General features: G+C 66.5%; 44 protein-coding genes and 1 pseudogene (1 of these 45 running past the window's edge). 29 read left to right on the top strand and 16 right to left on the bottom strand.

All coding sequences use genetic code 11. From position 1 onward, the window contains the following. Positions 1-259: 259 nt before the first annotated feature. From HPY83_08485 to msrB, 3 genes are all read left to right on the top strand, one after another. Positions 260-1,015 (top strand): 2-dehydro-3-deoxyglucarate aldolase, encoded by a 756-nt coding sequence (locus tag HPY83_08485; protein ID NPV07984.1) that lies wholly within the window; start codon positions 260-262, stop codon positions 1,013-1,015. A gap of 195 nt (positions 1,016-1,210) precedes the next feature. Continuing rightward, on the top strand, positions 1,211-2,038 hold the full coding sequence (locus tag HPY83_08480; GenBank protein ID NPV07983.1) for a DUF1624 domain-containing protein: 828 nt from the start codon (positions 1,211-1,213) through the stop codon (positions 2,036-2,038). A gap of 203 nt (positions 2,039-2,241) precedes the next feature. Further along, positions 2,242-2,664, top strand: a complete 423-nt coding sequence (gene msrB, locus HPY83_08475) for a peptide-methionine (R)-S-oxide reductase MsrB (protein NPV07982.1) — start codon at positions 2,242-2,244, stop codon at positions 2,662-2,664. 386 nt (positions 2,665-3,050) lie between these two features. On the opposite strand, the gene HPY83_08470 is transcribed toward msrB, so the two are convergent. Next, positions 3,051-3,530, bottom strand: coding sequence for a flavodoxin family protein (locus tag HPY83_08470; GenBank protein ID NPV07981.1), 480 nt, complete (start codon positions 3,528-3,530; stop codon positions 3,051-3,053). A gap of 144 nt (positions 3,531-3,674) precedes the next feature. Further along, positions 3,675-4,478: a M55 family metallopeptidase gene (locus tag HPY83_08465; protein ID NPV07980.1), complete on the bottom strand. Its 804-nt coding sequence runs from the start codon at positions 4,476-4,478 to the stop codon at positions 3,675-3,677. Positions 4,479-5,298: 820 nt separating this feature from the next. Here HPY83_08465 and HPY83_08460 point away from each other — a divergent pair. After that, positions 5,299-6,024: a GNAT family N-acetyltransferase gene (locus HPY83_08460; protein NPV07979.1), complete on the top strand. Its 726-nt coding sequence runs from the start codon at positions 5,299-5,301 to the stop codon at positions 6,022-6,024. An 81-nt stretch (positions 6,025-6,105) separates the two neighbouring features. Here the strand turns inward: HPY83_08460 and HPY83_08455 are convergent, their stop codons facing one another. Both HPY83_08455 and HPY83_08450 read right to left on the bottom strand, forming a co-directional pair. Next, the gene (locus HPY83_08455) at positions 6,106-7,029 is read right to left on the bottom strand and encodes a site-specific DNA-methyltransferase (GenBank protein ID NPV07978.1); all 924 of its coding nucleotides are present in this window, start codon (positions 7,027-7,029) and stop codon (positions 6,106-6,108) included. Positions 7,030-7,198: 169 nt separating this feature from the next. Continuing rightward, positions 7,199-8,878, bottom strand: coding sequence for a glutamine--tRNA ligase/YqeY domain fusion protein (locus tag HPY83_08450; protein NPV07977.1), 1,680 nt, complete (start codon positions 8,876-8,878; stop codon positions 7,199-7,201). A 386-nt stretch (positions 8,879-9,264) separates the two neighbouring features. Between HPY83_08450 and HPY83_08445 the strand changes: the two genes are divergently transcribed. The 6 genes from HPY83_08445 to HPY83_08420 all read left to right on the top strand — a co-directional run bounded on the left by HPY83_08445 (position 9,265) and on the right by HPY83_08420 (position 13,681). After that, positions 9,265-10,077 carry an aldo/keto reductase gene (locus tag HPY83_08445; protein NPV07976.1) on the top strand — a complete coding sequence of 271 codons (813 nt, stop codon included), beginning with the start codon at positions 9,265-9,267 and terminating at the stop codon, positions 10,075-10,077. 121 nt (positions 10,078-10,198) lie between these two features. Further along, entirely contained in the window at positions 10,199-10,543 is a 345-nt protein-coding gene (locus tag HPY83_08440) for a type II toxin-antitoxin system Phd/YefM family antitoxin (protein ID NPV07975.1), read from the top strand. Then, on the top strand, positions 10,540-10,938 hold the full coding sequence (locus HPY83_08435; GenBank protein ID NPV07974.1) for a type II toxin-antitoxin system VapC family toxin: 399 nt from the start codon (positions 10,540-10,542) through the stop codon (positions 10,936-10,938). Before HPY83_08440 ends, HPY83_08435 begins: the two co-directional genes overlap by 4 nt. Then, complete coding sequence (locus HPY83_08430) at positions 10,931-11,770, top strand: class I SAM-dependent methyltransferase (GenBank protein NPV07973.1); 840 nt, start codon at positions 10,931-10,933, stop codon at positions 11,768-11,770. Before HPY83_08435 ends, HPY83_08430 begins: the two co-directional genes overlap by 8 nt. 298 nt (positions 11,771-12,068) lie before the next feature. Further along, positions 12,069-12,770: a response regulator transcription factor gene (locus HPY83_08425; GenBank protein NPV07972.1), complete on the top strand. Its 702-nt coding sequence runs from the start codon at positions 12,069-12,071 to the stop codon at positions 12,768-12,770. Next, complete coding sequence (locus tag HPY83_08420) at positions 12,767-13,681, top strand: HAMP domain-containing histidine kinase (protein NPV07971.1); 915 nt, start codon at positions 12,767-12,769, stop codon at positions 13,679-13,681. The genes HPY83_08425 and HPY83_08420 overlap by 4 nt, the downstream gene beginning before the upstream one ends. 12 nt (positions 13,682-13,693) lie before the next feature. Here HPY83_08420 and HPY83_08415 read toward each other — a convergent pair whose 3' ends face one another. Further along, positions 13,694-14,122: a hypothetical protein gene (locus HPY83_08415; GenBank protein ID NPV07970.1), complete on the bottom strand. Its 429-nt coding sequence runs from the start codon at positions 14,120-14,122 to the stop codon at positions 13,694-13,696. Between the two features lie 37 nt (positions 14,123-14,159). Next, positions 14,160-14,414, bottom strand: coding sequence for a hypothetical protein (locus HPY83_08410; protein ID NPV07969.1), 255 nt, complete (start codon positions 14,412-14,414; stop codon positions 14,160-14,162). A 250-nt stretch (positions 14,415-14,664) separates the two neighbouring features. On the opposite strand from HPY83_08410, the gene HPY83_08405 reads away from it, so the two are divergent. The 3 genes from HPY83_08405 to HPY83_08395 all read left to right on the top strand — a co-directional run bounded on the left by HPY83_08405 (position 14,665) and on the right by HPY83_08395 (position 19,181). Then, a complete protein-coding gene (locus HPY83_08405) occupies positions 14,665-18,285 on the top strand; it encodes a LysM peptidoglycan-binding domain-containing protein (GenBank protein NPV07968.1) in 3,621 nt (1,206 codons plus the stop codon). Positions 18,286-18,439: 154 nt separating this feature from the next. Beyond that, positions 18,440-18,760 (top strand): type II toxin-antitoxin system Phd/YefM family antitoxin, encoded by a 321-nt coding sequence (locus tag HPY83_08400; GenBank protein ID NPV07967.1) that lies wholly within the window; start codon positions 18,440-18,442, stop codon positions 18,758-18,760. After that, a complete protein-coding gene (locus tag HPY83_08395) occupies positions 18,738-19,181 on the top strand; it encodes a type II toxin-antitoxin system VapC family toxin (protein NPV07966.1) in 444 nt (147 codons plus the stop codon). The genes HPY83_08400 and HPY83_08395 overlap by 23 nt, the downstream gene beginning before the upstream one ends. 703 nt (positions 19,182-19,884) lie before the next feature. On the opposite strand, the gene HPY83_08390 is transcribed toward HPY83_08395, so the two are convergent. From HPY83_08390 to HPY83_08380, 3 genes and pseudogenes are all read right to left on the bottom strand, one after another. Continuing rightward, entirely contained in the window at positions 19,885-21,261 is a 1,377-nt protein-coding gene (locus tag HPY83_08390; protein ID NPV07965.1) for a hypothetical protein, read from the bottom strand. A 57-nt stretch (positions 21,262-21,318) separates the two neighbouring features. After that, a complete protein-coding gene (locus tag HPY83_08385; protein NPV07964.1) occupies positions 21,319-22,635 on the bottom strand; it encodes an N-acylglucosamine 2-epimerase in 1,317 nt (438 codons plus the stop codon). 55 nt (positions 22,636-22,690) lie between these two features. After that, positions 22,691-23,587: pseudogene (locus HPY83_08380) on the bottom strand (DMT family transporter). Positions 23,588-23,886: 299 nt separating this feature from the next. Here HPY83_08380 and msrA point away from each other — a divergent pair. Together msrA and HPY83_08370 are read left to right on the top strand one after the other, a co-directional pair. Continuing rightward, complete coding sequence (gene msrA / locus HPY83_08375; GenBank protein NPV07963.1) at positions 23,887-24,564, top strand: peptide-methionine (S)-S-oxide reductase MsrA; 678 nt, start codon at positions 23,887-23,889, stop codon at positions 24,562-24,564. Between the two features lie 324 nt (positions 24,565-24,888). Beyond that, positions 24,889-25,407, top strand: coding sequence for a peptidylprolyl isomerase (locus HPY83_08370; GenBank protein ID NPV07962.1), 519 nt, complete (start codon positions 24,889-24,891; stop codon positions 25,405-25,407). A 318-nt stretch (positions 25,408-25,725) separates the two neighbouring features. Here HPY83_08370 and HPY83_08365 read toward each other — a convergent pair whose 3' ends face one another. After that, entirely contained in the window at positions 25,726-27,222 is a 1,497-nt protein-coding gene (locus HPY83_08365) for a hypothetical protein (GenBank protein ID NPV07961.1), read from the bottom strand. A 290-nt stretch (positions 27,223-27,512) separates the two neighbouring features. Continuing rightward, positions 27,513-29,630, bottom strand: a complete 2,118-nt coding sequence (locus HPY83_08360) for a hypothetical protein (GenBank protein NPV07960.1) — start codon at positions 29,628-29,630, stop codon at positions 27,513-27,515. Positions 29,631-30,478: 848 nt separating this feature from the next. On the opposite strand from HPY83_08360, the gene HPY83_08355 reads away from it, so the two are divergent. The 3 genes from HPY83_08355 to HPY83_08345 all read left to right on the top strand — a co-directional run bounded on the left by HPY83_08355 (position 30,479) and on the right by HPY83_08345 (position 32,944). Further along, positions 30,479-31,171, top strand: a complete 693-nt coding sequence (locus tag HPY83_08355) for a DUF4013 domain-containing protein (protein ID NPV07959.1) — start codon at positions 30,479-30,481, stop codon at positions 31,169-31,171. Positions 31,172-31,402: 231 nt separating this feature from the next. Next, on the top strand, positions 31,403-32,080 hold the full coding sequence (locus HPY83_08350; protein NPV07958.1) for a DUF4013 domain-containing protein: 678 nt from the start codon (positions 31,403-31,405) through the stop codon (positions 32,078-32,080). Between the two features lie 186 nt (positions 32,081-32,266). Beyond that, the gene (locus HPY83_08345; protein NPV07957.1) at positions 32,267-32,944 is read left to right on the top strand and encodes a DUF4013 domain-containing protein; all 678 of its coding nucleotides are present in this window, start codon (positions 32,267-32,269) and stop codon (positions 32,942-32,944) included. Positions 32,945-33,029: 85 nt separating this feature from the next. Here the strand turns inward: HPY83_08345 and HPY83_08340 are convergent, their stop codons facing one another. Next, positions 33,030-34,334, bottom strand: a complete 1,305-nt coding sequence (locus HPY83_08340; GenBank protein ID NPV07956.1) for a hypothetical protein — start codon at positions 34,332-34,334, stop codon at positions 33,030-33,032. A gap of 203 nt (positions 34,335-34,537) precedes the next feature. On the opposite strand from HPY83_08340, the gene HPY83_08335 reads away from it, so the two are divergent. Together HPY83_08335 and HPY83_08330 are read left to right on the top strand one after the other, a co-directional pair. After that, positions 34,538-35,122 (top strand): sigma-70 family RNA polymerase sigma factor, encoded by a 585-nt coding sequence (locus HPY83_08335; protein ID NPV07955.1) that lies wholly within the window; start codon positions 34,538-34,540, stop codon positions 35,120-35,122. A gap of 21 nt (positions 35,123-35,143) precedes the next feature. Next, the gene (locus tag HPY83_08330; GenBank protein ID NPV07954.1) at positions 35,144-35,536 is read left to right on the top strand and encodes a hypothetical protein; all 393 of its coding nucleotides are present in this window, start codon (positions 35,144-35,146) and stop codon (positions 35,534-35,536) included. Between the two features lie 135 nt (positions 35,537-35,671). Here HPY83_08330 and HPY83_08325 read toward each other — a convergent pair whose 3' ends face one another. The 4 genes from HPY83_08325 to tig all read right to left on the bottom strand — a co-directional run bounded on the left by HPY83_08325 (position 35,672) and on the right by tig (position 40,118). Continuing rightward, a complete protein-coding gene (locus tag HPY83_08325; GenBank protein ID NPV07953.1) occupies positions 35,672-36,700 on the bottom strand; it encodes a hypothetical protein in 1,029 nt (342 codons plus the stop codon). A 107-nt stretch (positions 36,701-36,807) separates the two neighbouring features. Then, positions 36,808-38,082 (bottom strand): ATP-dependent Clp protease ATP-binding subunit ClpX, encoded by a 1,275-nt coding sequence (gene clpX, locus HPY83_08320; protein ID NPV07952.1) that lies wholly within the window; start codon positions 38,080-38,082, stop codon positions 36,808-36,810. Then, the gene (locus HPY83_08315; GenBank protein NPV07951.1) at positions 38,069-38,728 is read right to left on the bottom strand and encodes an ATP-dependent Clp protease proteolytic subunit; all 660 of its coding nucleotides are present in this window, start codon (positions 38,726-38,728) and stop codon (positions 38,069-38,071) included. The genes clpX and HPY83_08315 overlap by 14 nt, the downstream gene beginning before the upstream one ends. Position 38,729: 1 nt before the next feature. After that, a complete protein-coding gene (tig, locus tag HPY83_08310; protein NPV07950.1) occupies positions 38,730-40,118 on the bottom strand; it encodes a trigger factor in 1,389 nt (462 codons plus the stop codon). A gap of 744 nt (positions 40,119-40,862) precedes the next feature. On the opposite strand from tig, the gene HPY83_08305 reads away from it, so the two are divergent. The 9 genes from HPY83_08305 to HPY83_08265 all read left to right on the top strand — a co-directional run. Then, on the top strand, positions 40,863-46,496 hold the full coding sequence (locus HPY83_08305; protein ID NPV07949.1) for a hypothetical protein: 5,634 nt from the start codon (positions 40,863-40,865) through the stop codon (positions 46,494-46,496). Between the two features lie 689 nt (positions 46,497-47,185). Continuing rightward, entirely contained in the window at positions 47,186-47,386 is a 201-nt protein-coding gene (locus HPY83_08300) for a hypothetical protein (GenBank protein ID NPV07948.1), read from the top strand. A gap of 34 nt (positions 47,387-47,420) precedes the next feature. Then, positions 47,421-47,813: a nucleotidyltransferase domain-containing protein gene (locus tag HPY83_08295; protein NPV07947.1), complete on the top strand. Its 393-nt coding sequence runs from the start codon at positions 47,421-47,423 to the stop codon at positions 47,811-47,813. 36 nt (positions 47,814-47,849) lie between these two features. Continuing rightward, positions 47,850-49,562: an NAD+ synthase gene (locus HPY83_08290; GenBank protein ID NPV07946.1), complete on the top strand. Its 1,713-nt coding sequence runs from the start codon at positions 47,850-47,852 to the stop codon at positions 49,560-49,562. A 61-nt stretch (positions 49,563-49,623) separates the two neighbouring features. Next, on the top strand, positions 49,624-50,850 hold the full coding sequence (locus HPY83_08285; GenBank protein NPV07945.1) for a response regulator: 1,227 nt from the start codon (positions 49,624-49,626) through the stop codon (positions 50,848-50,850). 17 nt (positions 50,851-50,867) lie between these two features. After that, on the top strand, positions 50,868-51,440 hold the full coding sequence (locus tag HPY83_08280) for a peptide deformylase (protein NPV07944.1): 573 nt from the start codon (positions 50,868-50,870) through the stop codon (positions 51,438-51,440). 71 nt (positions 51,441-51,511) lie between these two features. Further along, positions 51,512-53,113, top strand: coding sequence for a hypothetical protein (locus HPY83_08275; protein NPV07943.1), 1,602 nt, complete (start codon positions 51,512-51,514; stop codon positions 53,111-53,113). Beyond that, positions 53,103-54,116 (top strand): M28 family peptidase, encoded by a 1,014-nt coding sequence (locus HPY83_08270; GenBank protein ID NPV07942.1) that lies wholly within the window; start codon positions 53,103-53,105, stop codon positions 54,114-54,116. Before HPY83_08275 ends, HPY83_08270 begins: the two co-directional genes overlap by 11 nt. A gap of 142 nt (positions 54,117-54,258) precedes the next feature. Next, positions 54,259-55,297 carry the 5' portion of a hypothetical protein gene (locus HPY83_08265; protein ID NPV07941.1) on the top strand. Its footprint extends 311 nt past the window's final position, so 1,039 of the gene's 1,350 nt are visible here — the first part of the coding sequence; its start codon is at positions 54,259-54,261; its stop codon lies beyond the right edge, outside the window.

Here is a 55,297-nt window from a genome sequence, read left to right as displayed (position 1 = left end):
GAGCGGGAGACACGGAGGTGCGGGGTGGCGGGGGCTACGGCCGGGCGTTACCCCCTGGGAGGGCTGAGAGCTTGCCCTGAGCCTTTCGAGAGGGTAGGCCTTGCGCCGACGCACCCCGATACACGTGGTGTGTCCGCGTAGGCGGGCATTCGGCCGCCGGGCCGTCTAGCCCCGAATTCCATTCGACGACCTCTCTGACCTGTCCTACTCTGCCCTGGTGTCGTATCATCCTCGCACGCCTATCACAGGAGATGCTTCGATGCGATCTAATGCCACCTTGCGCCGCCTGACCGAGGGAATGCCTGCCTTGGGCGTGGTCTGCACCACGGGCTCGTCCCTCGTGGCCCAGTCTCTCTCCCAGGCCGGATTCGACTTCGTGTTGGTGGACTGTCAGCACGGGGCCTGGGAGCTCAACGAGGCGATGGACGCCTTCGCCAAGATAAGCCTCGGGCCGGCCACGCCCATGGCGCGGGTGCACCGCAACGACTTCTACGACATCGGCCGGCTGCTCGACCGCGGCGCTCTGGGCATCGTGGTCCCCATGGTAAACACCCGGGCAGAGGCCGAGGCGGCGGCCTTCGCCATGCGCTACCCGCCTCGGGGCGGACGCTCCATGGGTGCCTTCTCGGTGGACTACTACGAGGCACCCAACTACGTCCGCTGGGCCGACGACCAGGTCTTCCTGGCAGTCCAGATCGAGACGGCCACCGGCCTGGAGAACGTGGATGAGATCATGGCGGTGGAGGGAGTGGACGGGTGCTGGATCGGGCCCAACGATCTGGCTGCCACCATGGGGCTGGACCTGTCCGAGGCAGGAGACCGCCGTCGCCACGAGGAGGCCATCATGCGGGTGCTGGCCGCCTGCCGGCATGCCGGGAAGATCCCCGGCATCTACGGTGGCGACGACCCTGCCTACTGGATCGAGAAGGGTTTCCTCTTCGTCACTACCACCACCGACCTGGTGATCATAGACCGGGCCATGCGCGATCTGGTACGCCGGGTGCGAGGGGAGTAGGGCCAGCGGCACCCTCAGCCGTCGGCTTCCGACTGCTGCCCCTGCTCTTGGGGAGTGCGAGAAGGGGGACTTGGCGGAGGGGCTCTCGCTGTTGGACGCGGTTTGACTTCGACTGCCGCACTCGCATACCCTTCTTTGCAGGTGTTAGTGAGCGACGGCAAGCACAGGTGGTTGGTCGGTGACGGAGTGCAGGGTATGAGTCAGGGAGCTGCAGTGGGGACGGCAGATGTGGCACCCCACGTCGGGGCGCTGCGGCGCCTCGGTCGCTTCTTGCTCCTCGTGCACGAGGGTGGATCTTCCCGCTTCTGGGAGCTGGATGCTCTGCGAGGCATCCCCATCGTTATGATGATCGTCTTCCACCTAGCCTACGACCTGGTGATGTTCGGCTTCATTTCGGGAGAGCCCTTCGAGGGCAAGTGGCGGCCCGCCTCGAGTGTTATCGTGGTTCAGTTCGTCTTCCTGGCCGGGATGGCCCTGGCCCTAGCCGACCAGCGGGGTCGCCGGACCCGGAGCGCCGCCGAGCTTCGGGCGCGGCACCTCTCTCGCGGGCTCAAGCTCATAGGTTGGGGGCTGACCATCACCGCCGTCACCTGGCTGTACTTCGGGCAGCCCGTGGTGGTCTTCGGCATCCTGCAGCTGATTGGTACCGCCACGCTGGTGAGCACCCTGGTCTTGGGCTGGGGCTACTACGCCCTGATACCGGGGCTGGCCGCCACCTCTGTTGGCGTCTATCTGACCACCGTGCAGGGCGCTGACCCGCGGCTGGGCTGGTTCGGGGTAGGGCCGCCACCTCCGGCCCAGCTGGACTTCTTCCCCTTTCTCCCCTGGGTCGGAGTGATGATCCTGGGTACCGTGGCCGGGCGCTACCTGTATCCAGGGGGTGCCCCTCGCTTCCGCCTGCCCGATTGGAGCGGGAAGCCGGTGCTGCGTCCGCTGATCTGGATGGGTGCGCACTCTCTGCCGGTGTACCTTGCCCACCAGCCCCTGCTGATCGCGGTGCTACTGCTGGCGCTACGGATGTGACTGCAGAGATCGCGGAGACCACAGAGAAGAGAAGGTGAAGAAACGGAGCCGCAGTTAGTTCCTCCTTGACGGAGTTCGCTCGGAGACGGCGTAGCTCGTCAGGGGACTCGATTCGGTAGAGGTTGCGCTTACATACCCGATGTTTCTTCTCTGCGGTCTCAGCGATCTCAGCGGTGAAATCTCCACAATGTGAGGTTGACCAAATGGCTGACAAGGTTAGGAAGACTGACGAGGAATGGCGGGAGCAGTTGACTGCGGAGCAGTATCGAGTCACGCGGCAGGCGGGCACGGAACCGCCTTTCACCGGTGAGTACTGGGACCACCACGAGGAGGGCCACTACGTGTGCGTGTGCTGCGGCAACCGTCTGTTCCGCTCCGAGGCGAAGTTCGAGTCGGGCACAGGGTGGCCCAGCTTCACGGCGCCCGAGCACGAGCAGGCGGTGAGCGAGCGGGCCGATCGCAGCCACGGCATGGTACGCACCGAGGTAGTGTGCCAGGTCTGCGACGCCCACTTGGGGCATGTGTTCACGGACGGGCCCCGGCCCACCGGTCTGCGCTACTGCATCAATTCGGCGGCCCTGCGCTTCTTGCCTCAGGAGGAGGCTGGGGAAGAGGAGGGCGAGTGATCCCGACCCGGCCTGGTTGAGGCGCACCCCACCGGCGCGGGCACACGAGGCGCAGGAACGGGATCGCTAGCCACAGCTTCGCTGCATGTGGTTGTGCCTGCCAGGGGCAGGCCGCGGTGGTCGGCCGCTAGTTCAGTGTGCAATCACCTTCGGCGACTGTGGCCCTGGCTGGCCGGCAGCAGAAGGGTGAGAACCAGGTGACATTAGGCTGGCTCCGCCCCGATCAGGCGGAGTGCCTACCGCGACGAGAGGAGGCCAGCCAGTCGCTGCGAGCGCAGGGGCGGTCCTCACCGTCCCGGGTCCCTCTCTGGCAGAGAGAGTGGCTACTTCCGATGCTGGCGAGGGAGCCGACGGTGCCTCAAGTGGTGAGGGCGAACCCCGGCCTGCTACTGGGTTGATTGGAGCCTTCTGGCCCAGTGGGCGGCCCGTTCGAGCTCGCCGTCTCGCAATGGCCCTTCCCGGTCCAGCACAATGAATCCCTCTGGCGGAGCGATGAGCTCCCCTCCCTTGGCCGCAAGGCGGTTGGCGATGGGCTTGGCCGCGTAGCCGAAGATGCTCATCAGGGGCCGCAATATGAGGCCACCGAAGCCCTTCACCTCGCTGGGGTCGATCCTGGTGTCGAAGGCGGCCACCTTCACTCCCTGAAGGGCGTTATCCGGGATGGCCTTGAGCAGGTCGGTGGTCGCGGGGGTGGGCCTGAAACCGTGGGTGGGAGAGCCGACGATCAGCAGGTCCACGCCCGTCAGTTGCTCCGGCTTCACATTGCTGACCCGAACCACATCGGTTGCGCCCAGGGTTTCTCCGATCGCCCGCGCGATCTTCTCCGTATTGCCGAACCTCGAGTCGTAGACCACCAAGGTACTCATTGCCACTCGCCTCCCGCTCTTGCAGTCGTGTTTCTGACCGATTCCGCCGGGCGCATTCTCTTGATGGCGCTGAATGCGCGACCGGTGTGCCGCAGCGACATCCGGCCCATTGTCGGGCAGGCAGCGATTCCTGCCAAGGCGGCCCTAGCGGACGGTAGGCGCCAGGAAGTGGAGAGCGTTGAAGCGCTCGAACGCTCGGGGGAAGTCCTCGGCCTCGAAAGTCACCGTCCGACCGTCCACTCGGGAGACGAAGTCGAGGTGTTCCACCGCGTCGGCGAATTCGGGCAGGGTGAAGGTCAGGCTGACGGCGATTGGGCCGGCGACGACGAAGGGTGCAAAGCTCCCAGCGTGCCGGACCGCGTCGGCCGCCGACCGTTCGATCCGGGAGCGCGCTGCGGCCAGGGGCAGACATCGGGCGGCGAAACGGCTGACCCCCTCTTTCACCGGCACCGTGATCACGTCCCCCAGCAGGGCTGTCGCCTCCTCGCAGGCGGCCTGGTCGCCGCAGACGAGGCCCACCGGGACGCCGAAGTGCCCGCACAGGGCGGCGTCGGTGCCGATCTCGCCCATCTCGATGCCGTTGAAGCTGAGGGAGAAGACGCCGTTGGAAAAGGTATGGGCCATGACGCCGTGCCGCGTGCCCGCCCGGGAGTGGTAGCCGACGAACAGGGCCAAGTCGAAGGAGCCGTCCACCCCTGCCATGTGGTTGAGGGGCTTGGGCTGGCCCGCCATGTAGGTCACTCGGGGGTCGAGAGCCTCCGGCAGCAGGTTGCGCATGCCGCCGTGGCTCTGAGCGGCGAGGACCTCGGTGGCGCCGCCGGCGAAGGCACCTCGGGCGGCGGCGTTGACCTCCTCGGTCATGAGCCGGCGCATCAGCTCCTCCTCGGAGCTATCCCATTGCACCAGCCCGGCGAGTCCTTCCATGTCGGCGGCAATGAGAACCTTCATCGTCCCTCCCGTCCGGGAGTATAGCCGAGTCGGCTGGCGCAGCCTAGGTCCACTCGGCCTGGTCCGGAATCGTGCGGCCGGCGAGGGGGTGGGCAGCGGCAGGCCGGGCTGACTACGGTGGTGTGCAAGGCACCGGCCAGTCCCGTACAGCTGAAGAGCCCGCAAGATGCGGCGCCCTGCTCTCGACCAGCGTCCCGTACACTGGGGCCCTTTGGCGCAGTTCTGACGGCTCAGCGGCGAGATGGTGCTTCGTGACCGCTTCCCCAAAACGGCCCGTTGTCGGGCGATCATATGCCGTGGGAGATCGATCCATGGGAGGAACGAAGCGTTCGCGTAGGGACTCCCTGAGGGTGCGGTAGTGGTCGGCGCCGGGGTTCCCGCCGCCAGCACGAGCTGCAACTGGAGGCCCCCCGAGGCACCGGGTCTGGCTGGAAACGGCACCGAGATCGGGGTAGACCGCGGTAGTTACAGCTGGAGGGCGCCTCTAGCCACCGGGTGTGGGCCTACCGCAAGGCCGCCTGGGCTGTGCCCGAGGCGACCCAGAGGGTGGCTGAGATGCGCCGGATGCGAGGGGAGGCCGGGCTGCCCGCACTGCCCTGGCTCGGCGCCGGGCTGGCCGGCCACGTCGCCCGCTTTCTGGGCCTGGGGGCACCGGAGCGAGAGGGTTGGTGGTGGGGGGTGCCGGAGTGAGGGCAGTAGAGGGGCGATTGGCGGAACGCTCTGGATCGGGCGCGAGGACGGCGCCGCTACTACCTGGCCCACGTCTGCCCAAGCCCCGGCTTGCATCCGCAAGCTGCCACATGGTGGGCGGGGGAGTCACATGGCTGCGGAAGATGTTCGCATCGAGCCCATGAGCGAGGACTTCATCCTCTGGCGCTGCCTCCACGATGGCCCCCTATCGAAGACAGGCATCGAGAGGGTGCCACCTGATGGTACCGGGCCCGGAGCGCTGCAATGGGGGCGACACCACGAGGTGAACGTTCCCTTACTGCGGAAGATCATCAGGACCTATGGCTCCTGCGCCATGTTGGCACGGGATGGGGAAGAGGTCGTGGGCTTCTTGCGGTTCTACCCCAAGGCTCTCTTCGCACTGGATGGGGCCGGCCACATGTGTCTCCAGCAAGCCTATCCGGCGGGTCCATCGGAGGTGCTGGTGGAGCAGCCCTTCCCCACTTTGGCGGACATGGGAGACAGGACCTTGTCCGTCCACTGCATGATGACTGGGTCGCCGAAGCAAGAGCACAACCCGTACCAGCGAAAGGGCATCGCCACCAGGATGGTGCAGTCGTTGGTTCCGTGGGCCCAGGCGCAGGGATGGGAGGCGATAGAGGCTACAGCCTACGAGGACCTGGATCTTGTGTATGCCATCACCGGACAGGCGGGCAGACGCTTCTGGAAGAGATTGGGCTTCCGGGTGACTGCACGGGACCGCTTGTGTATCGAGGGCTACGATGAATTCGTGCGCACCATGCGCGAGCAGGCCGACGCTGCCGGCCTGAAGCCGGACGATGCCCAGAACCAGTACACCTTGCGTCTCGAGCTGTGAGCGAGAGGGCACAGCAGACAGGAAGAGGGTAGCAGAGGCAAGCACGACACCCTCCTTCGGCAGCCGCCGGGGGCGTCAGTGCTAGCGGTGCCGCGGGGAGCCGGCAACCCCGTCGAGTAGGAGGGGCTGTTCTGCCCGCGCCTGGGAGGGAGCGGGGTCGAAACCCACCCATTCTATGCCGGCCACGCCATGGAAACGCCGGGCCATCACCTCCAGCGCCGCCGGGTTGTCGTCAACGAGGACGAACCGCCGGCCGAGCTCCAGGCAGGCTGCTCCGGTAGTGCCGCTTCCGGCGAAGAAATCCAGGACCAGGTCGCCGGTGTTCGAGGAAGCCTGGACGATTCGCCTCAGTATCCCCAGGGGTTTCTGAGTCGGGTACCCCGTTCTCTCCGACCCGCTGGTGGGTACTATGGTATGCCACCAGGTGTCAGTAGGGAGCTTGCCCCGGCTAGCCTTCTCCGGCCCCACTAGCCTGGGGGCCAGGTAGGGGATGCGCTCGATAGCGTCGGCGTTGAAAACGTATCGGCCAGGGTCCTTCACGTAGACCAGGATGTTGTCGTGCTTAGGGGGCCATCGTCTGGTGGTGCGCCCTCCGTAGTCATAGGCCCAGATGACCTCGTTTAGGAAGCACTCGCGCCCGAATATCTGATCCAGCAGGACCTTGCAGTAGTGGACCTCACGGTAGTCTATGTGAAAGTACAGGGTACCGTGCAAGGCCAGGACGCGGTGTGCTTGCTGAAGCCTGGGCTCCAGGAAGGCGAGGTAGTCGTCGAAGACGTCGGCGAATGACTGTGAGCCCAGCCGGGTGGTGCGGTAGCGCCGCCCCTGGAACCCGGTGCGGTCGCCGTTGTCGGAACGGGCGGTCTTGATCCGGGTTCGGGCCTGGGTCCTGCCGGTGTTGAAGGGCGGGTCAATGTAGATCAGATCGGCGAACGCGTCGGGGAAGTCCTTCAGGATGGGCAGGTTATCACCGAAGTAGATGCGGCCGGTGGCCACACTGCCCATCCTCTCGTTGGGGGGTGCGGCCTGGAAGCGGTGACCGGTCACCTGGCGCCGGACCCGAATGCGGAGCCCGGTACCTCACGGGCGCGCAGGCCCGAAATGCCCCTGGGGACGGCCCGGAGCCGGCCAGAAGCGCTGCCAGGCCGTCCGTGTGGCGAGCAGGACATGGCCTCTAGCCTTCCCTTCCCTGCACCTTCGCCCAGGTGTCACGCAGGGGCACGGTACGGTTGAACACCAGCGCTCCTGGTCGGGAGTCCTTGCTGTCCGCGCAGAAGTAGCCCTGGCGTTCGAACTGGTAGCGGCTGCCGGGCTCGGCGCCTGCGAGGAAGGGCTCCACCTTGCAGCCCCGCAGCACCTCGAGGGAGTTGGGGTTGACGTAGTCCGTGAAGCGCTTGCCCTCCTCTACGTCGCTGGGGTCCTCTTTGGTGAATAGCCGGTCGTACAGCCGTACCTCCGCGTCCAGGGCGTGTTCGGCCGAGACCCAGTGCAGGGTAGCGCGGACCTTGCGACCGTCGGGAGCGTCGCCACCTCGGGTGGCCGGGTCGTACGTGCAGCGCACCTCCACCACCTCTCCGTTCTCGTCCTTGACCACGCCGGTGCAGGTGACGAAGTAGGCGTAGCGCAGCCTCACCTCGCGTCCGGGCGCCAGGCGGTAGAACTTCTTGGGCGGCTCCTCCATGAAGTCTTCCCGCTCTATGTAGAGCACGCGGGAGAAGGGGACCTTGCGTGTCCCCATGGACTGGTCTTCAGGGTTGTTGATGGCCTCGATGTACTCCACCTGGCCCTCGGGGTAGTTCTCGATCACCAGTCGCAAAGGCCGGAGCACAGCCATGACCCGCTGGGCCCTTCGGTTCAGGTCCTCGCGCAGGCAGTGCTCCAGCAGGGCCACGTCCACCGTGCTGTTGACCCGGGGCACTCCCGTCCGGTCGGCGAAGTCCCGGATGGACTCAGGGGTGTAACCCCGGCGGCGCAACCCGGATAGGGTGGGCATCCGAGGGTCGTCCCAGCCGTCCACGTAGCCCTCGCGCACCAGCTCGGCTAGGTACCGCTTGCTGACCACGGTGTAGGTGAGGCTAGTCCGACCGAACTCGATCTGGCGGGGGTGGTGGATGCCGAGCTGATCCAGGAACCAGTCGTAGAGGGGCCGGTGGTCGGCGTACTCCAGGCTGCAGAGAGAATGGGTGATGCCTTCTATGGAGTCGCACTGTCCGTGGGCCCAGTCGTACATAGGGTAGATGCGCCACTTGTCGCCGGTGCGGTGGTGGGTGGCGTGCAGGATGCGGTACATTACCGGATCGCGCAGGTTGATGTTCCCCGACGACATGTCTATCTTGGCCCGAAGCGTGCGCGAGCCTTCCGGAAACTCGCCCTTGCGCATGCGCTCGAAGAGGTCCAGGTTCTCCTCCACGGAGCGGTTGCGGTAGGGGCTCTCCCTGCCTGGCTCGGTGAGGGTGCCGCGGTACTCTCGTACCTCGTCCGGGCTCAGATCATCTACGTACGCCTTGCCCTCCTTGATGAGCTGGACAGCCCACTGGTAGAGCTGCTCGAAGTAGTCGGAGGCGTAGAAGAGGCGGTCGCCCCAGTCGAACCCCAGCCAGCGGACGTCCTCGATCTGGGCGTCCACGAACTCCTGCTCTTCTTTGATAGGGTTGGTGTCGTCGAAGCGGAAGTTGCACAGGCCGCCAAATTCCTCGGCGATGCTGAAGTTGAGGCAGATAGCCTTAGCGTGGCCGATGTGGAGGTACCCGTTGGGCTCGGGGGGCCAGCGGGTATGCACCCGGCCGCCGAACCGGCCGGAGCGGATGTCCTCCATGATCGCCTCGCGGATGAAGTCGGTGGGGTGCTCGGGCATGGGCTCCGCCACCTTCCTTTCCTCTGCTCTGTCCTCCATCTATGCCTTCTCCCAATGGGCCGCGAACCTCGGGGAATACCTCGGACCGGTCTCGCCTAGGGTGCCGCCCGCCTGGAGCACCCACGCTGCAGCGGCGCCTGGGGCAGCACCGTGCCGGCAGGGCCCCTCCCCGCGCTGGTTGCTCACCCCCTGAGGATAGCACGAACGGGCCCCCTGGCATAGCCGGACCCTGGCCGACCTCGTTCGGGCCGCTGGCCTGGTAGGCGAGCCCCACTGGCGCTCCTTGCTGCCGTGGCGATCGGGCGATTGACATCAGTGCAGTCTCCGGCCTATCGTCCCCAGGATGGGGTAGGCCGGGCAACGGCCCACCGGAGGTGACGCTGGCGATGGGACTCGACCTGCCGAAGACGGTTCTGGGACGCACTGGTCTGGTGGTGACCCGCCTGGGCATAGGCGGCGGCTACTGCGATTCGGCGGACGGGTACCGGGCCGCCCTGGATACAGGCGCCAACTACGTGGACACCGCCCGAGCCTACCACGACGGAAGGGATGAGAGGATCATCGGCCAGGCCATCGCGGGCCGCCGGGACGACCTCGTCATCGCCACCAAGACTATGCAGCGCGATGCCACCGGCGCCAGGGCAGACCTGGAGGCATCTCTCAGGGGGCTCCAGGTGGACTGCATTGATGTTTGGCAGCTCCACTTCGTGAATACGGCCTCCGATCGGGAGCGCGTGCTGGCGCCCGGCGGTGCCCTGGAGGCGGCTCTGAAGGCGCGCGATGAGGGCCTGATCCGCTACATCGGGGTCACCGGGCACGACTGGGTTGAGGTGGGCAAGAACGTAGCGACGGGCCACTTTGACACCGTGCTCTGCTGGTACAACTGCGCCATGAAGGAGCCGGAGACGCTGGTGTTCCCCGAGGCCAGGAGGCAGGGCACCGGGGTGGTGATCATGCAGGCCACCCGGGTGGATAAGCTGTTCAGCGACACGGGGGATCCGGCACCGGAGGACTTCTACCGCTACGTGCTCACCTCCGACGCCGTGGGCGTAGTGCTGGTGGGCCTGCGGGACGTTACTCTCTTCCAGCGAGTGGTCCGAGCGGTGGCGGAGCGGCCGACGCTGACCGCGGAAGAGAAGGCGGTGCTGGAGGAGTATGGGGCCCGGATGCGCGCCGAGGGGCGGCTGGAGTCGGACTGATCTGGCGAAGACGAGGCCTCGAAGCCGGGTCTGAGCGCCGGATGCTCGCCATGCATTCTTGACCATTCGGTGGTATGCTTCAGGTCAACAGGTCATAATGACTCAATAGCTGGGGGTGTAAATGGTGACCATCAATGTGGCTGAGGCGAAAGCCCGTTTCTCTGAGCTACTCAGCCGGGCGGCAGCTGGCGAGAGATTCGTGATCAAGCGCCGAGAGCGCCCGGTGGCCGCGCTTGTCGGAGTGGCGGACCTAGACCGCCTGGAGCGGACACCGCACACTGCGCTCCGGCTGGCTCGGGCATTGGGCCAGGAGGAAGCCATACTGGAGAAGATTGAGCGGGGCGAGCTGCACCCGGCAATGGCCGCCTTCGGCCTGTGGCGGGACGAGGAGGACCTGGCGAACCTGGCAGAGGAGATCGCTGCGGGGCGCGACAAACCGAGTACCCGTCCCAGTGTCAACCTGTGAAGATCCTTGACAGCGATCACTGTGTGGCGATTCTGCGCTCACAGCTGGACTTGACCGAACACATGGGGGCGGGCGAAGAGCTGGCCATCACAGCTGTCGCAGTCGGCGAGCTGATACACGGGGCAGCCAAGTCGCGGCATGCCGTCGAGAACCTGGCTCGTGTTGATACGCTGCTTGCCGCCGTGACGGTTCTGCCGTTTGACGAGTGGTCGGCGCGTAGGTTCGGTCTGCTCAAGGCCCAGCTCAAGCAGGCCGGCCAGGCCATCGGTGACATTGACCTGCTGATCGCCAGCATTGCTCTCGACCGTGAAGGCACACTGGTGACCCACAATACGAGGCACTTCTCCCGGCTAGTCGGCGCGGCAGGTCTGATACTGGAGGACTGGCTTGAGTAGGAGGTGGCCGCCCGTCAGCGCCGGGGACCAAGTGGCCCGGTACTACGATGACAACCTGCAGCGGGAGAGGGCCCGCCTCAGCGAGAGCTTCTACAACCACTTGGAGAAGCGCCTCGTGTTGCACCTGGTGGACCGGTACTTCGCCGCCGGAGGAAGACTCCTCGACGTAGGCGGTGGTCCCGGCAGCTACTCGCAGGACTTCCTCGACCGTGGCTTCGATATCACCCTGGTGGACATCTCACCCAGGGCGGTAGAGTGCGCTCAGGAGCAGTACGGGGGACACCCTCGCTTCCGTGCCCTGGTCTTGGATGCTACGGAGGTGGTGTCGCTGGGAAGAGAGTCCTTCGACGCCGTCCTGAGCAATGGGCCGTTCTATCACCTCATCAGACGGTCAGATCGCGACCGCGCCGCCCAGGCCACGTGGCAGGTGCTCAAACCGGGAGGCCGGATCATCGCCGCCGCTCTGACCGTCTACAGCTTCATCAGGGGCTTGCTGACCTGGGAGAAGCACGACCGCTTCCTCAGCGACGAAGTGCCCTGCAATCCCCGAGTGGATGGACTATGGAGCGACAGGTGCGACGAGCATGACGTCATCAGCCCCTATCGCACCAGGCCGGAGCCTTTTCGGAGGTTCTTCGAGCGACACGGCTTCCGGACCATGAGTATGGCAGCCTGCAAGGGCGTTCTCACCGGGCTGAAGAGCCTCGACGAGGCCCCAGAGGCGGTGCAGGAGAAAGCGGCGGCCCTGATGCTCGCCACCTGCGAGGACCCGGACACCCTCGGCCTCTCCGAGCACATCTTCTACGTGGGTGAGAAGGCCACGAGCGCGTAGTCTGCGTTGGCGTTGCTCGGAGGACCTAACGGCCGAGATTGCAGAGAAGAACGGAGTCACATCTAGCATCGAGGAGTTCGCGCCCCCAGACGCGATTCCCGTGGTGTGCGTGAAGGGGAGCAGCCTTCACCAGGCGCCCGTCCGAGACCGAGGTCGGCCTGCAATCGCGCAACATGCTTAATGTTGCTACATTTGTGCTTGCCGCTCCTTGTCCGTTGTCCGTGCCCATCAGCGGTCTATCCGCGTTCGTCAGTGTGCCATCTACTTGAGGGTCCCAGCAGTGAGCAGTCAGGCCGACATTCGTCCTAGAGTACTCCTAGCCGACGACGAGCCAGCCATCACCACCGAGCTCAGCCAGTTGCTGGAGCGGGCCGGCTTCCGCGTGTCTATCGCCGGGGACGGGGAGGAGGCCTTGCGCCAGGCCGAGAGCTTCTCTCCCGACGTGATCGTCCTCGACGTACTGATGCCCCGCCTGGACGGTCGGGAAGCCCTGCGCCGGCTCCGCCGCTCGGGCAACTGGACCCCGGTGATCCTGCTCACCCGGGTGGGAGCGGCGGGGGAGAGGGCCATGGCCCTGGAGGAGGGGGCCGACGACTACCTCAACAAGCCCTTCGAGCCCTTCGAGCTGGTAGCTCGCGTCCGGGCCGTCCTGCGCCGGAGCCGGCTGCAGGCCCAGCCCATCGCCGGAGCGGACTCGCTCCGGTGCGGGCCGGTGAGGCTGGACCGCCGTTCGCGCCGGCTGCTGATCGCAGGCCGGGAAAAGCCGGTCACCGCCCGGGCTCTGGCCCTGCTGGAATACATGATGCTTCATTCCGATGAGATGCTGAGTCGCGACAGGCTACTCGACGCCGTCTGGGGCTGGGACTATCCCGCCGGGACTCGCGCAGTGGACGCTCGCGTGGCCGAGCTCAGACGTGCGCTCGGGGACCGAGCGGACCTGATCGAGACGGTCGTGGGCGAAGGGTACCGCTTCGTGGGCCGGGTGGAGCGAGGGGAGTGAGGCGAGGGCTCTGGAGCGGTCTACCGCTGGTGATCGGGGTGCTGCTGTTTCTGGTCTGGCGGCGGGCGCCCCTGCCCGACCCGGTGCTGTTCGTCCGGGCCGACTTGGCCACCACTGTCCTTCTCATAGGGATGGCGGGCAGCGCCCTCTGGGGAGCGGTAGCTCTGGCGATTCGCTCCGTGAACCGACGCTGGTCGGGCGAAGTGGCGAACCTCCGGCGGGAGCAGGGCGAGGCTCATCGCCGCTTCGTGCGCCGCCTGGAGCACGAGTTGAAGAACCCGGTGACGGCCATCCGCGCCGGGTTGGCCAACCTCTCTCTGGTGACGGAGCCCGCGACGCCCGAGGGGCAGCCGCCGGGGATCGCCGCAGTGCGTTCCCAGGTGGACCGCCTGGCCCGCCTGGGCGCCGACCTGCGTAAGCTGGCCGACCTGGAGACCATCCCTCTAGAGCGAGAGCCGGTGGACTTGACCGAGCTTCTGCACCAGGTGCTGGAGGATGCCTCCGCCCGGCCGGGGGCTTCGGAGCGCCGGGTGCGCCTGAGCCTGCCGGAGGCGCCCTGGCCCTTGCCCTGCATTGCCGGGGATCATGACCTGCTTTTCCTGGCCTTCTACAACCTGGTGGACAATGCCCTCAAGTTCTCGCATCCGGGAGACACGGTGGAAGTGCGCGGGTTCGAGGATGGCCGCTGGGTAGTTGTGATCGTGGCCGACACCGGCCCCGGCATCGCGGCGGATGAGCTGCCGCACCTGGGCGAGGAGCTGTTTCGGGGGGCCAACGCCCGGGGCACGGAGGGCAGCGGGCTCGGTCTGGCCCTGGCGCGGGCCGTGGTGGCCCGGCACGGCGGCGACCTCTCGGTGAGCAGCCGGCCGGGCGAGGGGACGGCGGTTAGTGTGCGGCTGCCGGTGCACTAGCTCAGGCCGGGGTCACGTTGGAGGAGGTTCAGGGGTCAGTAGTGCCCTCTCCACTTCCTCGATCAGCATAGGCAGGTTGGGCCGCTCGAAGCTCAGGCCGGGAGCGGGGATGCGGTTGTGTCTGATGTCCGGCGGGACATGCTTGTGGTGAGGGTGGGTGCTGTCCAGGGAGGGGTCGTTGGGGTGGGGCTGAGGATCGTACCAGTACAGCCGCTCCTCCCCGCGGTAGACAGTGTAGGAGTAGTAGTGGATGCGTGCTTCGGCGAAGTCAACCTGCTCCACTACGCGCAGGCGAATGCCGCCCGCGAACAGGAGTTCGCCTCGGAGTACCGCCACCGTTGGTGACCGCGGCAGCAACACCAGAGTGGAGCTTTCGATCTCGGCAAAGCGCTCGCGTAGACCGTAGACGAAAGCGGCATAGGCACTCGGCGACGTCAGCACAGCAGTGCTCTGTCAGCAATTGCTCTCACCAGCGCCCTCAGCCGAGCGAAGACAGCACCGGTTCTTGCTTCTCGTGCACCAATTCACGGTACCGAGACTCCCGGGACAGCTTGGCGCGATAGAGCGCAGCCCACTCGCCAAACTCGTCAATCTGCTCGACATCCTCATCAGGGAGCTTGCCCTCGATGTAGAGCCGGTAGAAGTCCTGGGAGAGGACGCGGTACTTGACCTCGAAATGCTCCAGCTCCCGGTTGAGCACATGTATGTCTCGGATCAGCTCGTCTACAGTCATCTTCGCCTCGTGGATCACCATCAGCTGCTGGAGACCATTGTACACTAGGGGTGAGCGGCCCGCCTATCCCATGTGGGCGGTGGGCGCCGGTAGGTAGGGCAAGGCTGTTCCAGCACCCAGGGCGGCGGTGCCTGTTACTGCAGCCGATCTTCTGTAACCTGGTTGTTACGCAGCCGTCACGCGTCGGCTACACTGGAGCGCTAGAATGCCGGGCAAACGCCGCCGTAGCGGCCCGGAGGCAAATGTACCCATGATCGGAGGCAAAGGACGAAGACTGCTGTGCCTATTGGTGATTGTGTTGGCTGCCCTGGCATTGGGTGGCTGCGGCACGTACCTGGAGGTGGGGGTGATGCCGTCGCCCGGCGCAGAGACGCCCACCAGGGACACCGCTGCCGCAGCCACGATAGTCGCCCTGTCCACGGAGAAGGCCGAGTTGGCCCTTCGACTGACCGAGGCGGCAGCCCCTGCCGACATGCCCGCGCCCTCGCCCCTGGGTAAGCTCGCCTACGTTCAGGGAGGAGACATCTGGACCCGGGCGCTGCCCGATGGTGAGCCCCACAGGCTGACCCAAGACGGGCTCAACCGCGAGCCGCGGTGGTCGCGCTCAGGGGAGTGGCTGGCCTATCTTAAGGATGAGCAAAGCCTGCTCTGGATCATGCGCCGCGACGGGAGCGAAGGGCGCCAGGTGGCGGTCCTACCGGACGGCGTGTTCGCCTGGTCCCCGGTCGCGGACATGCTGGCATACGTTGATGGCCAAGGGCTCCACCTCATGTCGCCTGAGCAAGAAGGGTTCACCACACTGGTGCCCACCCAGCCCGTTGCGCCGCCCACACCCGATCCCAACACCGGGCTGGCTCAACCATCCATCAGACGCATCGCCTGGAGCCCAGATGGTGGCTGGGTGGCTTGCCAGTGGCATACTCAGCGTAAGGGAGAGCCACTTCTGGGGCAGGGCATCGGCATCGTGTCGGCGGACGGACGCGAAACCAGGTCGCTGGTCGAGGCCAGTGTCCCCGGGGAAGGAGAAGCCATCCTCGCCGGTTGGACCTCGGATGGCCGGTGGATCCTCTTCTGGCAGAGCCCCATGCTTTCCGCCTCCATACTGGCAGATGGTGTGCCCCTTTACGCTATCTTGGCGGAGGGCGGGGAGCCCCGGCAGGTGGTGGACACTATGCTGGCCTACGATGACTTCCTGTCCTTCGGGCCGGGGGCAGGCTCCCAGATCGCGGCGGTCGTGGGCGGCTACCGCGGGGCGTGGACGCAGAAGAGGATCTATGTGGTCAACGCCGAGAACGAGGAGGGGCTAGCCGTGACCGGGCCTGACCTGGCGGCGATATCTCCGGCCTGGGCCCCCGATGGGCATCGCTTGGCCTATGTAGCCATGCCCGACGAGGGGGACCTGGTGGGCGGAGACACTGCCCACGAGGGGCTGCTGCAGCGCCGCCTGTGGGTGCTCGATCTCCTCTCCAGCTCGTTCCCGATGGCGCTCACCGATGACGGCGACTACCGGGATGAACGTCCCCTCTGGTCCACTGGCGGCTCCCACATCCTCTTTGCCCGCCTGGACCGAGAGGACCGAGCCTCACTGTGGCTGATCCCTGCGCATGGCGGCGAGGCGGAACAGGTGGTGGAAGAGCTGACGCCGTCGCCCGGTTGGTTTGGCTACTACGGCCACATCGAGTGGGATGGGCTGTTTGACTGGTGGCAGCCACCGGCGCCGGTCAGTCCGGCTCCCGCCCCGGTAGTGACCCCGCCGGAGCGTGTCCCTCTCACTCCCACGCCGGCACCTGCCTCGATGCCGACCCCCACGCCGGTAGTGGTGACCCCTGGCGCCTCCATCACGCGGGTGCCCTCGACCCCCACCGCCGCTGCCCCTGGGGCCGCGACCGAGGGCCCGACAACCTACATCATCCAAGCCGGCGACACGCTGGGTCAGATTGCTGAGCGTCTGGGAGTGTCCCTCGATGCGCTGCTGGCCTACAACGGAATCACCGACGCCAGCAGCATCCAGGTGGGCCAGGTCATCAGGGTACCGCCACCCGACTACTTCCCTCCGGCCACGCCACCGCCGAGCATCACCCCGGTTTCCACCCCAGTTGCACTGGCCCCCGGAACCGAGGCCATCATTGACTGCGCCGACGTCTTCCCCGGCCTGCCGGGCTGCCTGCGGGCTGAGGCGCTGGCCGAGGGACTGCTCGCCTTCGTGGATCAACGCCCGTCGTTCTCCGGTCGGCCGGTGGTGGCCGATCTTGAGACCGGACGTACGGCCGTCTTGGGCGAGAGACCGGCCCGCCTCATCGGCTGGTCGCCCTCGGGGGAGCGTCTCCTGGTAGCCGAGGGGAGCCGCGCCTACCGTGTCTACCGCCGCGACGGCACCCCAGAGCAGAGCGTCAGCGAGGCACTTCAGGACCCATTCTGGGCCCCGGCGGAGGCTCTGCTCGGCTCGGAGGATTGGCTGGCGGTGCCTCGCGATGACGGCTCTCTCTGGGCTATCCCCTTCTTCGGCAACGCTACCGCCAGGGAGGTCCTATCGGCCGGGAGTCTGGGCGAGGAGGGGCGCGCGAAGGTGTTGTGGTCGGAGGATGGCAGGCTCGCCTGGACCCCTCACATGGACCAACTGGCCCGAGGCGGGCACTGGGCCCAGGACCTCTCCGTCCGCGGAGCCGAGCCCGGCACTGCGGTCACCACCCATCGCTTGAGCGACGACATCCGCGACGCCTACTACGAGTTGCTCGACTGGGTGCCGGGCACGAACCTGATCCTGGCGGGCAAGGGCCTGATGGCCGCGTCGCTCTGGGTGGATGGGGTGCCTCTGGTTACCATCAACGCGGATACGGGCCAGATTCGTGATCTCGGGGCCACCATGCTCCTGACGCCCGAAGCCTACGACTGGCATCCGACCGAGGCTGGCCTGTTGGCACTGGCCGAGGGGGGAGGGCGGTTCATCATGCAGAACAAGCGCCTGGCCCTGCTGGACGTGATCGGCGGCAACCTGCGCTACCTCACCGGCCCGGAGATGGCTGCCTTCGAGCCGGCCTGGTCCCCGGACGGCAACACCCTGGCCTACGTGGCCGGGCCTGCCTCATCCGAAGGGCGCGGAGAGGGCCCCGCCATGGAGGAGCTCCTCGAGGGCAGGGCCATCTACCTCCATGATGGGGATACACGGCGGCTAACCGATCCGGGCGAGGCGGTGGACGGATGGCCGCGGTGGTCGGCCGACGGCTCCCGGCTCCTGTACACTCGCCAGGCGGAGGGCCGTACCGACGTGCGCGTGGTGGCGCTGGATGGGTGGCTGGACGAGGTGCTCCTCACCGGCCTGGAGGACCCGACCTGCCACTATGGCGGCTGCGGGTGGTGGCAGATGCTGGCCTTCGTCACAGCCGACGAAGGCCAGCTTGACCTGGCGGCGTCGTCGGAGTCAGCCGAGACACAGGCCACTCGCCCGGGGTGGGAGGTGCACAGCAGTGTGGAGTTCCGCGTATCGTTCACCTACCCGGCTGAGTGGCAGCCTGTGGCCGGATACTATGGCGAGCGCCACGAAGGGGACACCGGTTTCTTCTCTGTGGGCGCCATGTCGGGCCAAGGCTGGACGATTGATGAGGTCTACAGGCTCGAGTCGGAGCACAAGCTGCGTCCCTATGGCACCGAACCGACCATAGAGAGCCTGCAGGTCCAGGGCCAGCAGGCGCGACTCATCTTGCCTTCGACTGACCAGCCGGAGGAGATGAAGGGCCAAGCGGCGGTGATCGTCGAGTACCCCGAGCCTGTGACCATCTCCGGCGGGACATACCGTTACTTCATCCTGTATGCGGACCAAGCTCACATACGTGAGATCGTCGAGAGCCTGAGATTCATGACCTTGCCATACTGAGTCCTGCATTCCCACGCCGCCGGAGGCAACGGCCCAGCATCGGGGAAGCTGTTGCGAGCCCCGATCCTGGGCTGTTACTGTCCCGGTTGCCTTCGGTGCTCTGGGGTGTTGTAATATGGCTATAGAGAATACGGTGCAACCAGGAGAGCGATCCATGGCCGAGGTGCGCGTGAGCATTGGCCGCGTGAAGAGAGACCTGTCCGAGCTGCTGAACCGGGTGGCCTACGGAGGCGAGAGGGTGGTCCTGACCTCTCGTGGCAAGGCTAAGGCGGTGCTGATCAGCGTGGACGACTATGACCGCCTGAAGAACCAGACCTCCGATGGCTCCAGTTGGCGGGCCTGGCTGGCAGAAAGCGAGAGGCTGAGTTCGGATATCCAGAGGCGACGGGGCGGCCAACCGCTGGATCTGGATGGGATCTGGACCCAGGCCCGGGCGGAGCTGGAGGAGCGCGATGGCCGACTCGGTGGTGATTGACGCCAGCTTCGCCTTCAGACTTCTGCTGCCAGGGCCGCGCCAGGCCTCGTGCCGCGAACTGATGGAACGCTGGCGAGGAGAAGGTAGCTCCTTGAGTGCACCCAGTCTCTGGATCTATGAGGTCACCTCTGCTCTGTGCAAGGCGGTGCACTTCGACCAACTGACCCGGGACGAGGGTCGTCGGGCACTGGCGCTGGCGCATTCCCTTGAGGTGCGACTGGTGGTTCCGGATGCCGGTCTCACCGGCAGCGCCTACGGCTGGACTCTGCGTCTCGGACGCGCGTCGGCCTACGACAGCTTCTACGTGGCCCTCGCCGAGCGGGCCGGGGCGGCCCTATGGAGTGCCGATCATAGACTGGTTGATGCCCTGGTGAACCACGGGGTGACCTGGGCGTACTGGATCGGAGGCGACGCGCCGTAGGCGCGGCAATGGCTGGCGGCTTAGGCGAGTCCCCGGCGCAGCCCACCTGCAGCGAACAGTCGTGGTCATGCTCCTCCCATCGTCAAGCCAGATCGCCCTGCCACAGCCGCCGCATCTCCTCACGCGTGGCTAACAGCTCCTCCAGCTTCCCCGCTGCCTCTACTCTTCTGTCCTTGAGCACGACGATGCAGTCGGCCCGACGGAGGGCCACCCGTCGGTGCGACACTGCCAGGCAGGTGGCGTCGCGGCGGCTGAAGAGCCTCTTCCACCCGAGGGCAGGGGCTACGCCAGGTCCGCTATCGTGGTCGGCAGGGGGCGCAGCTTCACGCCAGCTTCACCGCTGCGGCCATAGAGCACAGGCGGGCGGCACGCTGGTGGGCGCACCAAGCCCGCCAGGCGAAGGAGCAGACAGCCTAGAGAGGCCCTGCCACGATCCCGCTCCCATCCCCGGACAGACCTGTTTCCGGTCTGCCGCGCTGTCTCTCACCCCTCCTCAAGGGCGGATTCCAGCAGACTGCCCCAGGTGCGGGTAGCAGCGCACGTGGGCGTGCGCGCTCCTCGGGGTGTGTTGTTCCCCCAGGTGCGGTAGCAGCGCACGTGGGCGCGCGAACTCCTCCTGTTGCGAGGTGTCGTTCCTGTATGGCCCTTATCCCCATAAGGAGTCCGCGCGCCCACCCGCGGATCTGCTCGCCCGTGGGTTAGGCTAGCGTCTGGCCGTGAGCAGAAGCACCGCATCCAGCCCGAAGGGCGAGACGAAGGTGTAACGCCGGCCCCCTTGCACAGCCGGCGCGGTGGTGTGCTCGGCGGTGCGAGGGCAGAACCACTCCACCGCCACGGGGCCCGGTGCCGCCGACAGGTCCACCCAGACCTGGGCGTCATAGGGGGAGTACACCAGGTACACCTCGCCGGGAGCGGCCAGGCAGTACCCGGAGGAGGCCAGCTCCCCCTGCGGGCTCATCGAGTCGAGGGGCAGGCGCCGGGCGAAGCGCCGCGTGTGCCCCAGGTTGGCCCGCAGGAGCCCCCAGTCGGGGAAATTGCGGGTCATGAGCACGCTTCGGTCGTAGGCGCGGCGAGCGTCGTCGCTCCAGGAGGGAAGGGGCCCCCACGGGTCCATGAATATGGGGTTCATGCCCCGGAGAAAGCACTTCCAGGCCCACTGATAGGTGCCGCCCGTCCCCCAGATGTGGTCGGTGTCGGCGATTATCACCTTGGTGCCGTCGGCGGGTGGGGGGTCATACCGGTAGTCCTCACCGGGCCGGACGCTGGGAGAGATCCAGTCGGCGTTGCTGGCGAGCAGGATAGGGTTGTACCGCGGCCCGCCGTCGGAGGTCATGCCCACCGGATGCTGCTTAGGCTTTGTGCGTTCGTACTCGTGAACGTAGTCGACCATGTGGGAGTGCCAGGCCACCCCGGGCTCGTCGTCCTTGGTCTCGTTGATGATCTCGTAGAGGACGTGGTCCAGGTCGTTGACCGTGTCCACTACTTGGCGGATGTAGGCCTTCTGGTACTCGACCACCTCCGGTATGTCCAGGGTGTACACGCTGGGCTTGCCATCCCCATCGGGGTCGCCATCCACTCCGTTGACGTTGTTGTGGCTGTTGTAGGGGTGAGTGATCCAGGGGTCGCTCGCCGGCCGCGCGTTGCGCAGGCACCAGGCTTCGAAGAGCATGATGGAGACGTAGATGCCGCGCTCGCCCGCCTGGAGCACCCGCGAGCGCAAGCGGTCGAAGTAGGCCTGGTTCCACCGGCCCAGGTCGAACTTAGGCTTGCCATCTAGGGCCAGGCCGGGTCCGGTTCGGGCGTGGGGCAGGGGGTCGAAGTAGAGCTTATCTTCCGTCCAGGGGGCCATCTCGGTGTGGTCCCAGGTCCACAAGCGCATGAAGTTGTGGTCGTGGGCCTCCATGAAGTCCAGGTACTCCCGGTAGTCGAAGAGAGGATCGCCCTCCCGCCGGATGTCCACCAGGTTGGCCCAGGTGTGGGAGCCGGTAAGGTAGATGGCCTCACCCCGGTCGTCGGTAAAGTAGCGGGGGTTCGTCGGGCTCACCCGCAGGGGTCCGTGGAATGGCTTCGCTTCTCCCATCGTCGCTCCTCCTGGTGCTGTGTGTGTGCACCCCCCAGCCCAAGGCTGCTCCGCCTGCTACTTCCAGTCGGGCATGCTCAACAGCCTCACGATGTGCATGAAGGCGCGGGGCACGTGGAAGGGATCCTTCACTGGCAGGGCCACCACCTTGTCCACCGGGGTGTTGTCCCGGTTGCGGATGGACATCCACTCGCCCTCGGGGGCGGGGTAGGTAGCGAAGGTGTAGTCGTGTACCCGCCAGAACCACTCCCGCGCCCAGTCTGGCTGGTAGTAGTAGTGAGCCAGGAGAAGGGCGTACAGGGCCTCCGAGTGAACCCACCACAGCTTGGCGTCCCAGTCTTCCTGAAGCTTGTGGATCATGGGGTGGTCTTCCAGCCCCTGAGGGACAGGCCCACGCGGGCGGCCGCCCTCCATGTGGGCGAACTGGAACAGGCCCGGGTACTGGTCGTCCCAGCCCAGTTCGAGGGCACGGCGGATGGTCTGCACTGCCTCCGCCTTCATCTTCTCGTTCTCCGCCCCTTCGGCGTAGTGGAGCACGAACCACATGGACTCGAGGGTGTGCCCGGGGTTGATGTAGGTGCCGAGGAGATTGTTTCGCACGAGATTGTCCTGGCCCAGGAACTCGATCACGATGTCTCTGCCGGCCTGGCGGTGCTCGTACATCACCTGTCGGGCATACTCGCCGGCTCGCTCATGCAGGCGGACGCTCAGGCCGGGATCGAAGTCCTCGCAGGTCACGGCCAACTCTCGAGTGACCTCGAGCATGATCATGGGCACGCCGTGCTGCCGGTAGCCCTCGGGAGTGGGGTAAGGGTCGGTGCGGAAGGCACCGCGGGCCAGCCGGGCCTCGACCGATTCGTAGAGGCCCAAGGCGAACTGGAAGGCGCGCCGGTCCTGGGCGGCGCGGGCGTACTCGGAAAGGCCGTAGACGACGAAGCAGTCGGCGAAGGTACTGGTGTCGTAGGGCTCGTCGGGCCCGGCCTTTCTGGGGTTGCCCTGATCGTCCAGCAGGATGGGCTCGCCCTCGCGGCTGAGGATGAAGGCCACGTGGCCGTTGGGGAGCAGGGCGTGGTCCATGAGGAACTCCGCCCCGGAGCGGGCCAGCTGTAGGTACTGGGGCGCCTGGGGCAGGTGAGAGAACTGACAGGCCAGCCGGGCCCACACCCACACGAACCGACCCTGAGACCAGGTGAACTTGTGGGTGTGCAGGAGCTTGCCGCCGGAGTTGGAGAAGCCAGTGAAGTAGCCGCCATGCTCCCGGTCAATGCCTTTGTCCAGCCAGAAGGGCAACAGGTGGTTGAACAGGTGGTCCTGGTAGAACTGGCGCAGCTCTCCGGCTGTCCGAACGTCTAGCGCGCGTGTCTCGGGTGCCATAGCCGTCCTCGCACGGATGAATGGGCCGAAGCTCCGGCCTGCCTGAAACAATGCCTCATAATGGCCGTTCTGTCACCTGCGTGGCATTACTCTGCCTGAGTCGGGGGCGAAGCTCGTCCTGGGAAGCGATGTAGATGCCGGCTAGAATCAGCACTGCTCCTACCGCCGTGGAGCCGGCGACGCCTTCCCCGAAGATAAGGTAGGCGAGCAGGCCGGAGCCGATGGGCTCGGCCATGGTGACCATGGCCACGTAGGTGGCGGAGATGTGGCGCAGGGCCCAGTTGAGGGCGGAATGGCCCACCAGCTGAGATACGAGGGCCATGCCCAGCACCCACCCGTAACCGCGAAGGCTGAATCCAAGCAGCGGCTGCCGGGCGACCAGCGCCAGAAGCAGCAGGGTGGCCGCCGACAGGGCGTACACCGCTGCGGTGTAGGCCACCAGGGAACGTCCCGCTCGCACCCGGCGCCCGATCATCAGGTAGCCGGCCATCATGACCGCGCCAAAGAGGGCCAGCACGTCGCCGAGGAGGTGCAGGCTGCCCCGGCCCAGGTCGCCCCAGCCGATGGCAATGCTGCCGACGACGGCAACGGCGATGCCCGCGATCGTCCCTGCCCCGGGCCGCTCCCCCAGCAGCAGCCACGAGCCCAGGCCCACGAACACCGGTCCGGTGGTGACCAGCACCACGGAGCTGGCCACCGAGGTGTAGCGCAGAGAGGCTATCCAGGTCGCGAAGTGGAAGCCCAGGAAGGCTCCGGCCCCGGCCAGCAGTACCCACTCCCGGCCAGAAACGCGCCCGATCTCCTCCCGCCGAGTGGCCCACGCATAGGGGGATAGCAGCGCCGACGCTAGGATCAGCCGCCAGGCGGCGATGGCCAGCGAGGGCATGCCCTCGCCCTGCGCCAGCCGGATGAAGATGGCGGCGAAGGATATGGCCACCACCCCCGCGCCTAGGCTCAGGGCCAGGCCTAACGATCGAGAACTGACCACCCTCACTGCCTCCCTCCATGGTCCGCCGCGATGACTAACCTGGATGGGCTACCTGTGCGTTCAGTGTGCATGCGTGTCTGGTAGGTATTGGTCCACCATCGCCCCCGGTCGTATACTAGTACGATATGACTTCTGGAGGAGGTGTCCAGCTGTTCTCAAGCCGCACCCTCAATGTCCGCCTCAGCAGGCTCCTGCTGTTGCTCGGCCTGCTGGTGTTCTCACTTCTAATCGTCTCCGTTAGCATGAATCAGGAGAGTGACGTTATGGCAGCCGAACCCAGGCCTGAGACGAACGCGCCGCCCATAGATAGAGCCCAGCCCGCACAGGTGAAGACGGCCACCTTCGCTCTGGGCTGATTCTGGGGTCCCGACTCCCGGTTCGGGAGTATGGCCGGAGTGGTCCGCACCCGCGTGGGCTACGCCGGCGGCACCAAGCCGAACCCCACCTACTATGACCTCGGCGATCACAGTGAGACGGTCCAGGTGGACTACGATCCCGAGCGCGTCAGCTTCGAGCAACTGCTGGATGTGTTCTGGAGCAGCCACAACCCTTCGCGCCGGCCGTGGTCACGCCAGTATGCCTCCATCGCCTTCTACCAGGACGAGGACCAGAAACGGGCGATCCTCGAGTCGAAGGAGGGGCTGGAGCGCGCCTCTGGAGAGGGAATCTACACCGAAGTGAAGCCACTGGACCACTTCTACCTAGCCGAGGGCTACCATCAGAAGTACTTCCTGCGCAACACGCCAGAGATCATGCGGGAGTTCCAGGCCATGTACCCCGACGAGGCCGATATCGTGGACTCCACTGCCGCCGCCCGAGCCAACGGATACCTGGGCGGGTATGGGGAGGTCGAAGTGCTGCGCCAAGAGCTAAGCAGCTATGGCCTCTCGCCCCAGGCCAACCAGGCTCTGCTGGCCCTGGTGGGGCGCCGGGCGCGATAGGCTGAAGCCCGTCCAGCTACGCACCTGACCGCGCCGCCCACCTTGACAGCGCGCGGCGCGGTCACTATCCTCAGCGCGCGCCGGCCTCCTGACCGGTGGGGGAGGCAGGCGCCAGGGATCCCCACTCCAAGGAAGAGTACCATGCCACCAGCCACGTTGCGCTGCAGGCGGGCATTCCTGATTCTCGCCGGGTTGGTGCCGGGGCACCTCCTGGCCGGCTGTGGTGGGAGCACACCGGATGCGGGTGTACAGGCCACTCAGGCCGCCCGCATCCGCGCCACCGCCTACCCGGAGATCGCTACCCCGACTCAGGGAGAGAGCAGCATGCCCGCGCCTAAGCAGTGGACCAGCCCGCCCCCGATGACCATCGACACGGCAAAGACCTACTTCGCCACTCTCAAGACGGAGAAGGGGGACATCCGGGTGGAGCTGTTCGCGGATTGGGCGCCTAAGACGGTCAACAACTTCGTCTTCCTGGCCCGCGAGGGCTTCTACGACAACACCACTTTCCACCGGGTGCTGGCGGACTTCATGGCCCAGGGGGGCGACCCGACCGGCACCGGGAGCGGCGGCCCCGGTTACCGCTTCGAGGATGAGATAGACCCCGGTCTTGCCTTCGATGAGCCCGGTCTGCTGGCCATGGCCAACGCCGGGGCCAACACTAACGGCAGCCAGTTCTTCATCACCTTCGTTCCCACGCCCTGGCTCAACGGGGCCCACACCATCTTCGGCAGAGTGGTGGAGGGGATGGATGTAGCTCTGTCCCTGCGGTTGCGGGATCCGCGCGAGAACCCCTCCTACCCGGGCGATACCCTCTTCACAGTGGAGATCGAGGAGGAGTAGGGCGCAGTCCAGCCTGCCCCCATCGAGTCCCGTCGGTGCGCGGGTGGTCAGGTGGGTCCAGAGCACCGGTCCAGCAGTCACTGCCCCGCTGCTAGCCACGGGGCTTGTGTCATGCTGAACGTAGTGAAGCATCTCCAGCCCACTCGAGAAGGCCTCTCAGATAGTCACTGCCCTGTCGCTAGCCACGGAGCTTGTGTCATGCTGAACGTAGTGAAGCATCTCCAGCCCACTCGAATAGGCGTCTAGGGATCACGGGAGATGCTTCACTTCGCGAACAGACGCTCCATGCAGCATAGCGACCCATAGTCGGCCGGTGTTCTAGCGGAACGCCTGGGCCAGTTCCCGCGTCAGCTGCAGGTACAGATCACCGTACTGCACGCTGGGCTCGACGTAGGTGCCCTCCACCCATTCGTTGAAGCTCTGGACCAGGAGCCAATCGGGGTTGCTGGCTACGGCAGCGTCGTAAGTGGCTCGGTAGAAGGCACCACCCTCGCGGTCACGGTACTGGGCCCCGGACGGCACCCGCACGTCGGATTTGCAGCCGGCGTGCCGGTCGTCGTAGCCGGGGGAGATGGTCCCCACCCAGAGCTTGGGCTGTCCGGCGGATGCCTCGGCCTGCCGGACGGCCTCGGCCCACCGGCCGGCCTTGAGGTAGGCGGCCGGGTCGCTGGCATGCGTTATCTTGTAGACGTAGAGCCCGTCGAAGACGGAAAGGTAAGACGGGTCCAGCCCCTCGGCGATCCACCAGGTGTCGCGGTGGGGATCCACCCGGTCGCGGATCTCTTGCCACGCTGCCTGCGGGCTCGAGCCCCCGGTGGGCACGCGGTACATGTCGGAGAAGAAGATCACCGGCTTGCCCTCCAGCCGGAGGAAGTTGGGGTGGGTCCCGTAGCTGGCGATGATGTGGCTGAGGGCGTCAGCCACGTTGTCCTTGGTGGGGGCCGGCGATCCGTGCCAGATGTGGCGCAAGAAGACCACCGAGGACTGGAAGCCCGTCCCCTGGGACTGCTCCAAGAGGCGCGACATGTTGGCGTCGGTCCGATCGCCGGGGGCGAACCAGTGCAGGAGGAACCCGTCTATGCCCGCTTCGATGGCCATGCGGACGTGCCGGCCGATGGCGCCCGGATCGTCTGAGTGATAGGGCTCCAGTGGCCGGTCGCCCCCGCTGATGTTGCAGCCGTCCCAGCTATCGGAGTCGTACCAGGCGAGATAGCTGGCCAGGACCAGCCGGGGAACCTGTGGGTGGGTCGCGGCAGGGGGCGGTGGAGGAGGGGCGGCCGGCTCGGCTGGGGGCTCACTGGGGGTTTCGGCCTGGGCGACGGTCTGTGGCTCGGGGGTGGCGGTGGCAGGTACTGCTTCTGCCGTGGCCGTCGCCGCCGCCTGGGCGGCCAGGGCCATCGCGGCCTGCTCCGTTGCTGCTTCGGCGGCCCTGCGCGCCTCCGCCCGGGAGGTGGCCTCGGCCTGAGTGGTGCTGGCCCGGCCGAAGGCAGCCTGTCTGGTCGCCTGGGCTTGAGCAGTGGCTGCCAGGGCGGCTACGGTCTCCCGGGCCCCAGAGGTGGCCCGATAGCGGGCCTGGGAAGTGGAGGCGGCCGCGGCTGCCGGGCGGTCCGGCGTCGGCAGCGAGGTGGTCGTTGGGGCTGTGGGGGCGGTGCCGCCCGGGGGCGAAGGCTCCACCTGGGGCAAGGCCGGAGGGGCCGCCGGGGTCGCCTGGGCCTGATGGGCGCTGGACAGGGCGAGCAGGAGGGTGAAGGTAAGGGCGAAGACGGCGACGGTCAGTGGGCCGGTGGCGGGAGCGCCGCTGGGCAGACGGGGCATAAGCTCCTCTGAGTCTGTCGGTCAGGGGCCGGAGTATACCCGAGGCCACCGGCAAGGGGAAGCCTAAGCAGCCTCCGTCTGGGTATGGAGGAGCTACGCGTAGAGGCTGCTCGGGGTGAGCTGGTCCGAACTGAGAGGAGCGAGGGAGCGGTGGAGGAAGTGCCCGCTTCTGCTTGTGTACACGGCCGCTGCCCAGGCTGGTGGGCCCAGGCCATCGGGGGGCGACACCAGGGTCGCGCCCCGATGGCAGCGATTGTGCCTCTCCGATGTGCCCGCCAGCGCTCTGCCGGTCACCGCTGTCGGGTTACGAGCGGCAAGAAGGTCATGGTGACTTGGGACTCGGCCGCGGTTGCGCTGGCCATCCGTATGGGCGCCGCGCCGGGCAGGTCCTTGTTGTGGAGCCAGAGGTTCCAGATGGTGTCCCCCCAGCCCCGGAGGTGGGAGAAGAACCCATCCGTGCTCACGATGTAAGGAGGGTCGCCGCCGGCGCCGGTGCCCACCAGCGTGGTGGCGGTGCCATTGATCTCGTCGCGCAGGAACTCGACGTACTCGCGGGTAGTGGTCTGGTAGAACAGCGTCACCTCCACACTAGTGGCGTTCAGAGGCAGACCGGTCACCAGAACGTCATCGTAGCCGCCCGCGTACTCGTCCACCGTGAAGTAGTTCAAGGCGGAGACGCCGTTGTAGACAGGGTCGGCCAAGCGTGCTGCCGAGCTGGCGACGTCGAAACCTGCTGGCGGGATGCGGTTGTCCTTGTAGCGGCCGGTGGTCAGGGCGAAGTGGAACGTCCGCGCCTCGCCGGTCAGGGAACTGCTGCCTTTGGCTTCGTACACCAGCCTGTCCTCGTACCTCTCATCGGCCTGCAGAGCAGGGCTGCTGGCGACGCCAGGCAGACCTTTGAGCGTACCCACGGTGTAGTCGTAGGGATTGATCTCATAAACCGGAATGGGCAGGGCGATCTTGGCGGTATCGAATACCCTGATGTTGACGAACATGCGGCGTCCCTCGGGGTAGCCGGTGAGTAGCTTGTGGCCGGTGTGGTTCCGGATGCGGAACGAGAGAGTACCCATGTTGCGGTAGTAGACTACGTCTTCCAAAGACGCGGCCACCTGGAGCTGTTGCCTGGCACGACCGGCGCCGGCTTGTAGAGCTACCCAGTTCAACGGCGCTCCCTGGGTCAGGTCGAGCGTCAAGACCTGCGGCCCCTGTCCCAGCAGGCTAGCGTTCGTGGCGTCGTAGCTGGCCGACCCGGAAACCACGCTGGCGAGGATGCTGGCCACCCAGGCGCCACCTCCGGTCATGTCGTGGACGGGCAGGCCGCTATTCGGGTGCTCGGTGCTGTCAGTGGGCCGGGTCAGAGAGGTGGAAGTAGCATACCCCTCCGCATCGCGCATGTGGCAGTCCTGACAGGAGGCGATCAGGTCACCCGGTTGGGCGGTGTTGATCGAGCCGGGGGCGAAGTAGCCACTGCCCGCGGCACCGCCGGGCTGACCGAATGCCGACAGGGCGAACTCGGAGAAGGTCCGCTCAGCGTGGGCGTAGGCGAACGCTGACTGCGTCTCTGCCGGAAGTGCGTTGCTTGGGTCGGCGCCCTGGTTGGCCAGAACCGGGTTGGACACGTCGTGGCACGTGCCACAGAAGTACCTGCTCTTGTGGAACCGGCTGTAGAGACTACCATGCCCCGCCACGGCATCGGCGAAAGACGCGCGATAGCTGGGCGCTGCTGAGACGAACATCTGCCCAGAGCCGGCCTCAGTGTAGCCTGCGGGGGGCATGTACGCTGGGTCGTAGAACGGCGATCCGTTGAACATCTGAACCGTGGTCGACTCCGCGCGATCCTGCACGAGAGTGGTGGAGAGCGCCGTGTGAGAGGCGGTGGTGGCCTCATCCCAGTAGACGCCCTCTGGGATGGTTCCTCGCTCGCGCGCGCCGTTGAAGGTGGCCTGGAAGAAGGGGTCGTACATGCGGTGGCAGAGATCGCAGCTCACGCCTTCCCAGTCGGGGCCCATGAAGTTGATGCCGTTGGGCGGGTCGGAGTGGCCCCGCAGCCACCCCATCGGGAAGTGACAGCGCTCGCACAGATCTACGGCGTTGGGGTTGCCGAAAGCCCAAATGGAATCCTGGGCGGCCACCACCATGCTGGCCAGGAAGAGGGGGTCCCGCGCAGACTGAGACATAAGCGAGCCCTGCCAGTTGAACCCGATCTCGAACGATGGGAGCCCGTAGTTGAAGTGGCAGGTGCAACTCGTTGCCGACTGGAATGTGATCGCCCCGTTCGGTTGCGTGCCCGGCATTCTCACGCTGGGGTCCAGAGCGATGGCCTCGGGAGTCCAGGCATTGGCAGATGAGGTACAGATCAGCAAGAGAACAACCACAGACGCTAACGCTGGCGGCCTGACCCTGCTCATGGCAGTCACCTCCTAACGGTCAAGATCAACGGCCTAAGATCTCAGACGCTCTGGCACCAACGCCACGGCGGCCGCCACAATCGGCTGCCTTCGCTTTGCCTCGCCCCGAGGGCCGTGGCGCAGGAAGGCCAGGGCCCAGCGGCGAGGTGCCGGCGACTGGCTCAGGTGAATGGCAGTGCTGGCCGGCTACATACGGGCAGGAGCGGTGGGAGAGGCACGCCACACCTGCTGCGCGTCGTAAGCTGGTAAGCTACACGATCTCCCTTCGGGGAGCGGGGCATAGCCTCGAGAACAGCTTAGCACGGTGCCCCCCGGGCCTGCTGGCCAGTGCAGGGGTCGCCAGCCTAGCCGCCGGTTTTCCTCTCCGGCCCGGCGTGGCCCTAGTCTAGAGGGCGGCCACACGGCCGTCAAGCAGGAGACGGGAGCCGAACCAGCCCACTGGTTGGGCTCGAACCCCGATCACTGATCGTAGCGCGTCCTGCTTTGGTCTGCGGCTGTTTTGGGGCGCCCGGGCAGCGGGGAACCTGGCAGAACCGAGTGCGTGCCTATGAGGTCGCAACTGATTCCACCTGCCGCCGGTGGCTTCCACCCGTTGTCGTCTCCGAGGCAGGGCCGATTCCCCCATGAGGACGATTGGCAGGAGGGGGGCCAGGCTCCTAGGGCCAGGCAGTCTGTGCCTTGTCCTCCGGGGCGCGTTCGGACCGTTACACGCGGGGGGCGAGGACGCCTGAGGAGTGCAGTGGCTGCATACTAGAGCGGGTAAGGCGCGAATGCGGTTGATGCGCATACGGGTCGGGCCTATAATGCCGGCCGAGATGGCGCAGTTGTAGCTTCGCAGGAGGATGACAATGGACTACGGCAAGCCGTTCACTTTCATGTTTGAGGACCGAGAGTGGGTAGCGAAGATACTCATCGGAGCATTATTTGCCCTCTTGAGCATCGTTCTCATCGGCATTCCCTTCGTGTTGGGCTACGCTTTGGAGGTGATCCGGCGAGTGGCTGCGGGCAGGGAGGACGTCCTGCCGGCCTGGGACGACCTGGGGGACAAGTTCGTCCAGGGCCTGATCCTGGTGGTCATCCTCTTCATCTTCTACCTGCCTGCGACGCTGCTGGGCTCCTGCTCTAGCATCTTCCTGAGCAGCCTGGCCGATGCAGGGCGGAGCAACGTCGGTGGTACCGTCTTCGGGCTGCTGCTGGCCCTGGTCAATCTGCTGGTGGGCCTGTACGGCTTTCTCATTGGCCTGCTGATCCCTGCCATCAGCATCCGGTACGCCATGACCCGCGATTTCGGGGCTACCTTCAACCTGAGTGCCCTCTGGCAGGTCGTGAGCGCCGACCTGGGCAACTACGTGCTGGTGTTGCTGGTGGGTTGGGTGGCCGGAGTGATCGCCAGCCTGGGCGTCATCGCCTGCATCATCGGAGTGTTCGTGACCGGGTTCTGGTCTATGCTGGTGCAGGGACACCTGTACGGGCAGTACTACCGCAACTTCGTCTCGCGGGTGCCGCCAATGCCCGCCGAGCCGACCGCGCCCGCTTTCTAGTTTCCCCTTTCGAACCGGTGGGCCGAGGGCGAGCCGATGGTGCTCGCCCTCGCTGTTCCCTTGGGCTCGCACCTTGCCTGGCCGGTGCCGGCGGGCAGGTGGTTCCCGCTGCCGAGGCCGGGGATCGCCGGTGAGGGAGCGAGGGGTTGATGGACCGACCCGGCTCCACTACTATCGGCAACCAGAAGCGCGCATGCAGTGACGCCCACTGGCAAGCAGGGGGGTGCAGACATGGACTACGGCAAAGCCTTCACTTTCGCATTCGAGGACCGCAACTGGGTAGGCAAGATACTCATCGGGGCCCTGTTCACCCTCCTGAGCTTCTTCCTCATCGGGCTTCCCTTCGTCATGGGCTACTTCCTAGAGGTGGTCCGACGGGTGGCGGCCGGGCGCGCCGACGTCTTGCCCGAGTGGGATCGGCTGGGAGACAAGTTCGCCGAGGGCCTGATAGTGACCATCATCCTGATCATCCTGGCCATACCCATGACCCTGTTCAGCTGTCTGTGGTCGGTGCTGGGACCGGCCCTGGACCAGGCCGGCCCGCGGACGGGCTTGCTGCTACTCCTGCTCATGCTGGCGGCGATCGGGCTCTTCCTGCTCTTCGCCCTCCTTTACACGGTGGTGACCCCAGCAGTCATCATGCGCTACGCTATGACCCGCAGCTTTGGTGCCTCCCTGAACCCCGCGGCAGTGTGGGACGTCATTCGGGCCCACTTCGGGCACTACGTCCTGGTGATCATCCTCTCGTACGTCGCCGCGGGCATCGCCTTCTTCGGGGTCATCCTCTGCCTGATCGGGGTCCTGGCCACCCTGTTCTGGGCGTATCTGGTACAGGCTCACCTGTACGGCCAGTATTACCGCAACTTCGTCTCGGCGCCACCCGCGTCGCCCGTGCCCGCCGCTGTCTAGCGTAAGGCAGGGGTCCAGATCCGTGGCACGGCGGAGCGCTCCACTGCACGACTGGGCACTCCCTTCGCCGGGCAGGGGTGTGCCTGCGGCGAGCCGGCCCGCACGGCCCTGTGCGGGCTCGAATCGCGCTTGCGGCCCCCACCCACCGGGCGCGATTGCTCTCTCGGGCTGCCCGAAGGCCGCTCCATGACGATGGGCCCGGACGCCGAATCGGACCGGCTGCGGCCTTCCCTGCGAGGGCTCTTGACCTTTCCTTTCGCCGACCCGGGCTGGGCAGCCAAGGCGACGGTCGGTGGGCTGCTCACCCTGGGGGCGCCCCTGGTCGTGCCCGGTCTGCTGGTCCTGGGCTACCTGGTGGAGGTGACCCGGCTGGCGGTAAGGGGTTCGGCGGCCGGGTTGCCCAAATGGCGCCCGTTGGGGGCCCGTCTGAGGGACGGCTGGCGGCTGGGGCTGGCGGGTGCGGCGCTGGGTTGGCCTTCGCTTCTGGCGCTGAGCACGCTGGCGGTGGGGCCGCTGATCTTTGGGGGGCCGCTGGAAGGCAGCCCGGTGGCGGGGCTGCTGGCCTCAGCGGCGCTGATGCTGCAGCCTCTAGGCCTGCTCTGGTTCCTGCTGCTGGTCCTGCTGGGCCCGGTGCTGCTCATCCAGGCGGCCACTGGCTCCGTCTCGCCCCTGGCCGTGCTGCGGCGGGCCCGGGCGGAGGTGGGGCCGCTGGTGCGGCTGTGGCTGCGGCAGGCGGCGCTCCTGGGCCTGGCCGGATCGGGGGTGCTAGTGGCCGGGGTGGGCCTGGCCTTCACCCTATTTTGGGCCCTGCTGGGCGTGGCCAGGCTGTCGGCGGAGCTGGGTCGGCTGCCGGTGGAAGGCTGACCTTGCCGACGGTGACGGCGGGCAAGGGGCGGGTTAGCCCATCGCCGACGCCGAGCAGGAGCCAGCCGAGCTCCGGGTCAGGGCGCTAGGCTCGGGCATGGAATTGGGGCAACCACTCCGCGTTCGCTTCCAGGGAGCGCTCCAGGATGTCGCGGGCGACCGGTAGCGAGGCGATCTGGGCGTCCAGCAGGAGGCCCCTGAGCGCCAGGGCCCGATCGCCGGAGAGGGCGGCGTCCACCAGCAGTTCCTGCTGCACGGAGCGGCCGGCCAGCAGGTGGGCCAGGGGCTGCGGCAGCGGGCCCACCTTGAGCCCCCGCACCCCATCCTGCCCCACCCAGGCTGGCACCTCCACGATGGCCTCGTGGGGCAAGTTGTCTATCAGACCGCGGTTGGGGAGGTTCACCACCTGACGGGAGGGCGCCTCCGTCCCCGCCAGGGCGGCGATGATCTCCACGGCGCTCTCCCCCGAGGGAGCCAGGAGGTCGTCCACCGGACGCCGGCCCTCAGCGCGTTCCCATCGTTCCCGCCAACGGGCTCGGTATTGCTCCTCGGTGGTGTGTCGGATGGACAGCCCATAATCGGCGCCCCCTCGTGTCTCCCGGGTAAGGAAGTAGGGGAAGAACTCGGCGATGTGGTCCTCCGTGCCCAGGGGCCAGAGGCCGAAGGCGGCATACACTTCTCGGGAGACGGGCACCTGGGCGAGGAGGGGGGCGCCCTCAGGGGAGTGAAGCCGCTCCAGGGCCCGAGGAAGGACGTCCTCGCCCCGATGGTGGACCGAGAGGGCGAAGGTCAGGTGGTTGATCCCGGCGGGGGTCACCGTAAGCTCGTCTTCGGGCATGTCCAGGGCGGCGGTCAGCAGGGGCAGGGAGAGGCGCCAGGCCTCACAGAGGCCGACCACCGTGAGCCCGGCTTCCCGTACCATGGCTCGGCATACGGCCGACAGAGGGTTGGCCAGGTTGAGGACGATGGCCCTCGGGCACAGCTCGGCCACGTCGCGGGCGATGGCCACGGCCTGGGGCACCACCCGCAACCCCCGCGTGAATCCGGCCGGCCCCACCGTCTGAGAGGTGGGCTGGTAGATGCCGTATTCCTCGGCAATGGCAACGTCCCGCTCTCGGGCCCAGGGCTCGCCCACCGAGATGGAGTGGAGCACGAAGTGGCTGCCGGCGAGGAGGGCGCGCCGGTCGGTACTGGGCTCGATGGCCAGGTCGGCACCGGCTCGCTCCACCATCCGGGCAGCGATGCGGGCGGAGAGGTCGAGAGCCTTCTCGTCCACATCTACCAGGGCCACAGTGCTGCCGGCCAGCGCCGGCTGTCGGATGAGGTCCGACACCACGTGGAAGGTGAAGGCCGAGCCGGCACCGATGAGAGTCAGCTTGAGCGAAGGCATTGCCAGTCTCCTTTGATGGTGCCGATTGGAGGAACACCCTCACGCCCAGACGCCAAGGTGCAAGGACCGCAACACCGAGGCGCCTTGGCGGGGGGATTGTAGCGCCAGTGCATGCGCTTGTCTTCCTGACTGGACCGGTAGCAACGGGGTGTCCGAACCGGGGTTCCATTGTGTGAGCGGGCGCCATTGTTTAGTATGGAGCCATGAGTGAGGAGAACGGTGGCGCCGATCTGTCCGATGCGGAGGTGATCGAGCGAGCCAAGACCGACCCGGAGGCGTTTGGGCTCCTCTACGAGCGTTTCGTAGCGCGCATCTACAACTACGTCTACTACCGGGTCGGCAATCGCCACGACGCCGAGGACATCACTGCCAGGACGTTCCAACGGGCCCTGGCCAACGTGAGGACTTTCGAGTCCCGCGGGGTGCCCATCTCGGCCTGGTTCTACCGTATCGCGCACAACCTGGTGGCCAACTTCCACCGGGACCGATCCCGCCGTCAGACGATATCGCTGGAGAGCCTGGTCAGCCAGCGGGCCGACGTGGAATCGCCCTCGGCGGCGGCGGAGAGAGGAGAGCGGGCTCAGGCGTTACTGCGAGCCATCCGGGAGTTGCCGGAGGATCGTCAGCAACTGGTGATACTGAAGTTCAACGAGCACCTTTCCAATGCCGAGATCGGCGAGGTGCTGGGCCGAAGCGAGAGTGCCATCAAATCGCTGTACCACCGCACACTACTGGCTCTACGGAAAAGCCTCGAGGAGCAGGGGTTCTTCTCCGAAGACGGGGACTAGGGAAGTCCCGGAGGTATGGGCATGAGGCTCTGGAGTTTCATCAGCGACAGGCAGCGGTTCATGGAGCGCCGAGAGGCGAACCTGCTCGACGAGCATGCCCACGCCCTTACTGCGGGGGACATGCAGCGGGCGCAGCAGCTGCGAGACGAGCAGGCGCCCGGCTTGGCGGCTCTGATGGACCTGGCAGCAGAGCTGGCGCTAGTGCTCCGTCCTCTGCCGATCACGGAAGAGACGCGCGCCCGGATCAGGCGGCGAATGGAATGGGCCCACCCAGAGACTAGGACGGAGCGCCTGGCTTCGGTGGTTCGGGGCCACGGCAGAGAGGCCGTGCTGGGAGCGGCCATCGTGGGCACGGCGGCCCTGTCATTGGGCCGGGTGGCCCTGTACTACCACCGCAAGCGTCAGGAGGAGTAGGGGACGCGGAGACACGGAGACACGGAGACACGGAGACGGGGAGAGGGGGAGACAGGGAGACGCGGGGCTTGTGGGCGTCTCCCTGTCTCCGTGTCTCCGCGTCTCCCCCTCTCCCTGTCTCCCTGTCTCCCCCTCTCAGTACGTTCCGTACTGGCGGAGCGCCTCGATCATGGCCCGGTAGTTCTCTGGTCGAACCATGGAGTGGATGGAGTTGCTGGAGCAGAGGATATAGCCACCCCCTGGCATCATCTCCTCTAGCCGGCGCTTCACTTCCGCCGCCACCTGCTCTGGAGCCCAGTCGCTCAGCACCTCTCCGCAGTTGATGCCTCCGCATACGGCTATGCGGCCCCCGTAGCGCTCCTTCACCACCTTCATGTCCATGCCGGCGGCTGCGTCTAGGGGGTGGAGGGCGTCTATCCCGGTGTCCACTATCATGTCCAGCAGGGGCTCTATCATGCCGCAGGTGTGCTTGATCACCCGCGCGCCTCTGTCCTGGGCTGCCCGCACCACTGTGCGTAGCCCGGGGAGCAGGAACTCCTCGAAGGACTTGGGGCTCATGAGAGGGCCGGTAGTAGCGGCGTAATCGTCTCCGAAGAGGATGAAGTCGGCCCCCAGGCTGGTGGCCCGCTCGATCATGCCCAGGGTGTGCTCCACCGACAGGTCCACCAGGGCTCGGACCAAGTCCGGATCCAGGTGCAGGGCCATCAGGAGCTTGTCCATGCCCATGAGGTAGGTGGGATAGCTGAAGGAGTCGTGCAAGTGGACGCCTACGGCCCGGCGCCCTCCGAATCGGGCCACCAGTTCCTCCAGCTGCCGCAGTCGGCCGGGGGCCCAGGGATCGGGAGGTCGGTAGGAGCGCAGGTCCTCCAGGGTGGCGATGGGCCCCCTTGCGGGCATGGGCACCACCTCCTTCCCCAGCCGGCGCTCCACTCCCCACTCGTCGCGGATGATGCCTCGCTCGGGATCAACGACGGTGCGGCCATAGAGAGAGGAGGGAGTGCCGGTCATGGCCGCCTCGATATCCATGTAGTCCACGAAATCGGCGTAGGAGCAGCCCGGGCAGAGGGCCTCGATCACGTCCGGGTGGATCAGGATCTCGAAGGTAGGCACGCGGTCCGGCTGTCGTCCTTCCAGCACGGCCATGAAGCGTTCTCTGGGGTTCATGCTCAGCTCCTGCAGGGGCCGGAGACGGGCACTGGCTCCGGGGAATGAGAAAGGCGCGGGGGTGGGCCCGCGCCTTCAGTGCTATCCGACGAATGTGGGGCGGCCCCTTACGCCGTCTCTCGCAGCCAGTCCACCGGTCTCTCGGACTGAGTCAGCAGAAGCGGCGGGTTGGCCAGCAGCACGGTATCGGCGCTGACGATGCACTTGCGCACGTCTTTGCGGGAGGGAATCTCGTACATGACGTCCAGCAGGATCTCCTCCACGATGGTGCGCAGCCCCCGAGCTCCCGTCTTGCGCTCAAGCGCCTTGTCGGCGATGGCGGCTAGGGCATCGTCGGTGAATACCAACTCGACGTCGTCCATGGCGAAGAGGCGCTGGTACTGCTTGAGCAGGGCATCCTTGGGCTGGGTCAGGATCTCGATCAGGGTGTCTCGGTCCAAGGGGTCAACGCTGACGACGACAGGCAGCCGCCCCACGAACTCCGGAATGAGGCCGAACTCGAGAAGGTCGTCTGGGGTGACTTGGCGCAGCAGTTCGCCCAGCTCAGCGTTGCGGCTACGGCGCTCGGCGTCGCCCTTGGGAAAGCCCACCCGACCCTTGCTACCGACTCGCCGAGCCACGATCTCGTCCAGGTTGTCGAAGGCGCCGCCCACGATGAACAGGATCTTGGACGTATTAATCTGGAGGAACTCCTGGTGGGGGTGCTTCCTCCCTCCCTGGGGTGGCACGTTGGCGACGGTGCCCTCGATGATCTTGAGGAGGGCTTGTTGCACTCCCTCGCCCGACACGTCCCGGGTGATGGAGGGGTTGTCGCCCGTCTTGCGGGCGATCTTGTCTATCTCGTCTATGTAGACGATGCCCTTCTCCGCCCGGGCGATGTCGAAATCGGCCACCTGGATGAGGCGGAGGAGGATGTTCTCCACATCCTCGCCCACGTACCCCGCCTCGGTGAGCGAAGTGGCGTCGGCGATGCAGAAGGGGACGTTCAGGATGCGGGCCAGAGTCTGGGCCAGGAGGGTCTTACCGCAGCCGGTGGGCCCGATAAGCAGGATGTTGCTCTTCTGGAGCTCAACGCCGTCCCCCTGGTCTTCCGAGGTGATGCGCTTGTAGTGGTTGTAGACGGCGACGGAGAGCACTTTCTTGGCCCGGTCCTGCCCCACGACGTAGTCGTTGATGCGCCGGTAGATCTCCTTGGGGGAGAGAAGCTGCAGGCCCTGGGTGGTCTCCTTCCTGGCCCCCCGCTCCTCCTCCAGGATCTCGCGGCAGAGCTCGACGCACTCGTCGCAGATGAAGACGCCATCAGGGCCGGCGATGAGCCGGCTGACCTGGTCCTGGCGCCTGCCACAGAAGGAGCAGAATTGCATGCTTCTAGCGTTGCTCATCGCTTTCTTCCTCTGGCGGCTTCCGCTTCTGGCCAACGGTCTTGAGCAGTTCCAGTTTCTTGTCGTTCATGGCCAGGATCTGATCCACTATGCCGTACTGAACGGCCTCCTCCGCGGTCATGAATCGGTCCCGCTGAAAGTCCATCGAGATCTGCTCGACAGACTGCCCGGTGTGCCGGGCGAGGATCTCATATAGTCGGGCCTGCATGCGCAACAACTCCTTGGCCGCGATCTCCACGTCGGGTGCGTAGCCTCTCGCGCCGCCGCCCGCCGGGTGCATGTGCACGGTGGCATTGGGCAGGGCATAGCGAAGGCCTTTGGTGCCCGCGGCCAGGATGAGGGTGCCCAGGCTGGCCGTCCAGCCCACGGCTATGGTGCTGACAGGGGCCTCGATGATCTGCATGGTGTCGTACATGGCCAGCCCCGGGTAGATCTCGCCCCCAGGGGAGTTGATGTAGATGGAGATCTCCCTCTCCGGGTCCTCCCGGTTCAAGTAAAGCAACTGGGCCACGACCAGGTTCGACACCTGGTCATTGATGGGCGTACCGAGGAAGATGATGCGCTCGCGCAACAACAGTGAGTAGATGTCGTAGGCGCGCTCCCCCCGACCGGTGGTCTCGATAACCATGGGAACTAGGTTGTGCATGCTAGCCTTCCTCTGGCATTGGAGTCTCTTCTTCCTCACCCTCGCTCGCTTCGATGACCTGGACCGGAGGCGCCGGCATCTCTTCCAGGGGCAGAGCTTCCTCAGGAGGCTCCGGTTCCCCGGTTACGATGCTGATGAGGCGGCGCATGGCTCGGTTGAAGACCAGGCTGTTGGCCAGGCGCAGACGGTATGCCGGACTACGGAGGATGGTCTCGAGAGCGGGGTCGCCCTGAGCCAAGTCGCGCACCGCGCGCTCGACGCGCGCCGTCAACTCCTCCTCGGTGGCCTGGATGCCCTCCTCCCGGATGAACTGGCGCAGGGCCAGCCCCTCCCTCACGTTCCTCTCCGCTGCCTGCCGCATAGACAGGCGTTGCTCCTCGCGCGAACGGCCCGCAGCCCGGTACCAGGCGTCAGGGCTGATGCGCCGAGAGCGAAGATTCTGCTCGAAGGCCTCCATCATCCGGTCCAGCTCGTCTTCCACGGCGGCTTGGGGATACCTGATGGAGGCCGCTTCCGTTAGCGCTTCCACCGCCCGCTGTCGCAGAGACTCCTCCGCCTTTCTCGTAGCCTCCGCTTCCAGCTTCTGCCTGAGCTCGCGCCTAAGGCTTTCGAGGTCATCGTAGTCGCCTACTATCACGGCGAACTCGTCGTTGACCTCGGGGAGCACCTCTACCTGAGTCTCATTCAACTCTACCACGACGTGCGCCTTCTTGCCTGCTACCGCCGCCTCGCGGTAGTCCACGGGGAAGACGGTGTCGAACTCTACCACGTCGCCCACTACCGCCCCCACCAGATGCTCAGACAGCCCAGGCAGGCTCTCCTCCTCCGGTGTGGACACCTGGGCCTGGAAGTCTTCGTTCTCCTCTGTGGGGCCGTCCTCCACCTGCACCTGCAGCCGGCCGGTGATGATGTCACCGATCTGTAAGGGGCGCTCTATCGGCTCCAGGCGAGCCCTGGCCTTGCGCAACTCCTCGATGGCGCGGTCGATGTCCTCGTCTGATATCTCGACGGGCTCCCTCTCTAGGTGGATGGAACGATAGTCGCCTAGCTCCACTTGGGGTTCCAGAGGGATGGCCACACTGACGCGAGGGGGGTTGATCTGCATGTCGGTGAGCTGGGGCCGACCGTAGGGCTCGATCTCCTGCTCTTCCATGGCCCTGGCTACCAGGTCCGGAGCCAGTTCCTCGAGCGCCTCTTGGGTAAGGTACTCCTCGCCCACCAGCCGCACGACTACGTCGTACGGTGCTTTGCCCTTGCGGAAGCCGGGGATCTGAAGGCGGCGTGAGGCTTCCCGCGCCGCCTTCTGTAGGGCCGGGCGCATCGTCTCTTCGTCAACTTCTATAGTGAGGTTGGCAACACGTTCCTCAGTCTGCTCGGTGGTAACCTTCAACTGGTGTCGCTCCTGGCGGGTTTCCTGGGAGATTATAGCACCGGCTTCTTTGGGGCCACAAAGGCCCGCCCTCAGCCGCTGCCTTGCGACTGGTCCCCGCTACGCCTCCCGCTCAGGTACTGATGTGCGGTCTGGGCCGTGCCCCACGGCCATCGTGTCTTGCTTCCGAATCCCACCAACAGGAGGAGTTCACCCGCCCACCCGCGAGCGGCTTGCGCCTGGGGGCGCTCACTCCTCGTCGGGAGAGAGAGGCCACGGCTTGAGGATGCAGCCGCTCTCCGCCGGCTGCGCTCCGAGAGGCACGCGCCCGTGTCTAGCCCTGGCAGCCCGAGGAGTTCGCCCGCCCATGCGCGAGCGGTCCGCGCCTGGGGGCGCTCACTCCTCGTGGGGAGAGAGGGGCCACGGCTGAATGACGCGATCGGCCGGTGAGGCTTTGACGGAACCCATGAGCCACTGTAGGATAGCCGGTGTGGTGCTTTGGGCACCGACCCGGGTGCTCTAGCTGGGTCGCCCAATCGTCAGCGACGCTGTTCGTTGTCCGAAAGCCTCACTCCTCTGGGCGTCCGCTCCGCTCCGGGCCCACACGGGCCCTCTCGTCTAGCCGACCTATCGGCGCAATCCGCTCACCGTGGCCCATCGGGCTGGCCACAGACTCGGTGTGCAGGCAGGGCCCTGCTCCGCATTCCCCCCTGCGGGCAGTAGACGGTCGTAGACCCGGCTGTCTATTCAGTGGAGAGCGATGCGATGAGACTGATGCGCGTCCCCTTGCTGACTCTGTTCGCCGTGGTGTTCCTGCCCCTCAGTTCCTGGCTGCATCCGCCGCTGCCGTCCAGCAAACCGAGCCCAGAGACGGTTGGCGTGGCGTCCGTCGCTAACCCCATCGGGGTGGGTGCCCTGGAGCAGATCCGCCCTGCGGTCGCCTTCAACAGCCAGGCGGGCGAGTACCTGGTGGTCTTCGAGTCCGAGGGCGAGTACGGCCTGCACGACATCGTAGGCCAGCGGGTGGCAGCCGACGGCACGCCGGTTGGCAGCCCTCTGTACCTAGCAACGGCAGGGCCGGGCGGCGTCCCCGCCGAGCCGGACGTGGCCTACAATCCGGCCCGCAACGAGTATCTGCTCGTTTTCGAAAGCGAGCATACCAACGACGATGTCTGTGCCTTGCGGCTGCTGGGCAATGGCACTCCCACGGGGAGCTGCATATGGATCGCCTCCAGCAGCTACGAGGAGCGCCTGCCGAAGGTGGCCTTCAATGCCGCCACCGGTGAGTACCTGGTGGTGTGGCAGAGCCTGGTGGGCGGCGAGCTTGGGTACCACCACGTCTACGCGCAGCGCGTCAGCGGGACGGGCGTCCTCCTAGGCGGCGCCATTCCCATTGCCACGACTCTGTGCGACGATGCCCGCCCGGCGGTAGCAGCCGGCGAGGGCTACCTGGTGGTCTGGCAGACCAGGTCCACTGGCTCGACCTGCAGTTCGCAGTACGGGATCCGCGGATGGCGACTGAGGAACGATGGTGCCCCTCTGGAGTCCGAGCTCATCATCTCCGCCCAGCCAAACAGCAAGGAGAACCCCCGGGTGGCGTTCAGCCCTAGCAACAACACCTTCCTGGTGGTGTGGCAGCAGGACGTCACCGGCACAGGGACTAACTGGGACATCTATGGCCAGCGGGTGTACGCGTACGGCGGCCTGGCGGGAGGTGGCATCGCCATAGACACCCTTCCCAACAGCTCGACCAACCCGGATGTTGCCTACCACCCCAATGCTCGTGAGTTCCTGGTAACGGTGGAGTACGCCTACTCGTCCGCCGACCACGACGTCTACTTCCGGCGGGTGGACGAGAGCGAAAACACGGTGGAGGGCCTGCTCGGGTTGGCGACCACCGACTACGCCGAGGCCCGTCCCCGCCTGGCTCCCGACAACGCCTATTCCTACCTGGTCGCCTGGGAAGATAGCCGCAACGATGCCACCCAGGGAACTGACATCTACGCCGACCTAGCCCGCCTGTGGCCCCTCTCGGGGCGGGTGTGGGCGGGAGGGGTGGGCGCTGAGACCACGCCGGTGGCGGGGGTCACACTTCAGCTCTACTGCTCGACGGGAGCCGGCCTGGGGACGCTGATCGAGAGCCGCGTGACCGACGGCACGGGCAACTTCGTACTGCCGGTGGCCGGCTATTGCCTGTACTACGACATCGTGGAGACGGACCTGCCTGGCTACCTGTCGGCGGGCGCCACGTCGGTAGGGGGCACGGTGGTGGACAGCAACCGCATACGCTACAGTGCTCCTCTTCTGGGCCAGACGCTGGATGGCAACAAGTTCTACGACCATCCGCCCTCGGGGATCGCCCACTGCAACTCCTGCGCCGACTGCACGGCCAAGCTGAGCGGGGGCTACTCCCTCGTCTACCTCGATGGTGACATGGTGGCAGAAAGCACGACCTGCATCAGCTTCGCCGCCAGCAACACCACCTTCGATTGTCAGGGACATCTGATCCAGGGGACCGATGCTTCGGAGGAGTTCAGCTACGGCGTCTCGATATCGAGCCAGGCCCGCAACATCGTCCGCAGCTGCCGGATCAAGGGCTTCGGCTCCGGTATCAGGCTGCTGAATTCCTCCTACAACGAGGTGGCCGGCAATGTCCTCTACGAAAACGGTAGCGGCCTCTATCTGAGCGGTTCCCACAACAACACGCTCACCAGCAACCTCATCGGGCCGAACGAAGACGGCATGGTGCTCTACTCGGCCAACAACAACGCCCTATCGGGAAACATGGTGTGTAAGAACCAGCGCGACATCTCGCTTCCGGCCCCCAATTCGGGCAACACTCGCTCCGGCGATAGGTGCGATGCCATCTACGGCTGGAACTGGAACGGCACCAGCCCGCGCACCATCGAATGGTGCGACCAGACCTGCACGCCCAATGAGGCCACCACGTGCTCGTCGCCCGAGGAGTGCCTCGGGGCCCTCACAGGCAAGTACAATCAGGTGACGCTAGCGGGGGCCCTCTCCTTGCCCGGCGGCCTGCAGATAACGGGCAACCACCTGACGCTGGACTGCGCCGGCCACACTCTCTCGGGGAATGGGTCCGGGGTGGGCATCAGCCTGGCGAACCGGCTGAACGTCACGGTGCGGAACTGCGGCATCCAGAACTACGACACTGGCATCGAGCTGCGCGACTCCTCGCACTGCACCCTGGACCAGAACGTCGTGACCAACAACGAGACGGGCATCGCCCTAGTGGCGGTGGACTCGCTCTATGCCCCGCGGGAGAACGTGCTGTCCAACAACAACAGCACCGCCAACGCCATCTTCGGCATCTCGCTCAACAACGTGGCGGATAACACCGTCAGCGACAACGATTTGAGAAGCAATGGGCTCTACGGCCTCTGGGTGAGCGGCGCCTGCAACAACACCGTGACGGGCAACCTGAGCGGACCGGGCCTGCCCCTCCTCTACTGGCACGACTCGCCCAACGCCGGCACCGTCCCCGCGGGAGGCTACGGCCAGGTGATGCTCTGCAACGTCCAGAACGCCACCGTACAGGGCCTGACGATGGACGACGGAACGGTCAACGGGGACGGCATAGTAGTGCTGGACTCCAGCGGCGTTCAGGTGCGCAACAACACGCTCAACCGCACGAACGGGCTCTACGTGGATGGGTCGCAGCAGGTTACGGTGGCAAACAACACCATCACCAGCAGCCGCCGGAGTGCGGTGGAGCTCAGCGACTGCAGCAACTGCCAGGTCACGAACAACACCTTGCAGAACAACGTCAGGCCGGCGCCACAGGTGGGCATGGGTCTGTACGTCTCTGGCGCCTCCCCAGGGCTGCAGGTAAGCAACAACACGGTGACGGGCAACAATGTAGGCATCAGGCTGCAGGACGTCAGCTCACCGACCCTTACTGGCAATACCGTCCGCGCGAACACGGCCTCGGGTGTGGCCGCCATCGGCACCAGCGGCCTGGCCCTCAGCGGCAGCGAGATCACCAGGAACGGCTACGGGGTGGAGCTGGACGGGCACAGCCAGGCCAACCTGCAGAGCAACCGCATCTGCTACAACAAGACGCTGGACGTCCTGAACGAGAACACCAAGAGCACCGGCTCGGGCAACACCTGCGTGACCATCTCGAACTGGTTCGACGCCGGGCGTGTCAGCCCGGGCTGCAACGAGAAGTGCATCGGGTGGTACCAGTACCTGTATGGATACCAGTTCCCCAACCCCTCCAAAGGCATGCTCAGCTTCGGCTGTCCCTACGGTGGCTGCCAGGGGGACTATGTCGACACCTTCGGCGAGGAGAAGATCTACCAGACTGTGGATATCTGCATCGGCGTGCCGCTGTGCGTGCCGGGCCTCGGCTGCGCCTGTATCGGCTACGAGGCCAAGGTGCCGACGCCCATCCCCCGGCCGCACGCTACCGCCTGGTACTTCGCCGCCTACGCCTGGGCAGCGGGCCCGGGCTCCTGCACCGGCATGAGCACCACCAGCCTGCGCTTCTACTACGGCGACAGGCGTGTCACGGACTATGGGCCTAGTGCCCAGAAAGCCTCCGACCTGACGTACTACGGCGACCTGGAGAACGCCATTGATGCCGGCCAGGGTGCCATCATGTCAGAGGAGTTGGCGAAGATGTACCTGGGCTGGTGGGCCAGCTACAAGGCCGGTCAGCAGTACGCCAACGCAGTCCTGGATCAGGTCAAGCAGAGCCTCGCCAGCGGGCAGTTGGGCAGCCTGGTCATGTCTGCGTTGACGAGCGGCCACACGGTTGTCGCCACCGACGTACGCGACGTGGACGCCAATACCGCCCGCATCTACGTCTACGACAACAACTACCCCATGAACAGCGATTGGCGCGTCCCTCTCTGGGCCCAGTACTACGACAGCGTAGACCCCTTCCCCTACATCACCATCCACAAGGACAGCAACACGTGGGAGTATGCCGCCGGGCCAGGGTTCTACTCTCTCTACTTCCTGCCCTACAGCACGGTCTCCAGCAGCCTCACGATCCCGCTCAAATGGCACGGCGATCTGTTCATCAACTGGGGCTCGGCCAGCTCCCTGGTGACAGACAGCGAAGGGCGCCGGATGGGATGGGAAGGGGACCAGATGGTGGCGGAGATCCCGGATGCCGCGCCCTACCCCCAGATAGGCCAGGCGGTAGACCGCGGCAGGGGGCTGTATATGCTGCCCCGGGGTCCCTACACCGCCACCTTCACCGGCTTGGGCAGCGGCACCTACAGCGCGGCCGTGTTCGCCGGCAACCAGATGCTACTGCTGACCGACATCCCTGCCACCACGTCCACTCGGGACACCATGTCCTTCTACCACGAGAACGACGGCCCGCCCACCGGCGGCTTCGTATTCACCAGCTCGGATGCTTCCAAGCTGGTCACCGCCACCATCGGCGAGCACTTCGAGGTCTCCGACTCGGCCCGGCTCTACACCCTCAAGTGCATGACGGTGCCTGGGGGCCAGGCTGTCTTCAGCGTCAGCCCCGACTTCAGCTCGCTTCGGCTCACCAACCGGGCGTCGGTGCCCATGACCTGTTCGGTAGAGCTTCAGAACACCATGACGTCCAGCCGGACGGGTGTGGAGGAGGCATTCCCCACGGCCACGCGTACCGGGGTGACGGTGCCGGGCATGACCACAGCCGTCTTTGCCCCCAGCAACTGGCTGGACCTCAACCACGCCACCATCGGCGTGAGCCTGCAGACCTGCGGCGACAAGGCCTGCGGCGTGGGGGAGAGCCCGGCGGGATGCCCGGAGGATTGCCAGAAGCCGGCCTGTGTCGCCCCTAGGGATGACCTGCGCCTCACCCAGTCGGCAGTCCTGTGCCCTGGGTCATACACCCTGCCGGACCGGGGAAGCCCGGGGGTGATCATCGTGGATGCGGACAACCTGACGCTGGACTGCAGCAGCGCCCGGCTGGTGGGTGACGGGTCGGGGACGGGCATCCTGGCCGCCGGCCGCAAGAACGTCGGGATCATCGGGTGTGTCGTGCAGGGGTACGCTACAGGGATGGACTTGCGGGGCGCCGCCGACTCGCAAGTGGAGCGCTCGGTGGTGACTGCGAACAGCACCTGCGGCATTCAGGCTGCCAACTCGCAGCGGTCGCAGTTCGCCCAGAACTACCTGGCCACCAACCAAACGGGCCTGGACCTGAGCAACGCCAGCGGGGCGCGGGTGTCGGCCAACCTGGCCTGCGGCAACACTAGCAAGGACATTTCGGCGGCGTCGCAGAGCGGCGGTAGTGGCAGCGGCAATCGCTGCCAGACGGTGCTGGGCTGGAAGGATCAGGGGATGAGCACCTGCACCTACCCCTGCGGTACAGAGGGTGCGGGGATCAGCTACCGCCGCTACCTCCCGCTTTTGTTCCGGCAATAGGGTCTCGCGACCCAGTCTCGGGGGCCATCGCGCAGTGGGCCGGGCCGCGCGATGGCCCCCGGCTTCTTCGCGAGTCCGCGTTGCGATTGCGAGGGGCGGTGTGCTTCGGTCTGCCTCTAACGGGAACGGGCGGATCACCGCTGCCGATCGTGGCGTCGCCACACGCGGGTCCGCGGACCGGGCGAACACGAGAGAGAAGTACGAGGGGGCGGTCACTGGAGGGTCTGCGGATGGAGCGGGCCTTGAAGGACGAGCGGGAACGCCGCAGTGACGTCCTGAGAGCGCCCCAGCCCGAGCGCGATATCTCGCCTCGCCCGCCACCTTTGCTGTCCAACATCGGGGGGACCCACTCGAGCAGCCTAACCTGGCGGGGTCCGAGCCGGAGAGAACCGGCTGGATGCTAGCCGATCTGGAGAACTGGTTCGAGGAAGTTGAGGCCGAGCGCCGGAGCATCTCCGACTGAACAGCGGGCTGCAGAACTTGGCGCTGACAGGTAGAATGCGTGTAGTAGTGCTGCAGGGGACCGCTGTGAACTGGAATCGGCAGAGCCTATCTGCGTGGCGCGATGAGGCGCGCCTGCTCGAGATGCTGCTGGCGGTCCATTCTTGAGGGCAGCGGTGCGAAGCGCGCCCGTTGAGAACCAGAAGCGCTGGTGCCTGGGCCACGCCAAAGCAGTGGAGGTAGGCACCATGGAGGTCTATAGGGTGGAGACCGGCATGCTCTCTTTGTATGGCATACCTTTCTCTGCCGGGGAGAGAGCGGAGGTCATCCTACTCAGCCGCCAATGCGCGCGTGAGGGCACCGAGCGGTATCCTCTGCGCGGCATGTCCATTCGCCATACCGATCCCTATGGGAGCGTGGATGAAGGAGACCGGGATGCGCTCCGGTGATCATCATTGGCGCGCACGCTAGGTGTATGCCGTTATGAAAGAAGCCAGTGAGCAACTCACAGAAGAGACCGCCCGTCCGCTGGCAGACGAGTTCCAGCCAGAGGAGATCATCCTCTTCGGTTCTCACGCCTGGGGCGCTCTCCATGAAGACAGCGATCTGGACATCATGGTCATCGTACGGGAGAGCCAGGAGCGGCCGGCACGCCGGGCCGCACGAGCATACCGCTCATTGCGGGGGCTCGCCGTTCCTGCCGACATTCTGGTCAGGACTCGATCCCAATTCGAGGAATACCGACAGGCGCACGCCTCACCGGAAGCGAGGGTTAGCGAGGAGGGCCGGACGATCTATGGGGGAAGCCAAGACAAAGCAGGTACGCGCATGGCTCGTCAGGGAGTACCACCTACGTCTGCCTCCGTCCGTGTCTGAAGTGACCTACTGGGAGATACCTTAGTGCCCAACCCCCTGCGTCTAGCCCTCGCCCAGATCAACTGCGTCGTCGGTGACCTGGACGGCAACGCCAAGCGCATCCTGGACGCCATCGAGCGAGCCCGGGAGGCGGGCGCCGACCTAGTGCTGCTCCCGGAGATGGCCGTAACCGGCTACCCGCCCGAGGACTTGCTGCTGAAGCCGGGCTTCGTGGCCAACGCCCAGCTGGCGCTGGAGGAAATCGCCCGCCACACTCACGACCTGACCGCCATCGTGGGCTCGGCCACGCGCTGCCCGGAGCTGGGCGACGACCTCTACAACACCGCAGCCGTCCTCTGCCAGGGCGAGATTCGGGCCCGCTACCACAAGATGCACCTGCCCAACTACGCCGTCTTCGACGAGGCCCGGTACTTCCGGGCCGGGCGCAATCCCCTGGTGCTCGAGATGGGGGACACTCGCATCGGGGTGACCGTCTGTGAGGACATCTGGTACGGCAGTGGACCGGCCGAAGCCGAGAGCCTGGCAGGCGCCGAGCTGATCGTCAACATCTCCGCCTCCCCCTACCACATGGGCAAGCCACGCGAGCGCGAGCGCATGCTGCGCACCCGGGCTTCGGACAACCTGGCCGCCATGGCCTTCTGCAACCTGGTGGGGGGCCAGGACGAGCTCGTCTTCGACGGCTCCAGCTTGCTCATCGGCCCGGACGCGCAGGTGATCGCCCGGGGACGGCAGTTCCGGGAGGACTTGCTGGTGGCGGACCTGAACCTGAGCCACGTCTTCCGGATGCGGCTGCGCGATCCCCGGCGCCGTCAGGAGGTCCCTGTGCCAGTGCCAACGGTGCCGGTCCTGGCGCGGCGCCAGGCGGACCGTGCGCCCGTCGAGGCCCGGACGGTGCAGTGGCTGGACCGACTGCCCGAGGTGTACCAGGCCCTGGTGCTGGGGACGCGGGACTACGTACACAAGAACGGATTCCGCGACGTGGTCCTGGGGGTGAGCGGAGGCATAGACTCGTCGCTAGTGGCGGCCATCGCGGCCGATGCCCTGGGGCCGGATCACGTGCACGCGGTCTACATGCCCTCGCGCTACTCCGCCGACCTGAGCCGCCGGGTGGCCGAGGAGCTGAGCGCCGCCCTGGGCCTGGAGTACCGCACCATCGGCATAGACGACACCTTCGAGGCCTACCTGCAGATGATGGCCGATTCGTTCCGGGACGTGGCGCCCGACGTCACCGAGGAGAACATCCAGGCCCGCATTCGGGGCAACATCCTCATGGCCCTCTCCAACAAGTTCGGCTGGCTGGTGCTGACCACCGGCAACAAGAGCGAGCTGGCCGTGGGCTACTGCACACTGTACGGCGACATGGCCGGGGGGTATGCTGTCATCAAGGACGTGCCCAAGATGCTGGTGTACGAGCTGTCTCGCTTTCGCAACTCAGTGTCGCCGGTTATCCCGGAGGAGGCCATCACCCGGCCGCCCTCGGCCGAGCTCCGGCCCGACCAGCGCGACGACCAGACGCTGCCTCCATATCGAGTCCTAGATCCCGTCCTGGAGGCGTACGTGGAGGAGGACCGCTCCATCGAGGACATCGTGAGCCTAGGATACGATCGGCCGCTGGTGGAGCGGGTGGTGAGGATGGTGGACGTCAATGAGTACAAGCGGCGCCAGGCGGCCCCGGGCGTGCGCGTCTCGCGGCGCGCTTTCGGCAAGGACCGCCGCCTGCCCATCACCAACCACTACCGCAAGGGGTGAGAGCGAGTAGGATGCGGTCCGCGAGCTTCAGCCTGCCGGGACGCCGGGGAAGCGAGGCGTGATGGAGGAACGCCTTGGGGTGAACCGGGGTGGTGGCCAGGGCGCGGACGACGACGTCAGCGAAGAGCTGGTTCGGGATGCTCTGGCGCACCTGTACGACAGCGCCTACCTGCGCGACCATCCTCTGCTCCCCCTACTGGTGCGCCGCCACATGCCCGACCCTCTGGCACGCACCCAGGCCCTGCGAACCGTTATTATCGAGGCCATCCAGGAGCTGCGACCGCCGCCGCCGGTGGTGGCCCGCAGCCGGGAGTGGCGGCCCTATGGCATCCTGGTGTACCGCTACCTGGACGGTGCCTCCGACGACAAGATCCGCAGCGACCTTGGCATCTCAGAACGTCAGTTCTTCCGCGACTTGAAGGCAGGGGTGACGCTGCTCACCGCTGCCCTACGGGCTCGGGCTTCCCCGCCCGAAGAGGTCGAGCCCGACGCCTTTACCGCCAGCTTGGAGGGAATGGGCCTCCTCTTTGAGCGGCTGGACCTCAACCGCCTGGGCGCCGAGTCGCTTCCCTTGCTGCAGGAGCTGGCCCGGTCCCGTGGGAGCTCGGTACACCTGGCGTGCACCGATGTCCCGGCGGTGGCCGTGGCCGACGCTGCCCTCTCCCGCCAGGCGATCATCGCCGCCCTGTCCTTCGCTCTGCGCCGCGCCCAGGGCGACGTGGGCCTGGAAGTGGTGCCCTGCCCTCAGAAGCAGGCCATCTTCCTCCACTATGAGACGGCTGCGCCACCCCCGGCCCCGGCCTCATCCTCAACCGAGGACGAGGCCCTGGTGCGTGCGCGCCGGCTGATGGAGCAGCAGGGAGGCGAGCTCACCCTTCTCTCCCGGGACGAGGGAGACGAGCTTCTGGGGCTCTACTGGCCTCGCTTCGAGGAGCCTCCCATCGTTTTGGTGGACGACAACCCGGGCATGCTCCGCCTGTTCGAGCGCTACCTGGCGGGGCACGGTTACCGGGTGGTCAGCACCGCCGAGGGGTCGGAGGCCCTGCGGCTGGCGCGGGAGAACCGGGCCCGACTGGTGGTGCTGGACGTCATGATGCGGGACATGGACGGCTGGGCCATCCTGCAGCAATTCAAGGCCGATCCCGGCACCCAGGACATCCCGGTGCTGGTCTGCTCCGTGATCAACGAGCCCGAGCTTGCCCGGGCTCTGGGGGCCACGGCCCTGCTGAAGAAGCCGGTCGGCCGGGAGCAACTGCTCAACGCCGTGGCCGAGATCATCGGCATCTGACCGATTCGGAGAGCATCGTGGCCGAAAGGGAAATCTTGCTTCTGGGCAACCCGCTTCTCTACCGCGTCAGCAGTGCGGTCGAGCCGGAAGACCTGGCCGAGATGGCGGCAGTGGTGGCCGACTTGCGGGACACGCTGCTCGCCTTTCGAGGGCGCTACGGGGCCGGGCGGGCCATCGCTGCGCCCCAGATCGGGGTGAGGAAGCGGCTGGTCTACGTTCACCTGGAGGGCACTACCTCCGCGCATCTGGCCGAAGGGCCGATGGTCCTCCTGAATCCGCAGTTCACCTGGCGCAGCGACGAGATGATGACCGTGTGGGACGACTGCATGTGCTTCCCCGACCTGCTGGTGCGCGTGCTCCGGCACCGGGCCTGCAGGCTGGAGTACCGCGACCTGGAGTGGCGGCCCCGGGTGTGGGACCTGGAAGGCGACCTGTCCGAGTTGCTGCAGCACGAGTGCGACCACCTGGATGGTGTCCTGGCGGTGTCCCGGGCCGTGGATGGACGCTCCTTCGCCCTGCGCAGCCAGAGCCACCTCGTCGTCCCCGAGCCTCCGCCTGCGGGGCCGAAACCACTCCAGGGCCAGCCGTGACGGCAGGCCGGGCAGCCCTTGGTGAAGGCGGGCCTCTAGGTGCGCCCCCCGGGCCGACGCCCGGTGGCTCCGTGGCCCAACGGTGGCTTGCCGGCGGTGAATCCCGTTTCGCTGCCATAGCCGTCGGGTCGCTGATGGCGGCGGCGCTGCTGCTGCGGCTCTGGGACCTCGCGGCCCGCTCCCTCTGGTTCGACGAGGCGGTGGAGTACTGGGTGGCCAGCGCCCCGCTCTCCTCTCTCTCCCTGGGCATCGCCACCGCCAGGCAGCCGCCGCTGTACACCTACGTGCTCCACTGGTGGAGCCGGCTGGGCCACGCGGAGAGCTGGCTCCGCCTCCTGTCGGTCGCCTGCGGTGTGGGGACGGTGGGCAGCGGGTTCGCCCTGGCCCGCAGGGCGTACGGAGGGCGCGCCGGGGCTGTTGCCGCCCTGATCCTGGCCGTGTCGCCCGCGGCGGTGAAGTACTCCCAGGAGGTGGGTGAGTACGCTCTGGGCGTCTGGCTGGTCGCCCTGTCTCTGTTGGCACTGGACCGGGCTCGCATGGCACCTTCGCTGGCGCGCTGGGGCGCCTGGGGCCTGGCCAGTGCTCTGGCGGCGCTGACGCACTACGGGGCCGCGCTCGTCCTGGCGCCTCCTGCTCTGGCCGTCTGGGTCGGCCATGCGCGGGCCGGACGCCGGACCGCCGTCGCCGGCCAGCTGGCCGTGGGCGTGGCCTCCCTCATCGGCGTGGGCCTGCTGGTACATCCATATCTGCCCGGCCAGCTCCTGGGCACGGCGGCGGATGCGGCCGCAGAACCGCTGCAGATGCCGATGGCAGAGCTGGCTCGTCTGGCCCGGGCTTGCGGGGCCGTGGTGCTCTTCCTTCTCACGGGCTGGCCCTACGCTGGCCTCCCCACCGCATGGCAGATCGCGGTTCCGGTGCTGCTGGTCCTGGCCACGCTGGCGGCGGTCTCCCGGCGGCCAGGGGCCATCGGAGGGACGCCGTTGCTCTGGCTGGGCCTGTCGCTGGCGGCCTACTACCTGGCGCTGCGCCTGGGCTGGTACGCCTATGGGCAGCCGGGCTTCCGTTACTCCCTATTCCTCTCTCCGCTCCTGGCCGTGGTCCTGGGCGGCGTCTTCGCCTGGCACGAGCGGCGCCATCCCAGGGCGACCTGGGCGGCGTTGGCCCTACTGGTGGGGCTGTCGCTGATCTGGCTGCCGAACAGGAGCATCTCTCAGGTGACCCGGGGGGCCCTGGCGTGGCCGGAGACGGAGGACGTCAGGGAAGTGGTTGGCTTCTGGCGGGAGCGCCGCCGGAGTCCGGAGCCCACCTACGTGTACTACGGGGCGGTGCCCGCATTCCGCTACTACCTGCTCCGGGCCGGCCTGGAGCAGGAAGATCTCCCGCCGGGCTGGTATGCTTCGTGTTGGGTTGGGGAGGCTGAGGCGGATTTCTGCATCGCCGATGGCGTCGTCTACGGCGCGTGGCTGAGGCACCTAAGCCCGGAGGCCAGAGGCGCTGCCGTGCTCTCAGCGCTACCCGATGGCACTGGGTCCTTCTGGCTGGTGACGGCGCACACGGCACCAGACGAGGAGAATCAGCTCCTGGCGCAGCTGAGCGCTGCCTACACACCTGCGATGGCGTTCTCCGCCCGGGGTGCGTCGGTGTACCTGATGGAGCGTCGTCATGAAGGATAGCCACGTGATGGAGGGTGGGGCACTGGTGGCCCGGGGCCAGGGCTCCACCGGCGTGATGTGGTTGCGGTGGCCCTCGGGCGCGGCGGCAGGGTTGCTGCGCTGCCTGGCCGCTCTGGTGCTGTGTCTGCAGGTAGCGGCCTGCGGCCCGACCTCGGTGCCACCGACCGCTCGGCTCTCGCCTGTGCCCACCGTGACGCCCCTCCCGGCGGTATTCCAGGGGGAGGAAGCCTACGGGCACGTTCTGGCCCAGGTGGACCTGGGCCCCCGGCCCACCGGATCGGAGGCCGCGCTTCGCACCGCTGATTACATCGCCGAGCACCTGCGCCGTCTGGGCTGGGAGGTCGAGTTTCAGGACTTCACCTACCGCGGCACCCCATGCCGTAACGTCATCGGCCGGGCGGGCTCTGGCCCCATCGCCCTCATCGGGGCTCACTACGACACCCGCCGCCATGCCGACCAGGACCCTGACCCGGCCCGGCGCACAGAGCCGGTCCTGGGAGCTAACGACGGGGCCAGCGGGGTGGCGGTGCTGCTGGAGCTGGCCCGCGCTCTGGAGCCGGAGAAGCTCTCTCACGAAGTGTGGCTGGTGTTCTTCGACGCTGAGGACAACGGAGGGCTGGATGGATGGGAGTTCATCGCCGGCTCGCGCCACTTCGCCGCCAACCTGGCGGTGGAGCCGGAGTTCGTCATCATTGCTGACATGGTGGGGGACGCCGATCAGCAGCTGTACAAGGAGCGGAACTCGACCCCGGCGCTGCAGGATCGGGTCTGGGCACTGGCGGCCCGTCTGGGCTATGGGGAGTACTTCATAGACGAGTACCGGTGGGCCATGCTGGACGACCACACACCGTTTCTTGAGCGAGGCATACCAGCACTGGACGTGATAGACTTCGACTATCCCTACTGGCATACTGGCCAGGACACGGCCGACAAGGTGGCTCCCGAATCTCTGGAGAGAGTGGGACGGGTGGTCGAGGTTCTCCTTGAGGGGGTGGGGAGCTAGGCAAGAGGCCAGGTCATACTGCCGTTGGGCCGTGGGCGCAGGCCACCGAGCCCGCCTAGGGGCGAACACGAGGTTCGTCTGCGCAGCGTGTGTGCCCGCGCTCATCGGTTCAGCTGCACAGAGGACACCAGGGAGTGGAACCATGCTTAGGATTGGGTTCGCCAGGCAGGACATAACCCCGCCGCTGGGGGTACCGTGCAGCCTGGGGCTGGACGACGAGTGCCAGGAGATCTTCGATCCGCCTCACGTGCGCGCCCTGCTTCTCTCCGATGGCGAGGACCGCGTCCTGCTGCTTTCGACCGACTTGATCGGCCTGCAGCGCCGCAACCAGCTCGACCTGAAGCGGGCTATCGGCGCCGCCACCGGTCTACCCGAAGGTCGTATCCTCGCTCACGCCACGCACACCCACGAGGCTCCCACCGTCCAGGTGGCCAACAACGAGCCTCTCGAGCCCTATGGCCTGGTGTTCGCCGACCCCAGCTACTACCGCACCTTCTTGGACCGGGCAGTGGCTGCGGCGCAGGAGGCCGTGTCGGACACCTTCGAGGTCGAGGCGAGTTGGGGACGGGGGCGAGTGGTGGGAGTGGCCAGCAACCGCCGCATACTCGACGAGCAGGGCCGCCTGCACTGGCGCTCCAGCCGGCCCCCGGCCGAGGCCCGCGAACTGCCGGAGGGGGAGATAGACCCGTGGGTGCGGGTGCTGCGCCTGAGCGAGATCGGCGGGCCGCGGGAGGTACTGCTGCTCAACTACTGCTGCCATCCCACCGCGGCTGGCGGCGACGAGGAATGGTACGTCACCGCCGACTTTCCCGGGGAAGCCATGCGCCTGCTGGAGACGGAGCGCCCCTACCGCTACTGCACCTACTTCACCGGCCCCTGCGGCAACATCAACCCGGGCAAGTACGTGGGAGACGGGCAGGAGCCCTCCGACCGTGTGCGCGACGTGAGAGTGCTGGGTCGCAACCTGGCGGATGGGGTGCGGGCCGCCTTGCGGGAGATGGAGCCAGTCCAGGGCGACGGACTTCGCTTCCACAGCCGCACCGTGCGCATGCCCCTGCGAGAGGACCTGCCGACGCGGGCGAAGCTGGAGGGGCAGCTGAGGGCAGCGGTGGAAGTATACCGGCAGGCGCAGCGCGAGGGCCGACGACTGCCCGGAGGCGGTGACATTCGCCGCCTGGCGC

The sequence above is a fragment of the Anaerolineae bacterium genome (assembly GCA_013178015.1).
In the GTDB taxonomy this organism is placed as follows: Bacteria; Chloroflexota; Anaerolineae; order DRVO01; family DRVO01; genus Ch71.
This window is presented reverse-complemented; position numbering and strand designations above follow the sequence as displayed.

Bases quoted from the DNA above. Each gene is read 5' to 3' on its own strand.
- HPY83_08485 (NPV07984.1), top strand. From the start codon at position 260: ATGCGATCTAATGCCACCTTGCGCCGCCTGACCGAGGGAATGCCTGCC.
- HPY83_08480 (NPV07983.1), top strand. From the start codon at position 1,211: ATGAGTCAGGGAGCTGCAGTGGGGACGGCAGATGTGGCACCCCACGTC.
- msrB (NPV07982.1), top strand. From the start codon at position 2,242: ATGGCTGACAAGGTTAGGAAGACTGACGAGGAATGGCGGGAGCAGTTG.
- HPY83_08470 (NPV07981.1), bottom strand. From the start codon at position 3,530: ATGAGTACCTTGGTGGTCTACGACTCGAGGTTCGGCAATACGGAGAAG.
- HPY83_08465 (NPV07980.1), bottom strand. From the start codon at position 4,478: ATGAAGGTTCTCATTGCCGCCGACATGGAAGGACTCGCCGGGCTGGTG.
- HPY83_08460 (NPV07979.1), top strand. From the start codon at position 5,299: ATGGCTGCGGAAGATGTTCGCATCGAGCCCATGAGCGAGGACTTCATC.
- HPY83_08455 (NPV07978.1), bottom strand. From the start codon at position 7,029: ATGGGCAGTGTGGCCACCGGCCGCATCTACTTCGGTGATAACCTGCCC.
- HPY83_08450 (NPV07977.1), bottom strand. From the start codon at position 8,878: ATGCCCGAGCACCCCACCGACTTCATCCGCGAGGCGATCATGGAGGAC.
- HPY83_08445 (NPV07976.1), top strand. From the start codon at position 9,265: ATGGGACTCGACCTGCCGAAGACGGTTCTGGGACGCACTGGTCTGGTG.
- HPY83_08440 (NPV07975.1), top strand. From the start codon at position 10,199: ATGGTGACCATCAATGTGGCTGAGGCGAAAGCCCGTTTCTCTGAGCTA.
- HPY83_08410 (NPV07969.1), bottom strand. From the start codon at position 14,414: ATGACTGTAGACGAGCTGATCCGAGACATACATGTGCTCAACCGGGAG.
- HPY83_08405 (NPV07968.1), top strand. From the start codon at position 14,665: ATGATCGGAGGCAAAGGACGAAGACTGCTGTGCCTATTGGTGATTGTG.
- HPY83_08400 (NPV07967.1), top strand. From the start codon at position 18,440: ATGGCCGAGGTGCGCGTGAGCATTGGCCGCGTGAAGAGAGACCTGTCC.
- HPY83_08395 (NPV07966.1), top strand. From the start codon at position 18,738: ATGGCCGACTCGGTGGTGATTGACGCCAGCTTCGCCTTCAGACTTCTG.
- HPY83_08390 (NPV07965.1), bottom strand. From the start codon at position 21,261: ATGGGAGAAGCGAAGCCATTCCACGGACCCCTGCGGGTGAGCCCGACG.
- HPY83_08385 (NPV07964.1), bottom strand. From the start codon at position 22,635: ATGGCACCCGAGACACGCGCGCTAGACGTTCGGACAGCCGGAGAGCTG.
- HPY83_08370 (NPV07962.1), top strand. From the start codon at position 24,889: ATGCCCGCGCCTAAGCAGTGGACCAGCCCGCCCCCGATGACCATCGAC.
- HPY83_08365 (NPV07961.1), bottom strand. From the start codon at position 27,222: ATGCCCCGTCTGCCCAGCGGCGCTCCCGCCACCGGCCCACTGACCGTC.
- HPY83_08360 (NPV07960.1), bottom strand. From the start codon at position 29,630: ATGAGCAGGGTCAGGCCGCCAGCGTTAGCGTCTGTGGTTGTTCTCTTG.
- HPY83_08355 (NPV07959.1), top strand. From the start codon at position 30,479: ATGGACTACGGCAAGCCGTTCACTTTCATGTTTGAGGACCGAGAGTGG.
- HPY83_08350 (NPV07958.1), top strand. From the start codon at position 31,403: ATGGACTACGGCAAAGCCTTCACTTTCGCATTCGAGGACCGCAACTGG.
- HPY83_08345 (NPV07957.1), top strand. From the start codon at position 32,267: ATGACGATGGGCCCGGACGCCGAATCGGACCGGCTGCGGCCTTCCCTG.
- HPY83_08340 (NPV07956.1), bottom strand. From the start codon at position 34,334: ATGCCTTCGCTCAAGCTGACTCTCATCGGTGCCGGCTCGGCCTTCACC.
- HPY83_08335 (NPV07955.1), top strand. From the start codon at position 34,538: ATGAGTGAGGAGAACGGTGGCGCCGATCTGTCCGATGCGGAGGTGATC.
- HPY83_08330 (NPV07954.1), top strand. From the start codon at position 35,144: ATGAGGCTCTGGAGTTTCATCAGCGACAGGCAGCGGTTCATGGAGCGC.
- HPY83_08325 (NPV07953.1), bottom strand. From the start codon at position 36,700: ATGAACCCCAGAGAACGCTTCATGGCCGTGCTGGAAGGACGACAGCCG.
- clpX (NPV07952.1), bottom strand. From the start codon at position 38,082: ATGAGCAACGCTAGAAGCATGCAATTCTGCTCCTTCTGTGGCAGGCGC.
- HPY83_08315 (NPV07951.1), bottom strand. From the start codon at position 38,728: ATGCACAACCTAGTTCCCATGGTTATCGAGACCACCGGTCGGGGGGAG.
- HPY83_08305 (NPV07949.1), top strand. From the start codon at position 40,863: ATGAGACTGATGCGCGTCCCCTTGCTGACTCTGTTCGCCGTGGTGTTC.
- HPY83_08300 (NPV07948.1), top strand. From the start codon at position 47,186: ATGGAGGTCTATAGGGTGGAGACCGGCATGCTCTCTTTGTATGGCATA.
- HPY83_08295 (NPV07947.1), top strand. From the start codon at position 47,421: ATGAAAGAAGCCAGTGAGCAACTCACAGAAGAGACCGCCCGTCCGCTG.
- HPY83_08285 (NPV07945.1), top strand. From the start codon at position 49,624: ATGGAGGAACGCCTTGGGGTGAACCGGGGTGGTGGCCAGGGCGCGGAC.
- HPY83_08270 (NPV07942.1), top strand. From the start codon at position 53,103: ATGAAGGATAGCCACGTGATGGAGGGTGGGGCACTGGTGGCCCGGGGC.